This window comes from Synechococcus sp. R55.3, from assembly GCF_047461975.1.
Taxonomy (GTDB): Bacteria; Cyanobacteriota; Cyanobacteriia; order Thermostichales; family Thermostichaceae; genus Thermostichus.
The window spans coordinates 1-57,671 of sequence record NZ_JANSIG010000003.1; the positions used below are offsets into that span (position 1 = coordinate 1).

A 57,671-nucleotide genomic window follows, 5' to 3' on the forward strand; every position below is an offset into this window, starting at 1 on the left:
TGCTTGAATTCGGGGAGTAGGTTCTGCTGTTCCAGGTAGGTCACCGTTCGGCGGTGGAGCTTGTACTCGGTTTCCCGGTGGCTGACACAGGCGTTGTAGTTGTAGAGGTAGCAGTGCAGACGACGAGCCTCAAACAAAGCCTTTTCCTGGGCTTTGCTGGGATACAGTCGAAAGGTCTGCCTTCTGGTTGCCATATGCGTTATCCTACCCCCACCTGTCCTAGTTCTGAGTGCTCCACAAATCCAGTGGCGCTATCCATCCCCACCCTACAGAGGGTGGGGAATTCCGCGCGTTTTGTTAAATTATGTATCCTTTATGAGAATGTTCGCTCCGATACTGAAAATGGATCCCTTCCAAGCCGCAAAGCCGCGATTGAGGCTGACATCTTTCTTCACGTTGTAAAGCTAGGTCAAGAAACGTTCTCTTTTGTAAAAAACTGCCGCTACGAAAGATAGGGAGCATTGGCCGGGATCCCAGATGGGAAACAGATTGAAAACCGATCTAAGCCTTTTTGCGCGAGGTAAAGCCGATTTACATTTTTTGATTTCATCGCTTCTTGCCTTCGCGGTAGAAAAAGACTGGAAACAAGGCGAGCCAGCTTCTCCTCGTCTGCCCAGTTGAGGTTGCCAGCAGCGGCTGAGGCTCCTTAGCCCAAGTCCGATCCCTTGGATGAAGGCCTGGATCTGGGAGCGAGCTTCGCTTGCTCATCTTGGTTCTATCGGCTTCGATCCCGTCGGCGGTTCTGTGAGTTAAACAGCACCTCTCGGCACTGGGGATCCAAGCGGTGTTGCATTCCTGGCCGGCAGGTGCTCTCTTGTCCGCTGCAGGGAATGTGGATTCATAACCTCTTTTACTTTCGCTAGGGAGATTCAAAACCATGAACGATGTATTTGGCAAAGTGGTTGCACAAGCTGACTCCAAAGGCGCTTTTTTGGGAGAGAACGAGTTTGCCGCTCTCCAGCAGGTAATTGCTGAGGGGAACAAGCGTTTGGACGCTGTGAACCGCCTCACCAGCAATGCCTCCAAGATCGTGACCGATGCCATCCGTCAGTTGTTTGCCGAGGAGCCCAATTTGAACGCTCCCGGTGGGCCTGCCTACCCCAGCCGCAATGTGGCTGCCTGTATGCGGGACATGGACATTATTCTCCGCTACATCACCTACGCCGTGGCAGCCGGAGATGCCAGTGTGCTGAACGAGCGCTGCTTGAACGGCCTGCGGGAAACCTATCAAGCCTTGGGCACCCCCGGTAGCTCGGTGGCCAACGGCATCCAAAAGATGAAAAAGGCTGCGGTGGCGGTGGTAAACGACCCCAACGGCATCACCCGGGGTGACTGCAGCGCTCTGATTGCCGAAATCGAATCCTACTTCGATCGCGCTGCTGCCGCTGTGGTTTGATCCCTTGTGGACTGAAGTTTCTGTTGTGTTCGGATCCAGTTATGAAGACCCTCTCTCAAATCTGAGGCAACTCAGGCTAGCAGGGGATCCCTAGAAAAGCAACTTTTTTTGCAGCGATTTTGCAGTTGAGACTTTGCAGCTTTGGCCTTGTTCTTTGCATTGAGCTTGAGTTAAGTAAAGGAGCGTTTTGAATCATGCAAACCCCAATTGTTGACGCCATCGCCACTGCCGACAGCCAAGGGCGCTACCTGAGCAACAGCGAATTGCAGGCCATCAATGGCCGTTTTCAGCGGGCTGCCGCCAGCATGGAAGCCGCCCGAGTTCTGAGCAGCCGTGCCGACGAGCTGGTGCGCGGTGCCACCGAAGCCGTTTACGCCAAGTTCCCCTACACCACCCAACCCGGTGGGCAGTGCCACACCCAAGCCGGCAAAGACAAGTGCGCCCGCGACGTGCGCCACTACCTGCGCTACATCACCTACTGCTTGGTAGCCGGTGGCACCGGTCCTCTGGACGAGTATCAGTTGGCCGGGATCCGCGAAATCAACGCCGCTTTTGAGCTCTCCCCCAGTTGGTTCATCGAAGCCCTGCGCTACATCAAAGCCAACCACGGCCTGACCGGGCAAGCGGCCACCGAAGCCAACACCTACATCGACTACGCCATCAACGCGCTCAGCTAAACCCTTGGCTTGGGATCCCTCTAAAAGGGTGACGCCGGCTAGCCAGTTGGCTCATCCCATAAACCAGGGGGGATGGCGAGGGAAGGTTGTTGAGGGCAACGGTGGTGAGCCTGCTACGTTGCGGAGAGATACGTTTGACCACGTGGGTTTGCGGATCAGTCTCCCCAATAGGAAGGCGCCACTGTTGCTCTTCTGCAGCTTGGGGCTGCCGATTTTTGATTTCTAATTTTAGTTTTCGATTTCTACAGTCGTTTCAGGCTAGGGTGAGACGCCTGGGCTATTGATCGCGCCAGCGGGACGGAGTCCTTGAAAAGCCTTTTGGCCCCCTGCATTATTGCTCCGCAACGCCGACGCGACGACGCAACCAACACTTTAGGTGTGGGTGCAATGTCCTAGCTTGAATCGAAATGACCCTAAACGCAAGCTTGTTCTCAATCTGTGTCCATTCAGTTCAATCGGGGGAATTAGCATGAGTGCAATTACAGCGGCAAGCCGGATGGGGATCCGGGGCATTACGGAGACCACCCCACTGGAGTTGCGCCCCAACGCCAGCCAGGATCAGCTCAATGCGGTGCTGCGGGCCATCTACCGTCAGGTGCTGGGCAACGACCATTTGTTTGGGGCCGATAGGAAGGAGCTAGCCAGTGCGGAATCGCTGCTGCGCCAGGGCAGCCTGACGGTGCGGGAGTTTGTGCGATGGATCGCCAAGTCCGAAGCCTACAAAAAGCGGTTTTTCTACCCCAACTCGCAAACCCGGGCCATCGAGCTCAATTTCAAGCATCTGCTGGGACGCGCTCCCACCAGCCCCAAAGACATCGCCCGCCATTTGGACATCTACCAATCTGGCGGCCACAGCGCGGAGATCGATTCCTACATCGACAGCCCAGAATACCTAGAAGCTTTTGGAGACAACATCGTCCCCTACCCGCGTGGGTTTGAATACCGCAAGGCCCATTCCACCCGCGACTTTACCAATCTCTTCGCTCTCTACGGGGGCTACGCCAACAACGATCGCTCCCAAGGGCCCAGACCCCGTCTGATGATGCCTTTGGCCACCGGGTTTACCCCGGCCATTCGCCGCATTGGGGTGCGGGGCCTGCTGCCGCCCAGCCCCATTTCCAAACACCTGGGGCCGCCAACGGGCCAGTCGGATCGCATGTTCTGTGTGGAAGTGACCCGACTGCTGAATCCGCCTTCGGCCCTGGCCACTTCCAGCCGAGTGCGCAAATCCAACCAGCAGATCTTCGTCTCTGCCGATCAACTGTCGGCAACAATGCAGCGGTTGCTCAAATCGGGCGCCAAGATCGTCAGTGTCCGCAGCGCTTAATCCCTTCTCGGTGTCCTCTCCGTTGTTGATTCCATGACCACTGCTGTTCCTCTGGATCCCAATCCGTCGGTGGATCTCACCCCGGCTGGACAAATCGCCAAGCTGCGCCACGGGGATCCGGGGGAACGCTACTATGCCGCTTGGTGGCTGGGACGCATGCGCATCGTCGAAGGGATCCCTGCCCTGATCGAGGCCCTGGCCGATGAAACGGATCGCACCGCTCAAGGGGGATATCCGCTGCGGCGCAACGCTGCTCGTGCTTTGGGTAAACTGGGATCCCTCGCCGGGATCCCTCCCCTGAAGGCGGCTTTGTCTTGCTCTGATGGCCAAGTGGTGGCAGCGGCTGCCCAGGCGCTGGTTGAGATTGCCTTTGCCAACAACCTCAACAGGGATCCCGACGAAGTGGAAAAGCTGGGATCCGCTTTGCTAGAAGGGCTGCGCCGTGTGGAGCGAGGACTGCAAACAGAAGCCCAAGCCGCCCTAGAGGCCATTATCGAGGCTCTTGGACAACTGCAGGTGGCTGCTGCCCTGGAGCCAATTCGTCCTTACCTAGAGCACACTTCCATTCGCTTGCAATGTGCGGCGGCGCGGGCCTGCTATCGTCTCACTGGGGATCCGACTTTTGCTCAGCGCCTGCTGTCGGTGTTGAATCACCACAACATCCATCTGCGGCGGGCTGCCCTTTTGGATTTGGGGGCCAGTGGCTATTTGCCGGCAGCACAAGCCATTGCGGTGGCGGCGGTGGAGGTCAACCTGAAGCTCCTCGCCCTCAAACAGTTGGTGGAGATCAACCTGGAACAACATCAAAGGATCCCCGGTGCTGAGCTGCAGCAGGTGCTCCGGCTGATCGACGAGCTGCTGTGAGCGGTGGTGCTTCTGGGCCCTTGCTGTTCACATTAGCGGGACGGAGTCCTTTGCAACTGACCTATCAAGGCATTGCCCATGAGTTTGTGCATCCCTCTGCAGCGATTCAAAGCCGTCAGAATCTGTCCGCTCGGCACCAGGGTTGGGCTCCGTGGCTGTAGCACTGCCTCAGTCTTTTGCCTTCCCGTATCGAGGTGCCGCCCTCAGTTTTGGAGCAAGGGCAACAGCAAGGATCCCTGAGGTGCAAGGGATCCCCTCAAGTTTCCTCTCGAAAGCACTTCATGACCTTGGTCGAGGAAACCCAAAGGACGCCGTCCCGCTGACGCGACCGGGGGGATGAGCATTTGTTGCAGCACCTGGCACAGGAACGGCAACTGTTGGCCTGTCCAACGGATGCGGCTAATGTCCAGCAATTGCTCGGAATGTTCGATATTCCCGATAATGGGAAGCGGCTCCTGGGATTCAAAGAGGGATCCGGGATCAGTTTGTTGTTGAGGCAGTGGTTGGGGTGCAGGACACAAGGTAATGGAGGAGTCTGCCACTCAGGAAGAGATCCCTGGGGGATCTCCTTCAGCAGGGCCATCCCGTTCGTTGATGTCGGTGGCGGGCTTGGTGGCCGGGGCGACCTTGCTCAGTAAGGGCATAGGCTTTATTCGCCAAGCTTTGATTGCAGCAGTGTATGGCTCGGGGCCGGAGTACAGCGCCTTCGGGGTAGCCTACATCCTGCCCGGTTTTCTGTTGATTCTGCTGGGAGGGATCAACGGCCCTTTTCACAGCGCCATCGTCAGTGTCCTCAAAAAGCAGCGGGATCGGGACAGGGAGGATGAGGCTGCCTGGCTGGAATCCATTTCCACCTTGGTAGGCTGCCTGCTCCTGCTGGTCAGCTTGGGCCTTTGGTGGGGAGCGGACTGGGTGGTGCGCCTGAATGCGCCGGGAGCCAGCCCCGAAGTCCATGCTCTGGCCGCTGCGCAACTGCGGATCATGGCCCCTTTGGCCTTGCTCTCGGGGTGGATTGGCATCGGCTTTGGAGCGCTGAATGCTGCCGAACACTACGCCTTGCCTGCCCTTAGCCCGCTGATCTCCAGCTTGGCGGTGATCGGGATCCTGGTCACGCTGGGATGGACGGGGATCCCAACTTTGCTGGCCTGGGGCGTGCTCATCGGGGCCATTGCCCAATGGTTGGCCCAAGTTCCGCTCCAGATGCGGTTAGGGCTGGGGCGACCGCGCCTGCGCTTTGAGTGGGGATCCCCGCAGGTACGGGCGGTGGGCTTGCTGATGTTGCCGGCGGTGATCTCCTCCGGGATGATCCACATCAATGTTTATGTGGATCTGTTTTTTGCCTCTTTCGTACCTGGGGATCGCACCATCGGCAACTTGGGATATGCCCAGCTTCTGGTACAAACGCCGCTGGGGATCCTCTCCAACATGGTGCTGGTGCCCTTGATGCCTCTCTATGCCCAGTTGGCAGGGGATGGATCCCGTTGGCCGGAGCTGCGCCAGCGTATCCGCCAAGGGCTGATGCTTACGGCAATTGTGACCCTGCCCCTGTCGATGCTGTTGGTGGCTTTGGCCGAGCCCATTGTCCAAGTGGCCTACCAGCGGGGGCGCTTTACGCCGGAGGTGACACAAGAGGTGGCAGCCCTGCTCATGGCCTATGGTCTGGGGATGACCGGTTACCTGCTGCGGGATGTGCTGGTGCGGATCTTCTATGCCCTGGAGGATGGGGCTACGCCTCTGCGCATCAGCAGCATGGCCATTGGCCTGAATGCCCTACTGGACTTTCTATTTTTGCAGGCTTTTGGAGCGCCGGGCATTGCCCTGGCCACCGCCGGCGTCAACCTGATAGCCGTGATCGGACTGGGGATCCGCCTCCACCAGCGCCTGCCAGGGATCCCTTGGCGGGAGATGGGACAAGCCCTACTGCCATTGCTGGGGAGCACCGTCCTGGCCGGGGGACTGAGCCATTGGCTGTGGACCCAACTGCGCTCCTACGAGATTGTGGGGTCTCCCCTGCTCACCGCCATCATTTGGGCCGGGCTGGCCGCGGGTTTAGGTCTAAGCTTGTTCGCCGCCGGAGCTCTCTACCTGCGGATCCCAGAAGTGGAGTGGGCAGCAGCCCGACTGCGGAAACGGGTAGGACGCTGGGGGAGCCAGTGGGCAAGCCGGAACTAGCTGATAGCTTCCAGGTAATCTCGCACGCGGTTGCGTCGCTTCGGCTGACGCAGCTTCTGCAGGGCTTTGGCCTCAATTTGCCGCACCCGCTCTCGCGACAGATCCAAGGCGCGACCGATTTCCGCCAGCGAATAGGTGCGCCCATCCCCCAAGCCGAAACGCATGCGGATCACATCCCGCTCGCGGCTGGTCAGATCCGAGAGCAACTGCTGCAGATCCCGGTGCAGGGCTTCCCGCATCATGGTCTCTTCTGGGGAAATGTCGTCGGTTTCCAGCAGATCCCCCAGTTCGGTGTCTTTGTCTTTGCCCACCTTGGTTTCTAGAGATACAGAGCGCGGCACCCGCACCAACAGTTCCCGCACCTGGGGCGGGGTCATCTCCAGCTCGGAGGCGATGTCTTCGATGGTGGGAGTACGGCCCTTTTCCTGGGAGAGCTTGCGCTGCGCTTTTTTGATCTTGTTCAGCTTCTCGGTGATGTGGACGGGCAGGCGGATGGTGCGGCTTTGGGTGGCAATGGCACGGGTAATGCCCTGCCGGATCCACCAGTAGGCGTAGGTGCTGAAGCGGTAGCCCTTTTTTGGGTCGAACTTTTCCACCGCCCGCTCTAGGCCCAGCGTACCCTCTTGGATCAGATCCAACAGCTCCAAGCCGCGGTTTTGGTATTTTTTCGCCACCGACACCACCAGGCGCAGGTTGGCCTTGATCATGTGTTCTTTGGCACGCTTGCCAATCCGCTGAATCTGCTGCAGCTTTTCAGGGGTCAGTTGCGCCCACTCGGGGTACTGGTTGGCCTTAGCCACCCATTCCGCAAGAGTTGGATCCCGTCCCAACTCTTTCTGCAAACGCAGACGCAAATCCAAGAGCTTCATGTAGTCTTGGACTTTTTGGGCCAGGGCCACCTCTTCATCGCGCCCCAACAGAGGAACACGACCGATCTCTTGTAAATAGAGACGCACCAGATCGGTGGAGCGGCGGGTCGGCTCCTCTTCCAGTAGCTCGCCATCGGCCAGATCCACCTCTGCTTCTTCGGCGGCCTCGAGGAGATCGGCGGAGCTATCCAACAAAATGTCGTTGAGTTCAGGTTCGTAGTTAGACATGTAAGGTGTTGCTGATGGAGCGACAGGGGTGGACAGTCCAGTGGGCTGAGAGAGGGATGGTAAACGATGTGGAGCGGGTTAAGCTTAAGTGTTCCCCTTTGCTCAACGCCTTGCGGCATTCGGAGGAAAATCACACATTGACCTCTTCCTCAACCCGACCTCATGCCCATACCCCACAGAGAAAGGCTAACGTGGCAGTGAAGGGATCACGCAACGGGTAGAGCGTGAGTCCCTTATCATAACTTAATTATAGTTGCATTTCTCATCTCAGAGGCATGAGATCCAGCGTAGGATCCCCCCAGTTCAACCGTCACCGCCACTGCGAAAAAGCGTATTGCCCTCAGGGTGAACCCAGCAGCTCGTCCTTGGGGGAAGTAACCCATCCATCCTAGAGGGTCTAAACTTCAAAGGTAGCGTGTAAATTGCTTTGCCTATTCCAATCTATTCGATTCTATTCGATGAACTGTTCCCATTCACCTATCCCACCCAGCTGTGGGGGAGCCAGACTCCCCGAACAGGTCAACCCCCTTCCTCTGGGCGGACTGGGCTCTGCTCAGGCACTTGGGTTGGCCATAGCCCCGCTGACGGGGGAAAAGGTTTCAACCTTGGCGTTGACGACTCTATTGGCCATCGGTCTATTCTTTTTTCTGCGAGCTGCGGGCAAGGATCGCGTGGAGAGTCGCCTCTACTTTAGCAGTCGCAGCCTGGAAGAAATGGGATCCGCTCTACGGGAGCACTTGGAAAGGCGTGGCTATCGTCTCCAGTCCGCCGATGCCGAGGGGATCGCCACCTTTGCAGGGCAGGGTCAGGCTAGCGTGGGGCTGGCCCTTTTTTTGACGGGGCTGGCGGGGACGGGACTGGCCTGTTTGGCCTTGGTGCTGCAGACCCTTGAGCCGGGGTGGGGAGCTTGGCCCTGGATGGTGGTGCTGGCTTCTCCTTGGGCGGGTTGGTACTACCGGCAGCGCAACCAACGCCCGGAACAAATCCGCCTGAAACTGCAGGAAGCCGACGAGGACTCTGTCCCGCTCTCGTCCTGGGAACGAGCGCCAACGGCTTCTGGATCCCACCTGTGGGTGGAGGGGCATCGGGATGAGCTGGATGGGCTGGCTGCAGCCCTGGGGTTGCAAGAACGGGATCTGGATTAGGGGTAGGGGAGTCTAAGGCCAATCGGGAGAGAGAGGTGCTGGGATCAAAGACAGTTGATCCCCAACGGCAGGGTCGGGGATCCCATTGGGAGCGGGCTCTTTTTTGGAGTTCTTTTGGGCGAGGCGGCTTTTCCCTTGGTTTCTCAAGCCCAGGCCGATGCGGCTGTGTTTTTCCACCAAGGCCAGCACCTGTTCGGCCCGCTGGATTACCGGCTGCGGCAGGCCAGCCATGCGTCCCACCTCGATGCCATAGGAGCGATCTGCCCCCCCAGGCTGTACCTGGTGCAAGAAGATGATGCGATCTTGCAATTCCTTGACCACCACCTGAAAGTTGGCTACGTTGGGCAGCAAGGTCTCCAGTTGGTTGAGCTCGTGGTAGTGGGTGGCAAAGACCGTACGGGCGCGCACCTGAGTGGCCAGGTATTCCGCCACCGCCCAGGCAATGGAAAGGCCATCGAAGGTAGCGGTGCCTCGGCCAATCTCGTCCAGCAGCACCAAGGAGCGCTCGCCGGCGTGGTTGAGGATGTTGGCGGTCTCGTTCATTTCCACCATGAAGGTGGACTGGCCGGTAGCCAGATCGTCCACAGCGCCAATGCGGGTAAATACGCGGTCGCAGAGGCCCAACTCTGCCCGCCGCGCGGGGACAAAGCTGCCCATCTGGGCCAGGATTTGGATGAGCCCAATTTGCCGCAGGTAAGTGGACTTGCCGGACATGTTGGGCCCGGTGAGGACGATCAAATCGGGGCCGTGGGGGGATCCCAGTTGCACCGAATTGGGCACGAAGAGGCCCTGGGGCAGGGATTTTTCCACCACCGGGTGGCGACCCTCCTCGATGATCAGCCGGCGGTCTGTTGTGAGGAGGGGACGGGTGTATCCCTGCTGCACTGCCACTTCCGCCAGGCCAAACAGAGCATCGACGGCAGCCAGGGTCTGGGCCACTTGGCGGATGGCTTCGGCCCGGGATCCTGCCTCTTGGCGCAACTGCACAAACAGCTCGTATTCCCGCTGGTTGATGTCGGTTTGGGCTGTGAGGATGCGGGCCTCTTTTTCTTTGAGCTCGGGGGTAATGAACCGCTCTTCGTTGGTCAGGGTTTGCTTGCGGATGTACTCTTTGGGGACTTGGTGGGCCTTGGCGCGGCTGATGCTGAGGTAGTAGCCGAAGGCCTTGTTGAAGCCCACCTTGAGAGTGGGGATCCCAGTGCGGTCGCGCTCGCTTTTTTCCAACTGGGCAACCCACTGGCGGTCTTGCTCCACCTGCTGCCGCAGCCTGTCCAGCTCGGGATCCACGCCGGCTCGGATGAGGCCCCCCTCGGTGAGCACAGGGGGAGGGGAGGGCAGGAGGGTGTGCTCGATGCGTTGGCCCAGCTCAACCAGGGCGGGATCCACCTGTTGCAGGCTTTGCAAGAGGGGAGTCTTGGCTTCCCCCACCAGCTCGGCCAACTGGGGCAGTTTGCCCAAGGAGGATCCCAAGGCCACCATCTCGCGCGGGTTGGCGGTGCCCGATCCGACGCGGTTGGCCAGCCGCTCCAGGTCGTACAGAGAGTCCAGAAGGGATCCCAGGCGGGCCCGCAGAGAAGGGTTTTCCAAAAGCTCTTGGATGGTGTCTTGGCGAAGGCGGATTTGCTCCGAATCCCGCAAAGGCTGCATTAGCCAGCGCCGCAAAGTGCGCCCCCCCATGGCTGTACGGCTGTGATCCAGCACCCAGAGCAGGGATCCGACAAAGGATCCCTCGCGGATGGTCTGGGTGAGCTCCAAGTTGCGCCGGGTTTGGGCATCCAAGATGAGGTAGTCCGTGAGCTGGTAGGTGCGAGGGGGAGGCAGGAGCGGGTGGCCTCCCTGGGGAGAAGGCTGCAGCAGGGTCTTTGGTGCTACGCACCGCTGAGGCGAATGGGTTTCTTCTAAGTAGTGCAAAAGCCCTCCCGCTGCTCGCACCGCCAGAGGCAATCCCTCACAGCCCAATCCTTCCAGAGAGCGCAGGCCGTAGGTCTGCATGAGGTTCTCCCGCGCCACCGCCAGTTCAAAAGGTTCGGCTGGGCGCAGGGTATAGGCGTATTGGTTGGGGAGACCCAGGGGCTTCTGGGGATCCCCTGGACGGATGAGGCCTAGTCCCAGCCCCTCCTCGGTGGGCAGCAAAACCTCTGCCGGCTGCAGCCGGGCCAGTTCCTGCTCCAGTTGCTCTTGCCCCTCGCTTTGACACACCCAGAACTCGCCGGTGGAGATATCCGCATAGGCTAGGCCCCAGCGGCAGGGAGCCTGCTTCGATCCTTTGAGCCGCACGACGGCTGCCAGGTAGTTGTTTTGCCGCGCCTGCAGCAGCTCCTCTTCGAGGACGGTGCCAGGGGTGATCACCCGCGTCACTTCCCGCCGCACCAAGCCCTTGGCCTGATCTGCCGGCTCCATCTGGTCGCAGACGGCCAGGGCATAGCCTTTGGCCACCAACTGGGTGGCATAGCGGTCAAAGGCGTGGTAAGGGATCCCGCACATGGGTACCCTGCCGATGGCTCCGGCCTCTCGCCCGGTGAGCACCAGCTCCAGCTCCCGCGACACCCGCTGGGCGTCCTGGAAGAACATCTCGTAGAAATCCCCCAGGCGGTAGAGCAAGATGGCGTGGGGATACTGCCGCTTCAGCTCCACATAGTGCTGCATCATGGGGGTGAGCAGGGTGGGATCCACCTCTAAGGCATCCCAAGTAGGCTCGGCGGAAGAACTCATGGCATCAAAACGTGGGCAAGCAATGGGCTGAAGGTTCGGAGTCTAGCCAACTCGGGCCGACCAGCTTGGGCCATTCTAGATCCAGGTCTAGATGAAGTTTGAGACGTTTCCCCAGCCCTTCTCCCCTGATTCCCATTTCGCGGTTGGTTGCCATGACCTCGCTCAGGGTAGTTGGATCCCCCCTGAGGTAAGTCTGAATGGCTGGGCAGAGGCGCTGCCCGGTCTTGTCCAAAAGCCCTGAAGCGCAAGAGGGAGAAATTTAGGCACAAGCTATTAAAACTGACTTGCAACATCCAAGAAGCCTTGCTATTCTAGCGACTACGTTTTGTTGAGTTTGACTTTCAATAAAGCTCGGGAGGGAGGCCTGGCCAACTTGGCTGAGTTTTCCATCCCGCCCTTGCGGGCGGAGGGGGTTTCTTGGCCTCAGAAGGCTCTCTTCCTGGGCAAAGCTCGAGAGGTTTTCCCGGTGCTGGTCGATCGCGAGTGTCCGTATACAGAGGTTGAGGGGGGCAGAGGCTGGGGGCAAAGAAAGCGGCTGCTCTCGCCAATCGGTTTGACCTGTTTGCTATTGAGTTTCATTTTCCTAGTACTTTTGGTCTCGATTGCTTTGGGATCCGTTCCCATGACTTTCCCAGAACTCTGGCAAGCCCTGTGGGGGCAGGGGGATCCCATTCGGCAGACGATTGTTTGGCAGTTGCGGCTGCCGCGGGCGCTCTTGGCCCAGTTGCTGGGGGCGGCTCTGGGGATGGCAGGGGCCCTGTTGCAGGGGATGCTGGGCAATGGGCTGGCGGATCCCTACCTGCTGGGCATTTCGGCGGGGGCGGGCCTGGCGGCGGTGGGGTTGCTCACCTTGGGAGAGTGGACGGCTTGGGTGCCCCTGGCCGCTTGGGTGGGCGGGGTGCTGACTACCGTGTTGGTGTACGGGTTGGCGCGTACTCCCTCGGGACTGGCGGTGGAGCGGCTGATCTTGGCGGGGGTGGCCGTCAGCGCCCTGTTTGGGGCCATTAGCTCCACCTTGTTGTTGATGGCAGATGACCGGGTGCAGGTGGCTCTCACCTGGTTGATCGGCAGCTTGAGCGGGCGGGGCTGGCCAGAGGTGCAGGTGGCCGGGGCGTATATCCTGGTCGGCTTGGGATTGGGATGGGGGCAGGCGCGGGCTTTAAACCTGCTGAGCTTGGGGGAAGAGATGGCGGTGAGCTTGGGGATCCCTCTGGCGCGGACGCGGGTGGTGATTGGTCTGGTGGCGGCTTGGCTGGCGGCAACCGCCGTCAGTGTGGGGGGGTTGATCGGCTTTGTCGGTTTGGTGGTGCCCCACATGGTGCGGCAGGGGGTGGGATCCGATTACCGCTGGCTGTTGCCCCTTTCTGCCTTGGCAGGGGCGACCCTGCTGAGCGGTGCCGATATCCTGAGCCGTTTGGGCCCGATAGAGCTGCCGGTGGGGATTGTCACCGCTGTGATGGGGGCTCCCTTTTTCGGCTGGCTGCTGTGGCAGCAGGGGGCAGGGCGATGAGAGAGCCCATCCTGCAGGTCGAGGATTTGAGCGGGGGCTACGGATCCCGGACGGTGGTGCGACAAGTGAGCTTCAGCGTGCAAAAGGGGGAATGGCTGAGCATTGTCGGCCCCAATGGTTCCGGCAAATCGACGGTGCTGCGACTGTTGAGTCGGGTTCTGATTCCCCAAGCTGGGCGCGTGTACTTGGGCGGTCGGGATCTGCACGCTCAACTCACTCCAAAGCAGGTGGCCCGGCAGTTGTCTCTTTTGCCCCAGCAGCCGAGGATCCCGGCAGGGCTGACGGTGCGGCAATTGGTGAGTCTGGGGCGTTCTCCCCACCAGCCCTGGTGGGCGTGGCAGTTGACGCCGGCGGATCGGCAGCGGGTGGAGTGGGCTCTGGAGCAAGCAGGACTGGGATCCCTGGCGCTGCGGCGGGTGGAAACCCTTTCGGGGGGCGAGCGGCAACGGGCTTTTCTGGCGTTGGCTTTGGTGCAGGAGCCGCAGGTGTTGCTGTTGGATGAGCCCACCACCTTTTTGGATCTGCGCCACCAACTGGAGCTGCTGGAGCTGTTGCAACGGCTGAAGCAGGAGCAGGGCCTGACGGTAGTTACGGTGCTGCACGACCTGAATTTGGCCATTCGCTACAGCGAGCAGATTGCCTTGCTGGGATCCGGCCAGATGCAGGCCCTGGGGTCTCCCTTGGCGGTGTTGACCCCCAGCCGGGTGCGACAGGTGTTTGGCCTGGAGGTGGAGTGGATCTCGACTCCGGTAGGGCCACAGCTTTGCCCCCTGCGCAGCACAGCTCCAGCGGCAGCAAGGCTCCTCTCCCTGCCGGTGTCAGGGTGCTGAGGGAGGGTTTGTCCGGTTTTGCAGTGAATTTTCCCTGTTGTGGATTTCGAGGAGCATGAGAGGTTATGCGCGTGAACGGTCGTTGGTGGCGGGTGGTGAGTTTGGGGTTGAGTTTGGGAGTGGGCTGGGGATCCCTGTCCCAGGCTCAGCCCAATGCCCGGATCCCTGATTCGACAACTCCGCCGCTGTTGGCCCAGGCCACCCCTGCACCGACCACCCTGCCAGAGCAGATTAGGGAGCTGAAGGCGCAAATCGAAGCTGCCCGCCAGCGGGGGGATCAGGCAGAGGTGGAGCGGCTACAGGCCGAACTTCGGGCTCTCCAGCAGGAAGGCACGCCGATCTTTAACCTGCAACAGGTCACCGTAACCGGTACTCGCACCGAGCGCACCTTGGCCGACTCGCCCGCCAGCATTACCGTCATCGACCGGGAGCGGTTGCGGCGGGAGCTGCTTCAAAACATTCAGGATCTGGTGCGCTACGAGCCGGGGGTGAGCGTGCGGCGCAGCGTTCGCTACGGCCTGCAGGACTTCAACATCCGCGGCCTCGACGCCAACCGGGTGTTGATCCAGGTGGATGGGATCCGCCAGCCGGAGCGATTTTCCTTCGGCCCCTTCACCATTGGCCGGGATACCTTTGAGCTGGAGACCCTGAAAACTGTAGAAATTATCCGCGGCCCCGCCTCCACCCTCTACGGCAGCGACGCGCTGGGGGGTGTGGTGACCTATACCACCCTGGATCCAGCCGATCTGCTGGGGGAACGGGACAGCCATGTGGGCCTGTCCAGCCAGTACGACAGCAAAAACCAAGGGTACGTCAACACCCTCAGCTTGGCGGGTCGGCAGGATAACTTAGAGGCTCTGCTCATCTACACTCGCCGCGACGCCAGAGAGCCGGATATCCAGGCGGATCCCAGTTTCAAGGATCGGCAGACGGTGGAGGGAGACAATGTTCTGGCCAAGCTGGTCTATCGCTTCAGTCCCTTTGACAGCCTCACCCTGACGGCGGAATACTTCAACAACCGCACCACCACCACCTTTTCGCCCCGCAACCTGGATCCCGGCATCCGCCTTTTCAGGGAGACCATTGAGACCGAGCGCAGCCGCCTCAGCTTGGAATATCGCTACGCCAACCCCGATACCCCCGCTTTTGAGCTGGCCACCGTCCAGATCTACTACCAGCCGGCCCGCACCCAGGAGCCCAGCGTGGAAGAACGCACCCTCACGGTACAAGGTCGGCCCGTGCCTGTGCGTCGGGATACCTTCAACGAGCTGGTCAGCAACATTCTGGGAGCCAGCGTACAGGCCCAGAGCCGCTTCCAAACCGGGGATCTCTCCCACCGCTTGGTGTATGGAATGGAGATCTCCACCACCCGCAACGAACGTCCCCGCAACCGCTTCCAAACCAACCTGCTGACCGGGGCAGTCACCCAAAACATCCCCCCGGACACTTTTCCCACCAAAGATTTTCCCGACTCCGATACCGTGCGCTTTGGGCTGTATTTGCAAGATGAGATCGACTTTGGGGGCGGCAACTTTACCCTCATCCCCGGCATCCGCTACGACACCTACCGCCTCACCCCCAGCCCTGACGAAGCCTTCTTGAAAAGTGGGGCAGAAGCCGCCAGCCTGTTTGCCGATGCCATTTCTCCCAAGGTGGGCCTGGTGTGGAGGATTAATCCCAACCTCACCTTTACGGCCCAGTACAACACCGGTTTTCGGGCCCCTCAGTACAACGAAATCAACAGCGGCTTCACCAACCTGGTCAGCCCCTTCTTCCGCTACCGCACCCTTTCCAATCCCAACTTGCGACCGGAAACCAGCCAAGGCTTTGAAGTGGGGTTGCGGGGGATCTACCCCCAGGCCAGCTTTAGCTTGGCCGCCTACTACAACACCTACAACGACTTTATCGAGGCTTTCCGGGAGGCGGGATCCGAGCCTTCACCCCCCGGCCCGCCAGGGAGCCCGCCACCTCCACCGGTGACTCTCTTTCAGAGCCAGAACGTCAGTCGGGCCCGCATCTATGGTGTAGAAGCCACCGGGCAGTACTTCTTCAGCCCCGATTTGACCGGCTGGAGCCTCAATGGCAGCTTTGCCTGGGCGGTGGGGGATAACCTCACCGAAAACAAACCCCTCCTTTCCATTGAGCCACTGACGGCAGTACTGGGACTGCACTACGACGATCCCAGCCAGATCTGGGGAGCCAGGTTGGTGGCCACGCTGGTGGCGGATCCCCGCGACCCGCAACGGGAGGTAGTGCAACCGAACCCCAACGCTCCACCTCAAATTCCGTTTGTGCCCAAGGGCTACACCGTGGTGGATCTGCTGGGCTACTACAACCTGGACGACAACTGGCAATTGAATTTCGGGGTGTTCAATCTCTTTGATGAAAAGTATTTTCTCTACTCCGAAACCCGCTCTCTCTTTGTCGGCCCTGAAGTGGAACGGCGGGCCCAGCCGGGACGGCATGCTGCGCTCAGTTTTTCCACCCGGTTTTAGGGGCCAAGACCTGAGGCCGTGTTTACTCTGGATCCTGCTCTAACCGATGCTTGCCGAGCCACCTGCCCGCACCCCCAAGGGATCCCTCTCTCTTCTTCGGAAGTCCTGTCCCCAGCTTTTGTGGCGACTGCAGGGGTGGTATTGGCAGCAGGCGGGCATGGCCTGGGAGGCGGGGCTGGCTTGGTTGGCGTTGTGGCTTTGGGCTGGCGCAAGAGAGAGCGGCTGGCTGGAGTGTGCCGAGGAGCTGCTGCAAGAGGCTTGGGTGGCCGGCTATAGCTGGGCTGCCCTCTGGACAGCTTGCCAGGAGGGGGAAGATCCGCCGGGGACCGTCCTCCACCTGCGAGCCAGGGATCCCCGACCGCTGCGCCGGGAGGGGTTGATTTCCCTCCTCTTGCACCTGATGGCGCTGCTGGGGCTGGCTTGGTGGGGATCCCGGCCTTTATCAGACGCAGAACTCCGGATCCCAGTCACGCTTTTGCTGGAGGATCCCGAGCCACAGTTGCTCGAACCGGATTCAGAATCCATAGAATCTCTCCCACCAGAGCCAACAGCAGAGCCGCCCGGCCCGGCCCCGGAATCGCCCCCTGCAGACGATCTATCTCCACCGGAGCCTGTGCCCCAAGAGATCGAGATGCCAGCCATCCCGGAGGCTGAATCTTTGCTGGCCCTGCAAACTCCGACCCCTACACCCATTCCCACGGCAAAGCCAGAACCCACCCCTACTCCTCCACTGACCCCATTACCGACAGCCACCCCGCAACCCACTCCTCCGCCACAACAGCCCACCCCAACTCCGGCGGTTACCCCCACCTTTACAGCGACTCCACTCACCTCCGCCCCGGTTACCTCAAGCACCCCTCTGCCCCGCTTTACCCCCTTGATCCAAGGGATCCGTTCCAGCGTAAAGACTGCCGCCGCTCCGCCTTCCCCCGGCAGCGAGAGCAGATTGGGGCCAAGGGATCCTGAAACTGGGACACCTGGCGGTATAGGTGCAGCCCAACCCCATTCCTCTGCCCCAACACCTGCCACCCCCAGTTCCTCCCCACCGACAGTGGCTGCCAACCCCCAGCCGGACATCCTGGCCCGCCCGATCCCCGGTCGCAATCCTCCGCCCCCCTACCCTCCTCAAGCTCGTCGTCTCGGCCAACAGGGGCAGGTGCTGCTGCGGGCCAAGGTCAATGCCCAGGGGCAGGTGCAGCAGGTGGAGATCGCCTCTTCCAGTGGGTTTCCCGCCCTGGATAGGGCAGCGCAGGAGGCGGTGCAGCGGTGGGAATTCAGCCCGGCCTTGAGAAACAACGCCCCCATCGAGTCTTGGGTGGTGGTGCCCATCCAGTTCACCCTCAATTGATTGCTGTTTGGGAATTGTTTTGGAGATTGTCTATGCTGTCTCGTCTTTCTCGCCGTCAACTGTTCGCCTTTGGTCTGGCCAGCGTGGGGGCCTGGGGAATGGGGCGTTTGGCCCAAGCCCAAGGTCGGATCCCTCAGGAGCCACTCCTGTCAGCGAGACAGAGTCCTTTTCGTCGGGTAGCCAGCCTCACCACCTTGACTGCCGATATCCTCTATCGCTTGGCCCCCGATAGGTTGGTGGGGATCCCTGCCGGTCGTTTGTTGGAGGAGGATCCCCGCTTCCAAGGCTTGACCCGCCTGGGGCTGGGCAACCAACCCAACCTGGAGCAGCTTGTGGCCCTACAACCGGACTGGGTGGTGGGGGCCAGTGGCTTTCACGAGGCTCTGGCAGAACGGCTGCAGGAGCTGGGGATCCCCACCTACCTCACCCGCGTGGACAGTTGGGCTGCTTTGGAAGAGACGATTGCCACCCTGGCTGCTGCTTTGGGGGCGGATCCCGATCCCTTGCTGCGGCAGTATGGATCCCTTTTGCCCCAGGAACTGCCCCGCGTTCGACCCAAAACCTTGCTCTTGGTGGGCACCCAGCCGATTCTTTCTCCCAACCGGCAAAGCTGGGCCGGGGATCTGCTGGAACGCTTTGGCGCGGACAATCTCACCGCTACCTTGCAAAGCCAAGGGCCTTTTCGGGGCTACGTCACCCTTTCGGCAGAGCGCATCCTGGAAGCCAACCCAGAAGTTCTGCTGGTGGTCAACCCGGAGGCGGCGGATCCCTTGGCGTTTTTCCGTTCCCGCCCCTTTTGGAATCGGTTGCAAGCCGTCCAAACTGGGAAAGTTTATGGATTTGACTACTACGGCTTGGTCAATCCCGGTAGCTTGGAGAAAATTAGAGTTGCCTGCGAGCAGTTAGCCCGCATTTTTTGAACGGACTTGGAGTGTCTCTCTAGTCCAAGCTATAGCGGGTCAGGCGCTGCACTTGCTCGGGAGCAAGGCCAAGCTCTTGGGCAATCTGAGCCGACACCTGGTCTGGATCCATTTGTGGAAATTCAAATTCCAGCTTGCGCAGGTGGGGATTGGTGGTAGTCACCTCCACCTTGGTGTAGCCACGGGAGCGGCGGATCTCCGCCTGAATGGAAAGAATATCCAGAGCCAAGGTGGCTTGTTGCTGGCTGCGAATCGCCAAAGGTTGCTCTAGCCGGCGAGGACGGCTCAGCGCTTGGCCCGTCACCCACTCTCCCCCCGCCACAAAAAGAAGCCCTGCCAAGGGCAGCACCAGCCAAAAATCAAACCCTAGATCTTGCCACCGATGGATTTTGGGCCACCCCACCGTTGTTCTCTCCCTTGCAGAGGGCTATTTCCGTGATCCATCCTAGCCTGGGCAGTGGGAACTGGCCGTCTTGGTCAACGGCGCACAGGACGATGCGAATTTTGCTGGTGGAGGACGACCCGGAACAGTTGGAGCCTTTACAGGCTGCCCTGTCCAAGTGCGGCCACGTGGTTGACTGTGCCAAGGAAGGGGAGATGGCTGCCTGGCTGATGGAGGAGAAAGCCTATGATCTCCTGATTTTGGATTGGATGCTGCCGGGGCCAAGCGGGATCCAGCTCTGTCGGCAATACCGCCAATCGGGGGGATGTGCGCCGGTGCTGATGTTAACTGCCAAAGACGCAACATCGGATGTGGTGCAGGGGTTGGATGCGGGGGCGGACGACTATTTGGTCAAGCCGGTGGATCTGGTGGAGCTGCTGGCACGGGTGCGGGCTTTGGGACGCCGTTCCCCCCAATGGCAAGGAGACAGCCTCAGCCTGGGATCCCTGCACTTGCACTTGGCCAGCCTGACCCTAGAGCGGCAGGGGAGGCAGGTACAGCTTTCGGGCAAGGAGTTTCAATTGATGGAATACCTGATGCGCCATCCCAACCAGGTGCTCAGTCGGGGCCAGATCGAGCAGGCGGTGTGGGAATGGGGCTGTGAGCCGGAGAGCAATGCCGTGGCTGCGTTGGTGCGGCGGTTGCGGCTACGGTTAAAAGAGGTGGAGGCCCAAGATTGGCTGGAATCGGTGTATGGCCAGGGGTACCGGCTGCGCATAGCCTCTCCAGAAGAGAACCCATGAAAGCAGTTTCTAGGGGGTGGCGATGGAGGTGAAAAGAGCTGAACACAAGCATTCTCTCCCATGGCTGGGCTGGAACTGGGTTTCCCTGGCACACCCCCTTCAGCCGCACCTGGGGCAGAAGGCTGCGACAAGAGGGACGGGATCCCTGGTGTTTCACCACAGCCGCCGTCGCTTGGCCCGCAGCTTTGCCGGGGTCATGGGGGGGATCCTGCTGGTGTTTGCCGCCGTCTTCTACCGCTTGGAAGTGGAGAACCAGTTGCAGGCTTTTGACGAGGAGCTGCAGGTTCAGGCCAGGATCATGGCGGCAGCCATTAAGTACGAGCTGCGCCAGGGGCAGTGGCGGTTGGTGTTGAACGAGGTGCCCTTTTTGGGGGGGAAAACCCAACCCCTCGACCATCACTTGGCCTATGTGCGCTGGTTCGATCCTGCTCCCGGCACCGGAAGGGAAAGCTTGGGATCCCTGCGCCAGTACACGGGATCCCGGCCTCCTCTGGAGCTGTTTGACTTGGATGGCCCGCCTCACCATCTCCAACTGGGTTTCCAAACGGTGGAAGGAGAGAGCGGCTTACTGTTGCGCCAGCTCACGCTGCCGGTGCAGCAGGAGGAAAAGCTACTGGGCTACTTGCAACTGGCGGTGCCCCTGGAACCGCTGCAACTTACCCTGGGTCGCTTGCGCTGGGGGTTGGGGATCGGGATCCCGCTGACGCTGGCGTTGATCGGCGGGGCCGGCTGGATCTTGGGGGGGCTGGCGATGCAGCCGATTCGTCGCTCCTACGAGCAGTTGCAACGCTTCACTGCCGATGCTTCCCACGAGTTGCGCGCCCCCCTGGCCGCCCTGATGAGCAATGCTCAAATGGCTCTGCTGGCCCCGGAACAAGCTCAACCTCGCCTGGAAAAGGTGGTGAGCGGTGCCCGCCGCCTCAGCGTGCTGATCGATACCTTGCTGCAGTTGGCCCGCCAGCAGGGATCCCTGCCCCTGGAGGATCTGCCGCTTCTGAATTTGCGAGCGCTGTTGCAGGAGCTGAGCGAGCAATACCGCCCCCAAGCTGAGGCCCTTGGCCTTCACTGGCAATGCCACCTGCCTGAGACGGATCTTTCTGGGGGTTGGCTTGTGCGGGGGAACGCTGCCCTGCTGCGGCAGGCCATCGAGAACCTACTGCGCAATGCCCTGCAGTACACCCCTGCAGGCGGCACAGTGCAGGTGAGCCTGGAAAGCCAGCGCCAGCGCGCTTACCTCCACGTCAAGGATACAGGCATTGGCATTCCCCCCGAGCATCTGCCCCATCTGTTTGAGCGGTTTTACCGGGTGGATGAAACCCGTGCTCGCCATACGGGTGGGTTCGGTCTGGGCCTGGCCTTGGCCCAGCAGATCGTCACCGCCCATCGGGGATCCCTGCGAGTGGCCAGCCAAGTGGGAGAGGGATCGATATTTACGGTAGAGCTGCCCTTGTCATCTTCACGTCATTTTTCTCCGCCATTCTCAAGATGAGCCGCGATAACCCAAACCGGCTTGTCCTGTCGATTGGAGTCTATGACCAATGACGATTCGTTCCTCTTTTGCTCGCGCTCTGGGTTGTTCTCTGCCGATTTTGGTTCTGCTCACCCCCCTGGTGCTGGGATCCCCGGCGCAAGCCCAGCGGGGCAGACGCTCTGCTCCTGAAGCCACAGCTCCCCTTCAGGTACAGCCAACTTGGCAGCGCCCGCGGGATCTTGAGCGAGCCAGCCGCGATCTGGCTAAGGCGCAGCGACACCTGGCCGAAGCCAGCTTCCTCTCTCAGCGGGGGTCTTCCCCAGAGGCTGCCCGCCTTTTGGAACACGGCCAGGAGAGGTTCACCAACGCCCAAGCCTCACTTGAGGCGGGGAACTTCTTCGCCGCCCGCGAGCAGGCCAAAGCAGCGGAAAACTTAGCCAAAGCAGCCAAAGTTCTCTACGAAGCGGAGCTGGGTTTCATGGGCCGCCCTGGCCGTTCCTTCTTCGAGGCCCCTTTCCGGGCTCAGGAGTACCTCAGCCGGCTGCAAGCGGAGATGGCCTTCGCCAACATCAACTCCGGCAGCGTCTCTGACCTGCAGAATCAAGTGCAGAACCTGTTGGGCGACGTAAGTACGGATCCCAGCAGCTACACCTTCGCCGACTACAGCCGTAGCAAAGCTGCCCTCTACTCCGCCCGCGCTGCCCTACACCTGTTGGCGGCTGAGCGCCTCGGGGGGATGACTACCCTGACCAGGCGCTGATCTGGCCTACCCGGAACTGGGGATAGAGGGGATCCCTGCTGGCTGAGTCTTCGGGGTTAACCCCTCTACCTTCTCTTGCCCCTGCTGCAGTTGGGTCAAAGTGAAAGCCCCCAAAGCGGGGGCTGTTCTTGGTTAGATATTGATCGCGTCTTTACATCTGCCCTTAGTGTACCTGCGTTCTCTGCACCTGCGCCACTTTCGCAACTACCGGGATCAAGAGGTCACCTTTGACGCGCCCAAAACCATCCTGGTGGGGGAGAACGCCCAGGGCAAGACCAACCTGCTGGAAGCGGTGGAGCTGTTGGCCACCTTGCGCTCGCGGCGGGCCAGCCGGGATCGGGAGCTGGTATACCAAGAGGAGCGACAAGCCCAGATTGCCGCCACGGTGGAACGGCTGGGTGTGGCCCATGAGCTGGTGATGGAGCTGCGCAGCAGCGGCAGGCGATCCCTGAAGGTGGACGGGCAGGTGCTGCGCCGCCAGGCGGACTTTTTGGGACAGGTGAATGCCGTGGTGTTCTCCAGCCTGGATCTGGAGCTGGTGCGGGGCGCTCCGGAGACGCGGCGCCATTGGTTGGACGGGGTGTTGCTGCAACTGGAGCCGGTTTATCTCGGCCTGGTGGAGCAATATCGCCAGATCCTCAGGCAGCGCAACGCCCTTTTGAAGCAGGATCCCAAGGACTCTGTCCCGCTAACGCAAGCGGCTGCTGGCGTTCAGTTCTCGCAGATGGCCTTCTGGGATGCCCAACTGGCCACCACCGGTAGCCGAATTATGCGCCGCCGCGCCCGGCTGCTGCAACGGCTGGAGCCTTTGGCTGCTCACTGGCACCGGGTCATTAGCGGTGGACGGGAAACCCTGACCCTTACCTATCGACCCCAAGTGCCCCTGCCGGATCCCCAGGCCAGCCCCGAAGTGATCCAAGCCCAGTTTTTGGCCGAGATCCGCGCCAAAGCCGCCGCCGAACACTCCCTGGGCAGCTCTCTGGTGGGCCCCCATCGGGATGAAGTGGAGCTGTGCATTAACGGAGTTGCCGCCCGCGCCTATGGATCCCAAGGCCAGCAGCGCACTCTGGTTTTGGCTCTGAAATTGGCGGAGCTGGAGCTGATCGAGCAGGTGGTCAGGGATCCGCCCTTGCTGCTCTTGGACGATGTGCTGGCCGAGCTGGATCTGCAGCGGCAAAACCAGCTCTTGGAAGCCATTCAGGAGCGCGTGCAAACCTTGGTTACCACCACCCATCTGGGATCCTTCGACGCCAGCTGGCTCAAGGCCGCCCAAATCCTTCAGGTGCAAGGGGGGCAGCTTTTTCCCAGCAAAACAGGGGATGGGATCCCGTAGGGCAGGCCGGAGCTCTGGCAGTGAGGGAAACCCTATCTGGGAGGGGGGCTGGGGGTGGTCGCGTCAGCGGCGCCGAGCGCTTGGGCTTTACAGCCGAGCGCGATCCAGGCTGCGGTATTGAATCGCTTCGGCAATGTGGGTGGGGGCAATGGCCTCCGCGCCCTCGAGATCGGCGATGGTGCGGGCCACCTTGAGGATGCGGTCGCTCCCCCGCGCAGACAGGGCCAACTTTTGGATGGCGCTTTCCAAGAGCTTGCGACAGGGATCCGAAAGGGAGCACCACTGCCGCAGGTGGCGGGATTGCATCTGAGCGTTGCAGTGGATCCCGGGCTCCTGTTGGAAGCGCTGCCGTTGCCGTTGCCGGGCTTGTTCCACCCGTTGCCGCACCGCTTGGGAGGGCTCGCCGCTCTGGGCGCGAACAATTTCTTCCGGCTTGAGGCGACTCACCCGCACCTGCAAGTCAATCCGATCCAACAGGGGCCCCGAAAGTTTGGACCAGTAGCGCTCCCGCTGTTGCGGCGTGCAGGTGCAGGGGTGAACCGGATCCCCGTAAAAGCCGCAGGGACAGGGGTTGGTGGAGGCCACCAGGGTGGTTTGGGCGGGAAACTCCAGGGAAACGCGGGCGCGGGAGATGGTAACCTTGCCGTCTTCCAGGGGTTGGCGCAGCACCTCTAACACCTCCCGCCGGAACTCCGTCAGCTCATCCAGGTAGAGGATGCCATGGTGGGCCAGCGAGATCTCGCCGGGTTTGGGGTAGGATCCCCCACCTACCAAGGCCACTGCCGAAGCCGAGTGATGAGGCGCGCGAAAGGGCCGCTGGGTGATCAAGGCGGTTTGTCCACCCAGGTGGAGATTTTGCCGCAACAGGCCGGCTGCCGAGTAGATGCGGGTGATCTCCAACATCTCTTCCCACTGCAACTGGGGCAAAATGCCGGGCAGTCGCCGGGCCAACATGGTTTTGCCCGCCCCAGGGCTGCCCACCAGCAACAAGTTGTGCCCACCTGCCGCCGCTATCTCCAAGGCCCGCCGGGCGTGTTCTTGTCCTTTTACGTCCGCCAAGTCCAGAGGGGATTCCCAATTGGCCGACACCATCTGTTGCGGTTGGATCTGGATCGGCTTAACCCCGTTCGGGTGCTGCAGCCAGTTCACCACCGCCGCCAAGGAAGGCAACCCATACACTTGGATCCCTTGCACCACTGCTCCTTCCGGCCCATTTTCCTGGGGCACCACCAGGCGGCGGATCCCCATCTCAGCAGCACTGGCGGCAATGGGCAGAACCCCGGCCACCGGGCGCAGGGCGCCGTCTAGGGCCAATTCCCCCACCATCAGGGTGTTGGCCAGAGCTTCCCGCTCAATCACCCCTGAGGCCGCCAGGATCCCAATGGCGATGGTCAGATCGAAGCTGGGGCCCTCTTTGCGCAGATCGGCAGGGGCCAAGTTGACGATGATCCGCCGCTGGGGTAAAGCAAAGCCGGAGTTCTTGATCGCCGCCCGCACCCGCTCTTTGGCTTCCTGAACGGCGGCATCGGGCAGTCCCACCAAGGTGATCTGGGGCAAGCCACCGCCCACATCCACCTCCACCGTGACCCGCACGGCCTTGAGTCCCAGCAGAGCGGCAGCCGTGACTTGGGCAAACAAAGAGAGCGCCTCCGCCAAAGATAAGTAAAGATCTCAACTCATCCTGGCAGAAGTTTTGGCCGACGCATCCCCCCTCCCCCTTAGCTGCATTTCCAAGAGGAGAATGTTACAAATTGCTACGCGACGCTTCCGTGAACGTTGAGAAGCCTTCCCGCCCAAAGTGCTCCCTGCTGTCTTCGATAAGGATAGGATAGGATCGCGTGGAAATTACGCATGGATTGGCGGGATCCCTCTCCGAGCCAAAGCTGTTCTATGTGCTGGGGGGGATAGGCGTCTGGCAAGGATTGGGAAGGCTGCCTGCGTCAACTTATTCGAGGGTTCAAGATATCCACAAACGCAAGCGGGCGGAGGAGGATCCCAATATCTTGAGGTGGTGGCTCAGATCTTGCAGGATATGGCTCAGGTTTTCCCTGCCCCCACCGTGGAGGAGGCGCGCCAGCCCTTGCAAACCCAGACCTTTCAACTGGTGATCCTGGATCTGAACTGGCCAGATGGCTTGGGTTCAGATCTGTTGCCACTGCTGCATAAGGTCTCCGGCCTGCTGACGCGAACGGTGAGCAGCACGCCGGTCATGGTGTTTTCTGCCCAAGATAGGGGCTCAGAGGTGTGTACAGCAGGGATCCAGGCCACTCTGGTCAAGGCCCACACCTCCAATCCAGATTTTCTCAACACCATTCGCGCTTTGGTGGGGGAGAAAAGCAGGTGTGTCCTTCTGCAGAGGGGCAACCCCCATCTTTGTTGCTATGCCTACGGCACCTTGGCGGGAACCGCAACGCTGACGCGACAGGAGGCTGATCCCGGTGGTCTTTCCTGCTTCTGAACCTTCTTTTGGTCTTCCTTATCGCTACGCGACGCTTCTGCCAACGGGCTCTAATCACGTTAGCGAGACGGAGTCCTTGCGCAGCCCTGAGTTCGACAATCTGGACGATCTTGGGAAGCAGGTGCAGCAGTTTGCCCAACGCTACCGGGGGCAGGTGGCGCAACTCAGCCCGCCGGAGCTGGCGGTGGCACTGCAGGAGTTGGCCGAGCTGACGCAAAGGATGCAAGGGATCCCAACTGCCGACTCGGCAGAGGCAGCTTGGCAGAGGCTGGAGCGGATCATCGCCTTACAAAGCCAACTGCTGTTTTTCCTCCTGGAGTTGCAATCCCTGCCTGCCGTTGCTGCTGGTGGCCCGGAGGAAGGTGTTCCCCACGAGGGTCAGGATGGTGCTATGCCTACGGCACCCTGTCGGGAACTGCACCGCTGGCACGAACGCCTAGTCGATGCCCACGTCGAGCCTGAGCTGCAACCCTTTCGCCAATTCCTGTGTCGCCTTCTTCAAAGGACTCCGTCCCCCTGGCACGAACAGCAGAGTCACCAACAGCTTGAGCCTCTGGAGCGCCTGCTCCACCAACAGTACTTAACAGGAAGGTTGGCTTGGCGGCAGTTGTGGCAAGTGACCCTGAACTCGCCTGCCGCGCTCCCAGATCACACCCTTGTCCAGCTAGGAACTCCGTCCCACTGGCGCGAACAGAGCTTACCAACCCACGCCAGCGCCGAAATCCGTTGGGCTGCCTATCAGCGGCTGGGCCAACACCTGGAGGCCCATGCAGATCTGGGTGGGTTTATCCTCAGCACCCTGATCCGCGACCACCTGTGGGAGGCCCAATGGCGGGGCTATGACTCTGCTGCCGACCTGTATCTGGCCCGCCACGGCCTGACTCAAACTTTTTTGGAGAACCTCCTGGAAGGGATCCGCGATCGGTTGGATCTGTTCCAGCGCTATTACCGCCTCAAAAGCCGAAACATGGGGCGTTCCATTCGCATCTGCGACTTGCGTGCGCCCTGGCGGGATCCCGTTCCACCCCTGACCCCTGCTGAGGCCACCTCTCTAATCTGGGCTGCTTTGCAGGACTTTTGCCCTGAGTGTGCTGCCCAGGCCAAACCCTGGCTGCTGGAAGTCGGCGCTATCGCAACCGAGGCAGACAAGCCCACTCGCGTCAGCGAAACAGAGTCCTCGTCTAGACCAGGAGAAACGGGATCCGGCGGGAGCGAGCTCTTGTTGAAGACCCTTGCCACCCTCAGCCGGCGGCTCCGGCCTGAGGATCCCCAAGTTTGGCTGGATCTAGAGGAGATGCAAGGGGCTACTCAGCCGTGGTGCTCTCTACCTCCAGCGCGAACGTGGGGAGTGCAGGCCCACACCATCTTTTTGCAGCAGATACTCCTGGATCACCTGGTTGCATTGGCAGTGGGATCCCCCCGCGTGGGCAGGCCCGCTCTTTACGACCCGGAGGGGCAAGCTGTTCCGCACCGCTGGCGGGAACGCTCCGGCAGCCTCAAGTTGGCCCAGGCCCTGTTGATACATCATCTGGAAGCCCAGTTGCAGGCGGTGTTTTACCAGGGTTTGATCGGTCGGCTGGAGCTGCTCCTCTATCGGTCGGGGATCCCCGAATGGGAAAACGGTGTAACCTACTCCTCCTGGGTGAGCGAAGAGTGGTTGAAGCTGTGTCAGGAGCTGTGCGGAGATGCGGTGGAACTGTTGCCGGAACACCAGTTCTACTGGGTGGGGATGCCGGAGCTGTTTCTCCGCCCCTTCAGTGCCTATCAGGCCAGCCTTGCCAGCCTGGTGGCCTTGGCCTGTCACCGCCGCTATCATGATTCTCCGCGCAACTTTCTGCCCCACTACCTTCGTTGGTTGGCCAGCCCGCCCGGATCCCTGACTTTGGCAGAAACCACCCAGATGCTGCAGGCGGATCTGAGCGACCCAGAGGGAGTGTTGCAGGCGCTGGAGGAGCTGGAGCATTGGATCGAGACGCTAGAAAAGCTGCTGGAAGAGGATCCGGATCGCTGACCCACCCTTGTTCTCTTGGACGTAGGCATGCCCTGCGGCGGGAAGATCCTGCGCCCGACTCCTGCGAACCCACTCCGGCAGCACCAGCCATTAAAGCGCGTCCCTTCCTGAAATGGGCAGGGGGGAAAGGACAACTGCTGAGCCAATACGAACCCTTTTTCCCTCGCACCTGGAACACCTATCACGAGCCCTTTTTGGGGGGTGGAGCGGTCTTTTTTCATCTGGCCCAAGGGATCCCATCGGGTTCTCGACACTTTGTTTTGTCGGATATCAACCCTGAGCTGGTGAATGTGTATCGCTGCGTGCGGGATCACGTGGAGGAGCTTATCGCCCTGCTCAGCCACCACCAAGCCCACCACAGCCGGGATTATTACTACACCATCCGCGCGGCTCGATTTGAAGATCCGGCGCAACGGGCTGCCCGCCTGCTGTATCTGAACAAGACCTGTTTTAATGGCCTCTACCGGGAAAACTCGCGGGGAGAGTTCAATGTCCCTTTGGGCCGTTACCGTAATCCCCGCATTTGCGACGCGGAGAACCTACGGGCCGTGGCACGAGTTTTGCAAGGCGTGGAGATCACAGTGCAGCCGTTTTGGCAGGTGCTCGAACGAGCCGAACCCGGAGATTTCGTCTATTTGGATCCCCCTTACCATCCCCTTTCTGCCAGCAGCAGCTTCACCGCCTACAGCCGGTTTGCCTTCGGCGAAGCGGAACAGATCCGCCTGCGAGAGGTGTTTGGAACCTTGGCCGACCGAGGCGTGCAGGTGCTGCTCTCCAATTCCGATTGCCCCTTCGTGCGGGAACTGTACCGGGATTACCCCATCCAGACCATCTCCGCCAGCCGTGCCATCAACGCCCAGGGCCACAAACGCGGCCCCATCACCGAGGTCTTGGTGCTGAGCCATCCCAGCCTGGCCTCTGCCCGTAGTGGGCCGGAAGGGATCCCGTTTTGCCCCAGAACCGTCTAAGGTGGACGCGATAGCGGTGCGGAGCACAATGGATGAGCAGGTCGAGATCCGAGGCGGGATCTTGAGCTTGGACACAGTGAGACCACGGGGACAACAGCGCATGGATCCACGAGAAATTGAGGCGTTGGTACGGGCCGCCCTGCCCGGTGCGAGAGTACAGGTGGAAGACACGGTCGGCGATGGCCACCATTTCCAGGCCATTGTGGTGGCGGAACAATTCCAGGGCTTGCCCCTGATCAAACAGCACCGGCTGGTGAATGAGGCCCTGAAAGCCTACCTGCAGGATGGCCGCCTACATGCTTTGGCCCTGCGCACCTTTACCCCCGCTCAGTGGGAGCAACTCCAGGGGCCGGATGGCTGATCGCGACAGCAGGACAGAGTCCCCTTGAGCCAAGAGGGTCATTTCCGGTCGCGCTGGGCATCGCCTCGATTCCCGGCTCCTCTCTTCCTTTGGGAAAGGGGCTGGAGCTGTCGCAAACGGGAATCCTCAAGGGATCGCCTCAAAGCGGCTTGAAACAGCCACAACCCACCTCTAACCAAAGCTGACGCGGAGCAGGGAAAAATCATCTTCAAAGTCCGTCCGCCCCTGAAAGGATTGGGCCTCATGGATCACCTGATCCAGGCCACCGTCAGCGCTCTTGCTCAGCAGGGCTATCAAACTGTTCAGCCCCCAGAGTTCTCTCTGCGGGTTTATGACTTCGTAAACTCCATCGCTGAACAGGTAGAGATGGCTGTTCTCCGGGATCCGCACCTGATCCCTTCGAAAAGTGGGGTCGGGCAAAACGCCGATGGGCACGTTGGGGGTCGTCAACAGGAGCGAATCCTGGCCACGGGCGAGCAGAGCAGGTGGGTGGCCGGCACTGGCAAAAGAGAGCAGACGGGATCCCGGCTGGTAAACCCCGTACCAAAGGGTGAAGTACATCTCATGGTGGGATCCCATTTGAAAAGAGTGGTTGAGGGCGCGCAAGACCGCGTCCGGCTGGCGGGGATCGGCATCGGCCAAGCCTTGAGTGCGCAACTGGTTCATCACCGACACCGACAACAGAGCGGATCCCACCCCATGCCCCGACACATCCAGCAGATAGATGGCCAGGTGTTCCTCATCCAGCCAATGATAGTTAAACGAATCTCCCCCCAATTCCTGGGAGGGCAAAAAGCGCCACTCGAGGGTCACTTTGCAGTCGGGAAAATAGGCCGGCTCCGGCAGGAGAGAACGCACATAGCTGGCCGCCTCGGCCAATTCTGCCCGTAACCTGGCCGTTTGCTGCTGCAGGTCATAGCTGAGCTGGTGTAAGCGCAGCCCGGCCCGCACACGTGCCCGCAACTCATTGGGGTCGATGGGTTTGCTTAGAAATTCATCTGCTCCGGCATCCAGGCCCTGGATGCGGTCTTCGACCTCGGTGCGGGCGGTGAGCAAAATAAAAAACGTCGTGGAAAACTTGGGATCGGCTTTGATGCGTCGGCAAACCTCCAGCCCATCCATGTCCGGCATCATCCAGTCACAGATGATCAGCCCCGGCACCAGCAGGTGGGCTTGCTCCAGCCCCTCGGAACCGTTGCTGGCCATCTCCACGGTGTAGCCCTGTCGCTCCAGGGATCGCTTCAACACCAGCCGAATTGTGGGATCGTCGTCAACAATCAAAATGGTCGTCATGACCGCTGCACCCCAATCCTGAAGTCAAAACGCATCCAAACCCAACTCCAGCCCGATATCCCATACCGATAGGCAGATCTTTCATCCTAGCTTAGGGGTTGCAGCAGGAAAACCGGCTCGGCAAGCAGTTCACGACAACGGGGAAGGCCTCAACAGCTTCATCCATCGGAGCTGAAGGTGCGTATCACTTCGGGGATCCCCAAAACCGTGGTTGCACGCTACCCAAAAGCTAACCGTTTCTAGATACTGGTGGCAGCAGATCATTGCGAGGCAGGTTTTGGGCAGATTCTTCTTGAGAGACTTCCATTGGATACAGAGATACAGATCACACTCATCCATCCTTCGCCCGTTTAGAGTGAACTTTAAGATTCAACGGCCTTTGCCGCATGAGCACATCTCCCCTATCCTTATCCCCTCCCTCCGTTCAGGATTCACAGGCAACTTCGCCCCCGGCACCCAGCGAAGTTCCCAGGGGAGAAATCCGGCTGGAGGACTTGGATGAGAAGCAATTGTTGGCCGGCCTATCGTCGGTGGTGTTGAACCCAGCAGCTTGGAGTTGCTTCAGCGTCAGCGAAACCAGCCGCCTGCTACGCCCCCTGCAAATCTGCCCCGACTTGACAGGAACTCCCGTTCTCTCCCCAGGGGCCACTGCCGAAGTGGTCTATAAGTTCCTGCTGAGCGACGGTCGGATCGGAACCATGAAGGGGCTGATCTCCATCGAAGACTTCCGCAGCGAGCGGCTGCGCTCCGTTTACGATCAGCTTCACATCGAAAAGATTATACCGGTCTTCACCGAGTCGGTTGTGGTGCAAATCATCGACCATTTGAAACCGATTTTTGCCCGTGACTTGGATGAGCTGCTTTGGCAAGAAAGTTTTTACTTTACCCCTCAGGATCTGCGCCAGCAGGAGTTCTTGTTGCGCGGCCTACGGCCCGAGGCGATCCCACGCAGCTTTCGGCCTCACCTGCAAAGGGTCTACACCCAGATTATGAAGGTGTGTCGCAGCTTGCCCAACATCGCCTTCCAACTGTGTCTGCGAGCCTACCTGGAGTACAACGAGGTCAAGAACAGGCATCTGCTGGCGCTTCTACTCAGCAAGTATTTTTACACGCTCTACCGCATTGGTGGGTTGGACGGTTGGGAAAGTGGGGATCCGGTGGAGCTGGGATCCCTGCGCTCCTCCAATCGGCAGGCTCGACTCCAGGCTCTTGCTCGCCTTCTAACCCTGGACAACGACAGCGACGCTCCCCTGGTGGGCATTGGGGGCAGCGGGCTGGGGGGCAGCTATTTCAGCGGGGAACGGGAGCCTACTGGTGTTGAGATGGTGAGCTCGGAGGAGATTGAAAAGCTGCGGCAAGATGTGGAGGTGGCCCGCGGCCAGATCGCCGAGGCCCAGCAATTGGTGGCCCAATATCAGGAGGAGAAAAAACAGGAACTGCTCACCCGCCTTCAGGATCCGGGAAAGTTTCTCCTCTTCAGCATTCATCAGTTTTTTGACACCCTCTTCGGAACCCTGCCCGGGGAGGTGAAAAGCGAGTACGGGGCAGTTTGGGTGCCGCGCACCTCCTACTTGGATGAGAAGGAGCGAGATGAGCTGACAGAGCATTTGCGCCTGATCACCAGCGAGGCCTATTTGGTCAGCGTTCCCTCTGCCGAGGCCACCCTCATCGGCTATTGGCGAGTTTTGGCGGATTCCTTCTACAACCAATGGGTTTTGAATCAGTATAAGCAATTGCAGAGCTATGGGGTGGATTTGGAGCAACAGGGCATCCAGATTCTGGAACGAGAACGATTTCTGGATGAGGTTCAGTTGCGCTTTGCCGCCCGCCACCGAGAAATTGTGACTCAAAATGTAGAGAAAATCACCCGAATTGTGGTGGATAGCCTGGCCAAGCGGGTGGCCCTCAACACCGGCCAGCAAAGTTTTCAGGCTATGCGGGCCAAGTTGACCACCGTTTTGGATATGGACATTTCCCGCAAAGACGTGGGGGAAGTCAAGCGGCTGATCGACTACTTCACCGATGTGTTTTTGGGCAAGCGGGAGGAGCTGCGCTCCCCCTATCCGGTGGGCACGATTTTACAAGTCAAGGCGGCCATTGAGGCTCGCCCCCCCGATAGCCGCACCCGCATTGGTCTGGAAATTTTGGGTCAGCTCTACCGCGAGTACGTTCCTCTACTGGGATCCGCACCGAGGTAGGAGGAGGGCAGAGCGGCGGATCCCGTAGGCCGACAGGTTTTGGGCACAATGGGGACTGGCGTGCTGTCTAGATGGAGATTCCCCATGCGCTACCGCCAGCTTGGCCACAGCCCTTTGCAAGTTTCCGAGATCTGCCTGGGCACCATGACCTTTGGGCAGCAGAATACTTTGTCTGAGGCTTTCGAACAGCTCGACTACGCGGTGGAGCACGGGATCAACTTCATCGATACCGCCGAGATGTACCCGGTGCCGGCGCGGGCGGAAACCCAGGGATCCACCGAGCGCTACATCGGCGAGTGGCTGCAACACCAACCGCGGCATCGCCTGATCCTGGCCACCAAGATCACCGGCCCTGGTCGGCCCTGGCATTGGATTCGCGGCGGATCCCTGTCCATTACCCGCGACAACCTCAGGCAGGCGGTGGCCGGTAGCCTCAAACGCCTGAAGACCGACTACATCGACCTCTACCAGATCCACTGGCCGGATCGCTACGTGCCCCTGTTTGGGGGCGTTGCCTACGATCCCAGCCAGGAGCGGCCCACCGTTCCCATTGCCGAGCAGTTGCAGGCTCTGGCGGAATTGGTGCAAGAGGGTCTCATTCGCTACATCGGCCTGAGCAACGAAACCCCTTGGGGGGTGAGCAAGTTCTGCCAGGTGGCCGAGCAACTGGGGTTGCCCAAGGTGGTCTCGATTCAGAATGCCTACAGCCTCATCAACCGCACGTTTGAAATGGGCCTGGCGGAAGTCTGCCGCCACGAGCAGGTGGGCTTGCTGGCCTACAGCCCGCTCGGATTTGGGCTGCTGACGGGCAAATATCTGGGGGGGGTGAAGCCGCCGGGATCCCGTTTGGCCTTGTTTGAAGGCTTTGGCCAGCGGTACCGCAAGCCGAATGTGGAAGAAGCGGTGGCCGCCTATGTGCAAATTGCCCGCCGGCACGGTCTGACACCGGCCCAGTTGGCTTTGGCCTTTGTGCGCAGCCGCTGGTTTGTCACCAGCACCATCATTGGGGCCACCAGCCTGACCCAACTCAAAGAGAACCTCAGTTGCCTGGATGTGGAGCTGTCCCCGCAGATCCTGGCGGAGATCGAGGCGGTGCACCAGCGCTACCCCAATCCTGCCCCTTAAGAGGTTGGCGAAACCGACGGCCAAATAGAACTTTTCGGAAGGTTTCCTCGTCTGGATGTGCGGTTTGGATATCCTCTCCAACTCTTCTGTCCGGCCAGTTTCTATGGCCTCTCCCAGCCAAGAGTGGGGATCCGAGACCTGAATCCTGTACCAAGAACCTGAGGTGTGAACGATGCGTGAGCTTTCCCTTTGGCAGGGCTGGAAAACCGCCGCTCTGGTGATCAGTTGCAGCAGCTTGGCCTGGCTTGGGGATCCCGCTTGGGCCCAACTGTCCGATATCAGCACCTATTGGGGTGCCCAGTACATTGCTGGGTTGAATGAACGGCAGATCATCGGCGGCTTCCCGGATGGCACCTTTCGCCCCAACGAGTCCATCACCCGTGCCCAATTTGCCGTCATTGTCACCAAAGCTTTTGGCCTAGATACCAACGTTCCTGTGCGCTCCTTTGCCGATCCGATTCCCAGTTGGGCGGCTCCCTCCATCGGCGCAGCGGCAGCGGCAGGGTTTGTTTCCGGCTTCCCGGACGGCACCTTTCGTCCCAACGATGTGCTCACCCGTGCACAAGCCATCACCGTCCTAACCCGTGCAGCCACCAACGGCAGGCTCATCGAAGATGCCGGCCAAATTGACGCGATCCTATCCGCGTTCGGCGATGCCAATTTGGTTCCCAACTTTGCCCGCGCCCCCATCGCGACAGCAGTTCAGGAAGGGCTGTTGGTGCTCTACCCCAACCCCACCCAATTGAATGCCCAGGCGGTGGCCACGCGGGGGGAAGTGGCTGCTCTTACCTACCAAGCGCTGGCCAAGGTGGGCCGGGTGCCCAATTTGGATCCGCCGGTGGGGGCTGCCATTCCCGGCCCTGGGATCCGCACCGAGCTCCTTGCCCAGGTCACTCCTACGCCCGAACCCCTGACCACGCCGGACATTCCCATTGAGCCTCTGGTGGAAACGCTGCCCGCCGCTCCAGAGGTGAGAACCTTCTTTGCCCGCGAAGAGCTGGGATCTGTAAACCCAGGAGATACGATTACCGTGTTTTTGCTGGGATCCCCAGGGGCGCAGGGATCGTTTTCCATCCCCGGCATTGCCTACAACCTGCCACTGCAGGAAACCCGCCCAGGGCAATACGAGGGCAGCTACACCTTCCGCAGCCAAGACCGGGCCTCAGAAGCGCCTGTTTTTGCCCGCCTGGAGCGGGATGGACTGGTGACCCTGGTGCAGTTGCCGGACAAAACCATTACCATCGGGCGGGTTACTGACACCACCTTCCCCACCATCAGCGAACTGGCCCCTCCCAATGGATCCCTAACCGACAACTCTCGCCCCTCCATCTCAGCCCGTTTCCAAGATGACCAAGGAATTGACCTGAATAGCTTTACCTTGCTGGTGAACAATGTGGATGTCACCGCCCAAGCCCAGCTCACCCGCACCGGCTTCGCCTACACCCCAGCCGAGCCGCTGCCCACCGATCGACCGACCTTGATCGCCGTCCAAATTGCCGATACCAGCGGCAACACCACCATCCAGCAGTGGTCTTTCCAGGTGCAGGCCGCCCAGCCCACTCCCACACCAACTCCAACCCCAACACCGACAGCCACGCCCACACCGACCCCAACGCCGACTCCAGCTCTGACCCCAACGCCAACCCCAACACCGGTAGCTACGCCTACTCCCACACCCACGCCGGAAGCTACACCCACCCTGACTTCAACACCGACCCCCACACCCACTCCGACTCCACAGCCTGGCGGGGAGCCTTCACCTTCTCCTTCTCCAGAAGGACGGTCTCCTGCAGAACCCAAGCCGGAGTCCAGCCCCGAGGCTCAGGAGAGTGAGGCTACAGAGTCTCCTAAGCCAGAATCCCCAGCCCCCCAGCCAGGGGATCCCGGCGGACCGACTCCTTCTCCTTCCCCCAGCCCCTAGGGAAAACTCGATCCAGACCCCGAACAGGCTCAATAGTGTTTTAAGAGCTTCCGATCCCTTAATACCTACTAAATCTAGTGGGCACAAGCGGGGCAGGATGTTAAGCTACTGCCAGTTGCGACCGGATGGGATCCATGAGCTCAACCTTGCAGCCGTTCCTGCATTTGTTGCAGAGGAGTTCCTTTTGGGGGGTGTTGATAGCCGGTGCCGTTACCCCGGTTGCTGCTCAGCAGTTCGAGTTCACCCCTCAGCCGGTGCCCCCCAGGGGGGATCCCGTCCCTACCTTGCCCTTGCTGAGCCCTCCGCCCTCCCCCGGCTCTGCCACGGCCCTGCCACCGGTACCTCAGGTGCCGCAAATGCCGCTGGATCCCACAGCTCCGGTTTTGGATCCGATCCCGGTGGTGCCCGTTCAAGCGGCCCCAGGTGGACACCCCCCCCAAGGCGAAGCCTATTCCTATCAACGTCGGCCCGACCTCAGTCCAGGTGGGGATCTCCCTGGAGCCACGCGGGGCGAGCTGCCTGCCGGCACCCGTATTCTCCTCACGGCTTACCGCCCCATCACCTTCCAGCCCTACCAGGCCATCAACGGCCACCTGGAAGTCTCCGAGCCGGTGGTGGATCGCTTTGGCCAGGTGGTGATCCCGGCAGGGAGTGTAGTGTGGGGCACTTTTGAGCCGGTTTACCGAGAACTGAAGTTGTCTGGCCGGGAGGCGGAGAGCGCCGATCCCCAAGAGCGGGTCGTCGGCAGCCGCTTTGTGGCCAACCGCCTCACCATCGGCTCTTCCACCTACTTGGTGAGAGGCCAATCTGCGCCGCTACCAGTCGGGTTGGATCGCAACGCCGACGTCGGCACAACTGTAGCCCGCGGGGCAGGCTATGGGGCAGCAGGTGGGTTGGCCTTGGGGATCCTCACGGGGGGATGGGGCTTTTTGCCGATCTTGGCCGGCAGCTTGGCCGGCGCTGCGGCAGGCAGTACCAATATTGACCGGGTGGTGACGCTGCAGCCCAATACGTTGGTGGAGCTGGAACTGACCGATAGCCTGATCATCCAATAACTGGTCAACGCTCTCTTGCGCTGGGGCAGCTCGGTAGAGTAGAAGAGAGCCCCCTCCATTGGTTCCATGGCCTTCTGGATCTACGTTGTGCCCCCGCTGGCCGGGCTGGTGATCGGCTATTTCACCAACGACATTGCCATCAAAATGCTGTTCCGGCCCTACCGCCCCTATCGGGTTTTCGGCTGGCGCATCCCCTTCACCCCCGGTTTGATCCCGCAGAACCAACCCCGTCTGGCCAAGCAGATCGCCAAGACCATCATGGGATCCCTGCTCACGCCGGAGGAACTGCACAATCTGGCCCGTAAGCTGCTGCAAACCGAGCGCATGCAAGCAGGGATCCGCTGGCTGCTGGGGGTAGCTCTGGATCGGCTGCAAAACCCTGAGCAGCAGCAGCAAACCGCCCAGGTGTTGGCGCGCATTTTGGCCGATCTGTTTAACGAGTCGTTGCCCCGCCTGGTGAAGGTGCTGGCCCGTCAAGAAACCTTTTTGGAAGGGCCGATTAACCAACTGTTCGACCAGGTGTTGCTGGAGCTGCGTCTCAGTGCCGAGCAGGCCAAGCAGCTCTCAGAGTGGATCTTGAAGCAGGCGCTGCCCCCAAAGGTGTTGCGGCAGAACTTGGTGGACTTTCTCACCGATCGCAACATCGAATCCCTGGATGAGGAGTTTCGTGAACGGGCCACCGGCTCCTACTGGGTGGTGGCCAACCTGTTCGGCCTGAAAAATGCCCTGCTGCGCCTGCGCACCTATTGTCTGGAAGAGCCGGAAGGGGCAGAGGCCATCTTGGAAGATCTGCTCAAAGACATCAACGCCCCCCGCCGCCTGACCGAGATCCTGCAGAACCTCTCTCTGCAAAACCTGCCGGTTTCCGCCGTGCGTCAGTTGCGCCGTGCCCTCCGCGACGGGATCCAAGATTACCTGCGCAGCCAAGGGCCAGAGGTTATCAAAGGGCTGGGGGAGACCATCGATTGGGAAAAAGTGGCCAGCCTGGTGTTGGGACGCCTGCGCAACTCCAAGGCGTTGATCACCTCCATCGACCAGATCAGCGCCGACCTGGCTCTGGTCTTGGAGCGCTACCTAGAACGAGATCTCGAATCCCTGATGATGCAGGTGATCCCGGTGTTGAACTTGGATCAGGTCATTGCCGATAAAGTCAACGCCACCTCCCCTGCCGACCTGGAGCAGGCCATCCAGCAGATCGTGCGCCAAGAACTCCAGGCCATCGTCAACTTAGGCGGCCTCCTCGGCTTTTTGGTGGGCTGTGTGCAGGTGCTGTTCTTGCTGGGCTGACGAGTTTGGGTTGGGCTTTGACTTTGGCTATGATATGAGAATGCGATTAACAATTCTCCACACTTCGGATCTCCATGCCAATCTACATCCCTGGAACTACTTCACCGGGATCCCTGCGGAGCACGGTTTAGCCAAGCTGGCCACCCTCATCAAGCGCGTGCGAGCAGCCAGTGAGGATCCCGTCCTGCTCATCGACAGCGGCGACACTATTCAGGGATCCCCCTTGGGCAGCTACTATGCGCAAGTGGAGCGCGTCTCCCCTCACCCCTTGGCTCATGCTCTCAACGCCTTGGGCTACGACGCCTTTACCCCCGGCAACCACGACTTTAACTTTGGGCTGCAAGTTCTCCAGGATTTTATCGGCGATCTCCGCTGTCCGGTGCTCTGCGCCAACATCCTCCGCCAGAATGGGGATCCCCTCTTCCAGCCCTACCTGATCCGGGAATTGGCCGGGGTTCGCGTTGGCTTGCTAGGGCTGACCACCCCCCGCATCGACACCTGGGAGCGACCCGACTACATTGCGGGGCTGCGCTTTGCCCCCTTGTTGGAGACCGCCCGCCACTACCTATCGCTGCTGCGACCTCAGGTGGATGTTTTGATCTTGATCCTGCACAGCGGCCCCAACCAATTGCCCCCCCTGCGCACCCCTGAGCATTGGCACAACCCGGATCGCTCCGGCTGGTGCAGCAACAAAAGCCTGGCAGGGGAAAACGAACTGTTGGCCCTGGCCGAACTGGACGGCATTGACGTCATCCTCTCCGGCCATACCCACCAGACCATCGCCGGTCTGGGGGGATCCCCAGCTCTAGTGGTGCAGCCCGGCTATTGGGGCAGCCACCTCTCCCAGGTATCCCTGGAGCTGGAGCGCCAGGGCAGCCGCTGGCAAATCATCAGCAAAAGCGCACAGCTCCTCTCCGCCGAAGGGATCCCTCCCGATCCCGAACTCTTGGCCTTGACAGAGCCCTATCATCAAGCCACCCTGCGCTACATCCGTCAGCCCATTGGCCAAGCCCGTTCTGCCTATAGCGGCGGTCTGGCAGCCCGTCTGGGGGCCAACCCTCTGGCAGAGCTGCTCCATCAGGCCCAATTGCAAGCAGTGCGGGAGGCAGGATTCCCCGCAGAGCTCTCCCTGGTCAACATCTGCAGCAGCGCCGGCCTGTCAGCAGGCCCCATCTCCCTGCAAGATGCCTACAGCCTCACCGTCTACGACAACACCCTCTGCGTTTTGGAGATCACCGGAGATATTCTGCGGCGCGCCCTGGAACAGACTGCCGGCTATTTTCGCCAGTTGGATCCCAATCACCTTCCCGCCGATCCTGCTGCCGTCGTGGCCCCCGAAGCCCGCGGCTACACCTTCGACCTCTACCACGGCATCGACTACTGCTTCGATCTCACCCGCCCCGTAGGAAAGCGTCTGGTGACCTTACAATTCCGCGGACAGCCGGTGGAACCAGCACAGACCTTTCGCCTGGCCATTAACCACTACCGAGCCGGCGGCGGCGGCGGTTACAGCATGTTCCAAGAAGCCCAAACCCTGTGGATCTCAGCCGATAGCATCCGCGACTTTCTGGTCTACTATATTCACACCCACTCCCCCATTCAACCCATCTACAGCCCCAACTGGCGCCTAATCCCCGACTTGGCCAAGATCTACTTCCCCGATTGCCTGGGCCGGCCACGGGAACATCTGCTGGTCGGCTAGGAAAGAAAAGATATTGACTTCAACTGGCTGAAAGAGAACCCGGTAGAATACGATCAGCACAGAGCCCGGTTTGGCTGAATGCACCGGCGGTTTTGAAACTGCCAAACTGGGGATATCCGAGTCACTGCTCATTGCTAACACTTGCCGACATCGCCCATGACTGCCGAAGAGAAGCAACCGATGGCCCCAGAAGATACCTATCCTGAACTACAGGAAGAAGAGATCGACGTAGAGGCAGAGCTGGAGAAGCTGATTTTGGAAGATAGCGAAGCAGAAGCCGGTACCTCCTCCGGAGAAACCGCAGCTGAGCCTTCTCCAGATCCCGGTGAAGCTCTCAAGCAGCTCCAGCACGAGTTGGAAGTTGTCCGCCAGCAACTCAAAGAGAAAGAAGACGCCTACCTGCGCCTCTACGCCGATTTTGAAAACTACCGGCGGCGTACCCAGCGGGAAAAAGAAGAGTTCAGCCAAAAAGAACGGCAGAAATTTGTGCTGGAGATCTTGCCTGTTGTGGACAGCTTTGAGCGGGCTCAGCAGCAGCTGAAGCTGGAAACCGACCGCGAGCGGGAGTTGCACAACAGCTACCAGAGCGTCTACCGCCTGCTGGTGGAATCTCTGAAAAAGATGGGCGTCTCCCGCATGAAATCGGTGGGCCAGCCCTTCGACCCCAACCTGCACGAAGCCATAGCCCGTCAGCCCAGCCCAGACTATCCCGAGGATGTGGTAGCCATCGAATATCAGCCAGGTTACAAGCTGGGGGACTTGGTGATCCGTCATGCCATGGTGGCCGTCTCGGCGGGCAGCCCCGGCTCTGAACCATCCCCCTCTGCCCAGGCCACCAGCGAACCCGGCCCGGAGAGCACTCCTGCCTCTCCCCAAAACCCCCAACCTTCCTAGCCGAACTTGCTCACTTGAACCTTGACAAACAGAGCCAGAGCAGTCTCAGAAACGCTACAGTAGAGCTACGGAGACGAAAGCACCGTCTGAAGGTTTCTGCGGGATTCTGGGCAGAATGCTTTTAAGATCCGTGGAATTGCGTTCTTGGGTTGAGACTTGGCGCACGGGAAGAGGGGGCTATGGGTAAAGTCATCGGGATTGACCTGGGAACCACCAACAGTTGCGTGGCGGTTTTGGAAGGTGGTCAGCCCGTTGTGATCACCAACGCCGAGGGAGGGCGCACCACCCCCAGCATTGTCGGCTTCGCCAAGAACAACACCCGCTTGGTGGGCCAACTGGCCAAGCGCCAGGCGGTTACCAATGCTGAAAACACCATCTTCAGCATCAAACGCTTCATTGGCCGCACCTTTGCCGAGACCGAAGATGAGCGGAGGCGGGTTCCCTACAAAGTCATCCCCGGTCGAGACAACATGGTGGAAGTGGCGGTGCAAGATCGCGCCTACACTCCGCAGGAGATCTCCGCCATGATCCTGCAAAAGCTGAAGGCCGATGCGGAGGCCTATCTGGGGGAGCCGGTGACCCAAGCCGTGATCACCGTTCCCGCCTATTTTACCGATGCCCAGCGGCAGGCCACCAAAGATGCGGGCACCATTGCCGGCCTGGAGGTGCTGCGCATCATCAACGAGCCGACAGCAGCCGCCCTGGCCTATGGCCTAGACAAACAAGATCAAGACCTACGCATTCTGGTTTTCGATTTGGGTGGCGGCACCTTCGATGTCTCGGTGCTGCAACTGGGCAGCGGGGTGTTCGAGGTGCAGGCGACTGCCGGCAACAACCACCTGGGGGGGGATGATTTCGACCAAAGAATTGTCGATTGGCTCATCCGTCAGTTTTTGGAGACGGAAGGGATCGACCTCTCGCGGGATCGCATGGCCCTGCAGCGGATGCGGGAGGCTGCTGAGAAGGCCAAAATTGAGCTGTCCAGCACCCAGGTTACACTCATTAACCTGCCTTTTATCACCGCCGACGATTCGGGGCCCAAGCACCTGGAAGTGGAGCTGACCCGCGGCAAGTTTGAGGAGTTGGTGCGGGATCTGGTGGAGGCCACCGTGGAGCCTACAGAACAGGCGCTGCGGGATGCTGGCCTCTCCCCTGCAGACATCGACCGCGTGCTGCTGGTGGGCGGCTCTACTCGTATTCCCGCTGTCCAGGAGAAAATTCGGCAAATCTTCAAAAAAAACCCAGATCGCTCCGTCAACCCGGACGAGGCGGTGGCCCTTGGCGCTGCCATCCAGGCAGGCGTGGTGGGTGGAGAAGTGAAAGATCTACTGCTGCTGGACGTGATCCCTCTCTCGATTGGGGTGGAAACGCTGGGGGGAGTCTTCACCCGCATCATCGAGCGCAACACCACCATTCCCACCAGTAAAACCCAGATTTTCTCCACTGCCACCGATGGCCAGAGTGTGGTGGAGATTCACGTCCTGCAGGGAGAGCGGGCCATGGCCAAAGACAACAAAACCTTGGGCCGCTTTCAGCTGACCGGGATCCCGCCGGCTCCCCGTGGGGTGCCCCAGATCGAGGTTTCTTTTGACATCGATGCCAACGGGATCTTGAAAGTCTCAGCCCGAGAAAAGGGGACGGGGATCGAGCAGAGCGTCAAGATCACCAATAACGGTGGCCTGAGCAGCAGCGAGATCGAGCGGATGCGCCGAGAAGCGGAGGCTTATGCCGAAGAAGATCAGCGCCGGCGGCAGTTGGTGGAAGCCCGCAACCAGTCGGACAGCCTGCTCTACAACTACGACAAAACCCTGCAGGAGCATGGCAATCGTCTCAGCGAAGCTCGAATCCAGCGGGGGGCTCAGGTGGCGGGCACATTGAGGGCATTGCTGGCAAATGATAACGTAGACTTAGCAACTTTACGGAACGCAATGGAAGAGCTGCGGGCTGTCCTTCTGGAGATGGGTAGCGAGATCTACGGAGCTCGCTAAGGCTTCTTGTTAGCTGCTCTCCCCCGGCTCCGGTGCCTTGCAAGCTTGCTGCGGTTGTGCTGCCTGACAAGTTGCATCTCAAGTGTGTCTGATGTTTTGATCTTTAACCTCTTCTGAAGCGCTTCTATGGCTCGCGACTACTATGAAATCTTGGGGGTTAGCCGCGATAGCTCCAAAGAGGAGATCAAGCGCGCCTATCGACGGTTGGCTCGTAAGTACCACCCGGATGTCAATAAGGAGCCAGGCGCCGAGGAGCGCTTCAAGGAGATCAACCGTGCCTATGAGGTGCTCTCTGATAATGAGCTGAAAGCCCGCTACGATCGCTTTGGAGAAGCGGGTTTGAGTGGAGCTGCTGCGGCAGCAAGTGGATTCCAGGATTTTGCGGGGATGGGTGGCTTTGCCGACATTTTCGAGAGCTTTTTCACCAACTTTGCAGGGGCGGGAGCCGGCTATGCCCGCAGTCGCCAGGGGCCGGTACGGGGCGATGATCTGCGCTTTGACCTAAAACTGGAGTTTCTGGAAGCCATCTTCGGCGGCGAAAAGCAAATTCGCATCAGCCACTTGGAAGTCTGCAACGTCTGTGGGGGCAGCGGGGCCAAGCCCGGTACGGAGGTGAAAACTTGCCCCACCTGCGGAGGTGGCGGTCAGGTGCGACGGGCAACCCGCACGCCGTTTGGCAACTTTACCCAGGTCTCGGTTTGTCCCACCTGTGGTGGCAGCGGTCAGGTGTTGGAGGAGCCCTGCTACAACTGCAACGGCGAGGGCTTGGCCCAAACCACGAAGAAACTGCGCATCAACATCCCAGCCGGCGTGGATAGTGGCACCCGTTTGCGGGTTTCTGGGGAAGGCGATGCCGGTCGACGCGGTGGCCCGCCCGGGGATCTCTACGTCTACCTATTTGTGGAACCGGATCCCGACTTCCAGCGAGATGGCCTGACCATTCTCTCGGAGGTGCGGGTGAGCTATTTGCAGGCCATCTTGGGGGCCAAGGTCTCTGTGCCCACCGTGGACTCGAAAGCCGGCCTGGAGGAGGAGGTGGAGCTGACCATCCCAGCCGGATCCCAGCCGGGTACAGTGCTGACCCTGGAGGGCAAGGGGGTACCTCGCATTGGCAACCCGATGTCTCGGGGCGACCACCAAATCACGCTGGTGGTGGAGATCCCCACCCGCATCAGCTCAGAAGAGCGGGAATTGCTCATGCGCCTGGCTGAGCTGCACGGAGAACGCATCAACAAGCGGGATGGTTTCTTGGGCGGGTTGTTGCGGGGGCTGGCCCAGATGCCTGGCAACCGGGAGCGTGAGGAAGAATGACTGCAGAGGCTGTTTCGTCGGAAGAGGTCAAGTTTATCCTTGACCAGCGGGGGATCCCTTGCCCACTTAACTACGTGCGGGCGAAGCTGCGCCTGGAGCGCATGGCTCCTGGAGAACTGCTGGAGCTATGGCTGGATGCGGGAGAACCTCTGGAGCAGGTGCCCAACAGTCTAGCCATGGCCGGGCATCGGATTGAGGGACAGGCAGCTTCCCCCGAAGGCCATTACATTCTCTGGGTGCGTCGCGGCACACCTGCGTCGCCATGAACCCGGTGAAACCGGAAGGAAAAGATTGTACCGGCTGGGTGCGAGCAGCGCAGGCCAACTTTTATCGCGTGCGTATCGATCCAAGTTTGGCTGCCCTCTTTCCCAAGATCCCGGCTCGGTTTCCGGTTGAAAAGCCCACCCCGGCGGAGATTCTCTGTACCAGTCGGGCCAAGCTGAAAAAAATGGGTCAGCAGGTGATGGTGGGGGACTGGGTGGAGGTGCGCTTGCCGCCTGCTGCCGCCGACCTCTGGCCGGAGCGGGGGGTGATCGAGGCGATCCTGCCGCGGCGCACTCAGCTGCCTCGACCTGCTATTGCCAACGCGACCCAAGTTCTGGTGGTGGTGGCCCTGGCCGAGCCCGACCCTGAGCCCAACGCCCTCAGTCGTCTGCTGGTGCAAGCCGAGGCCAGCCAACTGCGGGTTCAGGTGGTGTTGAACAAATGCGACTGCGTGGATCCAGAAGTGGCGACAACTTGGGTGGAGCGTCTGCAGAGGTGGGGATATGAGCCTCTGTTGGTCAGTGCCCACACCCAAGCTGGGATCCCCCAGTTGCAACAGTGCTGTCGAGATCAGATCTCGGTGGTGACAGGCCCTTCCGGGGTGGGCAAATCCAGCTTGCTCAATCGGCTGCTGCCGGACGTTCGGCTGGCCACTCAGGCCGTCTCCAGACGTTTGGGCCATGGTCGGCACACCACCCGCCATGTGGAGCTGTTTCCTTTGCCGGAAGGCGGTTGGATCGCCGATTCGCCGGGATTCAATGCTGGCGAAGGGATCCCGCCGGTGCATCCTTTGCAGTTGATACGGTGCTTCCCCGAAGTAAGGGATCGCTTGGGCGCCTGTCAGTTTCGCGATTGCCTGCACCATCGAGAGCCGGGCTGTGGGCTCCGAGATCTGGATTGGGAACGACGGACTTTTTACTTGCAGCTTTTGCAAGAAGTCCAGCAGGTGCAAAAGGCATCGGTGGGCCTTATCCAGCCTGGCCAAGATCCCAGTCTCGCCAGAATTGCGCGAAAGACCCCAATCTGAGGACTATAGTCATTCCAAATGAGACACTCCTCAAGCATTCCGTGCAGCTTCTGCGACCACTCCCAGCCCCTCTTCCTTTGGGAGAGGGGAGTTAGGAACCAATACACAATACAACAGAAATGTTTCATTCCTGTCTAAAATGACTATAAAACGACCGTAGAATGTCAGGTCGACCAGATCTTGCGGATGGGCAAGGTGAAGCCCGGCAGCACGTCCTCTCCCGATAAGGTTTCCGGATCTTCGACCAATTCCGGCGCTTGCCCTTGTCGGTAGATCATCACCCGCTTGGCCTTGGGATCCAGCAGCCACCCCAGCCGGCAGCCGTTGTCCATGTATTCTTGCATCTTGGCCTGAGTTTGGATCCAAGAATCGGTGGGCGAGAGGATCTCCACCACAAAATCGGGGCACAAGGGCAAAAATCCTTGACGGACTGAGGGATCCAAAGCTTCCCACTTTTCAATCGGGATCCAGGCCAGGTCAGGGGAGCGGTCGCTGCCTGAAGGCAAGGAAAATCCGGTGGAAGAATCAAAGCTTTTCCCTCGGCCCGATTGCCGATTCCAAAGATAAACTTCCCCGGCAATTTCAAAGTTAAGATTGCCCGTTTCCCCACCGGTTGGAGACATGATGACCAATTCTCCTTGGGCAGTACGCTCCAGCTTCAGGTCAGGATTGGCGGCACAAAGCCGGATAAAATCTGCTCGGCTGAGGGTTATCAGGGGAGATAGATTCAGAGTCAGAGCAGCCATGGTAGTGTGACTCCGCCTGTTTTTGGCCTATCGCTCAACATTTTTACTGCAGCTGTTTCCAAGGTTGGGAGAGTTCTGCAATTGCGTGGGATCCCTGTCATGCAAGAGATCCATCAGAGTTGGCTGGGTTAAGGGTGTGGAAAAAAGCTGTATCAGGGATCGTAAATCCGTGAAAGCTACTCATATCAAGCCGACCAGATCTTGCGAATGGGCAAGGTGAAGCCCGGCAGCACGTCCTCTCCTGATAGGGTTTCCGGATCCTCGACCAATTCCGGCGCTTGCCCTTGTCGGTAGATCATCACCCGCTTGGCCTTGGGATCCAGCAGCCACCCCAGCCGGCAGCCGTTGTCCATGTATTCTTGCATCTTGGCCTGAGTTTGGATCCAAGAATCGGTGGGCGAGAGGATCTCCACCACAAAATCGGGGCACAAGGGCAAAAATCCTTGACGGACTGAGGGATCCAAAGCTTCCCACTTTTCAATCGGGATCCAGGCCAGGTCAGGGGAGCGGTCGCTGCCTGAAGGCAAGGAAAATCCGGTGGAAGAATCGAAACTTTTCCCTCTGCCCGATTGCCGGTTCCAAAGAGTTAAGTCTGTGGTGATTTCGGCGTTCCAGTGGCCCGTTTCCCCACCGGTTGGAGACATGATGACCAATTCTCCTTGGGCAGTGCGCTCCAGCTTCAGCTCAGGATTAGCCGCACAAAGCCGGATAAAATCTGCTCGGCTCAGGGTTATCAGGGGAGATAGATTCAGAGTCAGAGCAGCCATGGCAAATAGAACATCCGTATACAAAACTGACTTGTCAGAATGATCCCACTGCTGAAGTGCAACCAGGAAGAAGTTCGGATGCTTGCGCTGAGTCTAAAAGCATTAGTCTAGCAGGGAAGAGCAGCTAATCGCAACCGCAGGAACTTTTTCCAGAGAGAATGCCATCCAAAACAACCTCTTCTCGCCAAATCGTGAGTTTTTAGCAAAGACTTGAACCCTTTTCTGAGCGCCATTTCCGACGGAGCTACCCGTCAGGCCAGCATTGGGATCAACAGCATCACCAAGTGCTATGGTCTAGTTTTGATTCAACGTTTTCCAGGTCTTGAGGGTGGGTGAGAGGGGAATGGAGAGAGTCTCGCTCTGGGCGATCTCCTGCTCAAAGTTTTCCCTGGCTTGGGGATGGATCCCTGCTGTGATCGCTTGCCGCAATACTTGACGACGCACCTCTTCAGTATGCTTGTCTAATGCTGCCACCAAAGCATAGAATCGATCGATTGCAAGCTCGTTGAAATAGCCAAGTGCCACTTCGGCAAAGGATCCCTTTGCACCTCGATAGAGATATCGCACCAAAGTATCGGTGGCTTCTACACCCGGTTCCCCTTTTAGGGAATGCAGGATCTCTAGATTCTTCTGCACCTCTGCCGGCGAATTGCCACAAGACACCCGCGTCAGATTCATCGACACCCAGCCCACCAAGGGTCGGCGAATTTTGAGCCAGCCGTTGAGCACTTCCATGACCCGCACTTCAGCACCATTGGGCAATTGACCGATGACATTTCCCGTAACTACAGCAGGTGTCAATCGCACGTTGGTTGGCGGATTGGGATCATCTATCTGTGTAATGCAAGGTATGGGAATATCGGTGTACACCGTGTCATCCATCTCAACCTCGTTCCCGGCGGCGCGGAGTGTGTTGATTAGCCGACTGATGACATCTTCGGGCACATCCAGTACCGACAAAAGCCAACTTTCGCTAATGCTTGGCCCCGGCCCCCAGCCAGCACGCTCCACCACAATCCACTGACCACTTTGTTTTTTGAGCAGGTAATAGCCTTCGATAACCGGAAGATCGCCAACTCCACCAGAGACGTTGGCCAGAGCATAGTTTTCGACGATGGCAATTGCCCCAATTTCCAGAGGTATGACTGGGGCACCAAGCGTTCGGTCTGCCACTTGCCGAAGATCCTCATTGAGCAGTGGGTCAGCAAGTACAGCTCGCTCTATAGCCGCACGGTCATCAGCGCTGCTCAAGTTTGTGGTGGCTAACGATGGCGAGGCTTGTGCAACCCAAGTTTTCGTTGTGGCAGCAGGCAAAACCGATAAAACTGGCAGCAAAGGTACAAAAGCTTCTACCTCAGTTCTTCTATTGTTCGGCGATTGTGCTGGCTGAGAAAAGGCATTGCTCCCCAAAAGCAGAAGTGCCATTGCTATTGACAATGCTGCCGGAATTCTCCTTGGGATCAATACCGGCTGCCGACTTAGATCTAGACGAACTCGTATGTTCATAAAAATTGCCTAGAGATGGTTTGTTTTTCCGATTTTTCAAGTCCAAACTTCAGCGCAAAGTTTTGCAGGGTTGCTTGCCCACAGATAAATCGGAAGAACGGCTACGTCAACAGCGGATGCTTAAACCCAGTCCTCACCTACAGTTTTGGGTGACTCCCAGAGTGTAGCAGCGGGGCAGAGGCATTGGCTGTTGTAGCGCTATCAATCATGCCTGATTATGCCTGCCGGCTATGGCCCAGCTTCTTTTGATGGCCATCCGGATGGGATCCCGCCGTTGCGGTTGCCCCCTGTTGGATACTTCAGCCGGCGTGAGGGGTGGGGTTGGTCAGGCCGATCACCTGAGTGTATGCACCGCGAGCTTGGGTTACACCAATGGTGCGCTCAGCTTTTTCGATCATGGGGCGGCGCAAGCTGACCACCAGAAACTGCGCCTGACGAGATTGCTGCCAGATCATATTGGCCAATTTTTCTACGTTGGCCCCATCCAAAAACATATCCACCTCATCAAAGGCGTAAAAGCTGGAAGGGCGGAACCGCTGTAGAGCAAAAATAAAGCTGAGGGCTGTCAACGATTTTTCTCCTCCCGACATGGCGCTGAGACGGCGCACCGGCTTGCCTTTGGGGTGGGCCACCAAGGTTAGACCGCCCGCAAAGGGATCCTCTGGGTTTTCCAATTCCAAATGGCCATCCCCATCGGAAAGTTGGGCAAAGATGGTCTGAAAATGGCTGTTGACGGCATGAAAGGCATCCAAGAAGGCTTGCCGACGCAGGGTGGAAAAGTTCTCGATGCGCAGCAACAACTCGGTGCGCTCTTGGTGCAGGGTTTCCAGTTTGGCGCTGAGATCCCGCAGGCGAGCTTGGGTCTGTTCGTATTCGGCGATGGCCAGCATGTTCACCGGCTCTAGGGAACGCAGTTGATCTTCGGTTTTGCGTTTTTGCCGTTGCAGCTCGTCTAGGGTCAGGGTGGCGGGCAAGTTGGGCAGCGGATCCGGCAGCTCTTGGGCCACCGCTTGCAGTTGGGTTTGCAGTTGGGCCAGCAGGGCCTCTTTTTCCTGTTGTTGGGTGAGGGCGTTGTAGCGTTCCCACTCCAGGCGTTGGATCTGCTGTTGTTGAGCCCGCAGTTGAAATTCCTGCCGATCTCGCTCTTGGCGCAGGTGGGCGAGGCGGGCCTCGATCTGGCTCATCTGTTGCCGTTGCTCGGCAAGGTGTTGCTGGATTTGGCCAAGGGTGGCTTGGGCTTGGACGATTTGCTCCTGCAGATAGGCTTGGCGCTGTTTGCTCTCCTGCAGGCGCTCCTGGTGGTGCTGGATTTGGGCCTGTTTCAGGTGTTGTTGGCCGGAGTTCTCCTGCTGTTGCCGCTCCAGTTGGGTCAGTTGCTGCTGCAGCTCTGCCAAGCGACTTTCTTGCTGCTGCACCGCCTGCTGCAGTTGCTGCCAATGCTGGTTCACCGGGGATCCCTCCAGTTGGCTGAGCTTGAGGGCGAGATCGGCTAGGCGCTGTTGCAAGGGATCCCAGCGCAGTTGAATCTGCTGGAGCCGCTGCTGGATCTGGTGGCTTTCGCTTTGCCTTTGCGCCAGGGATCCCTGCAGGTGTTGCAGGCGGGCCTGTTGCTTTTGGCAGTCGGCTTGGTGCCGCTCCAGATATTGCTGGGCTTGCAGGGCGTCTTGGCGAGCCAGGAGCAGGGCTTGGGCCAGTTGTTTTTCGCGGGCTTGGGCTGCTTGTAGGCGCAGGGTGAGGGCGGCCAGCAGTTCCTCCAGCTCGGCCAAGCGGGAGCGCAAGGCGGCCTCCTCGGAAGGTTCGCCGGCAGAAAAGTGGATCCCAGCTCGCTGGGGGGCGCTGCCGCCGGTCATGGCGCCCGAAGTTTCCAACAGCTCCCCTTCCAGAGTAACCATGCGGTGCTTGCCGATGTGGGGCTGGGCCAGCTCTAGGCTTTGGAAAACCAGGGTGGAGCCGAACACAAAGCCGAAAACATCCCGGTAGCGCTCTTCAAAACGCACCAAACGAATGGCGTAGTCGATCAGGCCGTCCAATTTCAGGGGGCTGGGGGGGCGGGTGGGCTGGAGCTTATTCAAGGGCAAAAAGGTGGCGCGTCCGGCTTTTTCCCGCTTCAAAAAGTTGACGGCGCTCACGGCCACGGTGTCATCCTCCACCACCACAAAGTGCAGCCGGTTCCCTGCCGCGATCTCCAGGGCCAGTTGATACTGGGGATCCACCTGCCCCAACTGGGCCACCAACCCCAAAACCCCCGGCAGACGGGCACTCAGGATGGCTTGGGTCGCCCGGGATCCCTGGGATTCTTGCAACACTTGGCGGCGGGTTTCCCATTTGTCCAGTTGCCGCTGCTTGGCGTGCAGCTCGGCGGCCAGGCGTTCGTGGGTGGCGCGATCCAACTCCAGGCTGGCCTGCAGTTGGGCCAGCTCTTGGGCCAAAGTTTGAACCTGAGCTTCCGACTGTCGGCAAGTGTGTTCCAGCTCGGCGGTGAGGGCCAGGTGGGATCCCAGCCACGCCTCGATCTGGGCAATCTCCGCCTGGATCTCTTGGCTTTGCCGTTCCAGTTGCCGTTGTCGCTCTTGCAGGCGAATTTGCTCCTGTTGGAGAGGCTCCTGTTCGGCGCGAAGTTCCTCAATGTGGCGGGTGAGGTAGCGCTGCTGTTTCACCCAGGCATCGGCGGATTGGGCTAGGGCGCGCAGTTGTTCGCGGCTCTGTTCCAGGCTGGTTTGGGCTTTCCGAACCTGGGCCTGCAGGGATCCCTGGGCTTGGGCCAGTTGCTCCTGTTGGCTGTGCAGGTGTTCCAGCTCCGCCTGCAGATGCTGCTGTTGGGTTTGCCGCTCCTGATGTAGGCGCTGCGCTTGCTCGATCTCCTGCTGCCAGGCTGCGATCTGTTGGCTGACCTGTTGCCGTTGTGTTTCGGCGGCGGCAATCTGGGCTTGCAGGTGCAGGTATTCCTCCTCTCCAAGGGCGTGGATGCGGCTTTGCAACTCGGTCAGGGCGGCTTCGGCTTGCTGCAAATGCTCGCTCAAGGTCTGCACCTGAGCGGTGGCCTGCTCCTGAGCCTCCAGAAGCTGCTGAATGGCCGCCTGGGTTTCTTCCACTTGGGCCTGCAAATGCCGCCAAAGCAACACCTGTTGCTGCTGCTCCAGCGTTTGCAACTGCAGCCGCAGTTGCTGATAGTGTTGGGCCTTTTCGCTCTCTCTGAGCAGCCGCTCTCCTTGAGCTTGCCATTCTTGTTCGATGAGCCGAAAGCGCTCAATTTGTTCCCGTACCGCCTCCAGCTTGCTGTTGGCCTGGGCGATCTTGCGGTCGAAGGTGGCCACCCCCGCCAATTCGTCGATGATCTGCCGCCGTTCCTTGGGGTGCATGGAAATGATGCTGGTGACATCCCCCTGTAAAACGACGTTGTAGCCGTTGGGGTAGATGTGCATCGCCTCCAGTTGTTCGTGCAGCTCGCTCAGGGTACAGGGCACATCGTTGATGTAGAAAGTGCTGGTGTAGGGGAGAGAATCCGTCCCGCTATCGCGAGTGGGATCCTCAGCCTTTCCGGGCTTGACCCGCAGCCGGCGACTGACTTTCCATTCCCTGGGCTGACCATCTTCTCCCGGCCCCAGCTCAAAGGTGACAGAAACATGGGTTTCCACCTGCCGATTGCCGTTGAGGCTGCCGGAATGCACCAGATCCAAAAGCCTCTCTGCCCGCATCCCCCGCGAGGACGATAAACCCAGCGCGAACAGGATCCCATCCAGGATGTTAGACTTACCGGAGCCATTGGGGCCAGAAATAACCGTGAACCCCGGCAACAGGGGTATCGAGGTTGTGCTACCAAAGGACTTAAATCGGGTCAGCTCAATCCGCTTGACGTACATGACACCCCATATCTAGCGTGACCACCGGCAGATGATGGCAACAGGCTAGCATGGGTAGCAAAAACCTGTGCAGCTCAAGTTTCTTAGGACGGCTTGGCATCTGAGTCTGCACCTGTTGAGTCTACATCTGTGCCGACGAGCAGGTCGGCCTTTTGTAAAAGACGATGCACCTCCGCCCTCAGCTCCGGCCAGCGGTAGGTCAGTAAGTTTGCCTTGGAGATAAACAGCAGCCGGTATCCGGGTTTCAGGTTTGGGCACAGAGGGCGCAAGATTTCTCGCAACTGGCGTCGCAGCCGATTCCGTTTTACGGCAGATTTGCTCACCTTTCTGCCGATCACCAGCCCCACTTGGCTAGGGATCCCTTCGCACCCTGCGGGCATCGGCTGAAACAGCAGGGTCAAGCCTGCACCGGAACGACGTTGGCCCCCCTGGTAGAGCGCCTGAAAAGCTCGTCGATCCCGCAATCGATGAGGAGCCGGCAACATTGGGCACCGAGGAGAGTCTGCCCCAGAAGTCAGCGAGTTTTGGGCTGCAACGCTCCAAAAAACCAAGACAAATCAAATCTCTGACCAAAGGGCTTAGGAAACCGCCAGGCGATAACGCCCCTTGGCCCGCCGTCGCCGCAAGACCTGACGCCCAGTTGCCGTTCGCATTCTGGCCCGAAACCCAGAAACCCGAATGCGTCTGCGATTGGTGCCACGAAGGGTACGCTGAGTCATGGTGAGAAGCCAACTTATGAATCCAAGATCATTTGCCAGAGCTGACCAGACCGAAATTAGCCCGCTTGAAACTGATCGCAGACGATTAATCTTAGCAGACTCAATGGAAAATTGCTAGATTGGCCACCCCGCGCCGAGCAGTTAAATTGGGAATCCCGAAGCTCCTGTCGAGGAAGCCGCCGCTGTTTCCTCTGGGCTTCTGCTGTGTCGCTCTGAGTGTGTGGTGTGGATATTTCCCTGGATCAGCTCTGGGATGAAGCCCTGTGTCATCTGCAGGTGCAGCTCAGCCGCCCAACCTTTGAGGCTTGGATCAAAACGGCGCGGGCTGAATCGTTGGTGGACAACCGCCTCACCATCTGTACCCCCAGCGAATGGGCACGGGGCTGGCTGCAAAAGCACTACGCTTCCACCATCACCGAGGTGGTGCAGCGGGTAGCCGGGATCCCTTTGCAGGTGGAGTTTTCCGTTTCCCCCCATGCTCCGGTCGAGGAAGAACCCCCTTCAAGGGCGATTTCCCCAACATCGCGCAGAGCCGGCAGCTTACCTGCCTCCACCACCCTAGGACTGGAAGTCGGCGGCAGCCTGCCGATGCGGGCGCCGGATCTCAACCCCAAGTATTCCTTCTCACGGTTTGTGGTCGGCCCCAACAACCGCATGGCCCACGCAGCGGCCTTGGCCGTAGCAGACAAGCCCGGACGCGCCTACAACCCCCTGTTTCTCTGCGGCGGGGTAGGGCTGGGCAAAACCCACCTGATGCAGGCCATTGGCCACTACCAGCTAGAGGCAAATCCACAGGCCAAAGTCTTTTACGTGTCCACCGAACGGTTTACCAACGATTTAATCGATGCCATCCGGCGAGACAGCATGCAGTCTTTCCGGGAGCACTATCGAGATGTAGATATTTTATTGGTGGATGACGTTCAATTTATCGAAGGCAAAGAGTACACCCAAGAGGAGTTTTTTCACACCTTTAATACGCTGCACGAGTCCGGCAAACAGATCGTACTGGCCGCCGACCGTTCCCCCCATTTGATCCCTCGTCTGCAGGAACGTCTCTGTTCTCGGTTTTCGATGGGCCTGATTGCCGAAATTCAATCGCCGGATATCGAAACCCGCATGGCCATTCTGAAGAAGAAAGCCGAGTACGAGGGAATGAACTTGCCCGCAGAGGTGATCGAGTACATTGCCACCACCTACACCAGCAACATCCGCGAGCTGGAAGGCGCCCTGATCCGCGCCGTCGCCTATGTTTCCATTTCCGGCTTGCCGATGAGTGTAGAGACGATTCAGCCCATCCTCAATCCCCCCAGCGAGCCGAAAGAGATCACCGCCGACATGATTACCGATGTGGTCTGTGAAGAATTCGGCATCGACCGAGAAAGTTTACTGGGATCCTCCCGCAAGCGTGACATCAGCCAAGCACGGCAAATTGCCATGTTTTTGATGCGCCACTACACCAACCTCAGCTTGCCCAAAATTGGCGATTACTTTGGGGGAAAAGATCACACCACCGTTCTCTATAGCTGTGAGAAAGTCAGTCAGCTACAGCGGGAAAGTCTGCAGTTTGAACGGCAACTGCAAAAATTGGTCGAGCGCTTGCGGGTGGTTGCCAACAGCCGGAACAGCTAGGCTTTCTGTTGTCGTTGAGCCGTCTTTGAGGTGTTGTTGCCGCCCTTTGGCTCTGCCCGTCTGCGTGGAGAATCTCTCGGAAAGCAGCTACAGTAGGGACGCAATGAATGTGGTTGCAGGTGGTGAGACAGTCTGGCAAAGGGCTTCGCCTGGGTATGCTGCTCCTCTGGGCTGGACTGGTGCCTGAGCGGCCGGTTTGGGCCAATTCCCAGCAAGCCCCTATTCCAGATCCGGTGCCGGCCACCCTCTCAGCCGCTTTGGATTTGGGCTTGGATGACCGAATTTTAGAAGACAGCCCCGTGTTGCGCCGCTGGCTGCAAAACCCGCCCAATCTCCTGGAAGAAATCCGCAACACGCCCGTCTTGCCCACCCGCTTGCAGGCCGGCTTTGAGTCCTCTTCGCACTGGCGAATCAGCCTGCAGGATTTGCGCCTGGGAGATCGCCTCACCCTCAGTGGTGACTATCGCCAATCTTCCGAACATCCCGAAGTGCGCCAGTACGGGTCGGAGATGCGCTACTTTCTGGCCCCCCTGGGATCCCCTTTTAATCTGGCGCCACAACTGGGGTATCGGGCTTTGGAACAAAAAAACCGCAGCCTCAGCGGAGTTAGCTATGGGGCTTTTGCCGTTTTGGCCTTGGCTCCCGGAGCTGCAGATTTGACCGGTAGCTACAGTTGGGTTGCCCCCCAGGAGCCGGAAGAAGGACAGGCCACCCTGGCGGAGATCACCGCTGCCTATGCCATTAGCCCTTCTTTTCGTCTTTCTGCTCGCTATAGCCTGCGCAACTCGACCTTGGATCGGGAGTTTAGCTTTGGCGTTGGGCTGGAGTGGATCCCATAGAGTGCGCCCTCACTCCTAGTCTCTCTCTTGGTGGAAGAGGGGAGCCAGGGATCGGCATGACTTGGATTGGGGTAATGGCTCCGACATCGACTCGATGGCCACTGCACAACTTAACCCGGCCAAGATCAGAGGCGCACCGCCCGCACAAAGGCCACCCAACCCAAGCTGAGATAACGCTCCAACTGCAGCCCCACCTGTTGAAGGTGCTCGCGCAACTGGGTTTCTGAGAAAAAATGAAGGCCGGTGGCTTCCAGCCATTGCTGCACCATCTGCCCCCATCCCTGTACCTGCTGGCTGTGCATCGAGACAAAGGCCCCTCCCGGTTTCAACACACGGGCAATTTCCCGCAAACAGGGATCCAAAGGCAATTCGTTCAAGGTGGCCCCGCTGATCACCGCCCCAAAAGTTCCAGAGGCGAGGGGAAGCTGTTCGGCTCGGGCCCGCATCAGGCTGTAGTGCTGCCAGTGGGGCTGTGCCTGTTGAGCGGCTTCCGCCAATACCCCTGCTGCATTGTCCAGGCCGATCACCGTCCGCTGCGGATCCCTGGCCAGAATCAAGCGGCTCCAGTACCCCCCGGCAGTGCCCAAATCCAAGATGGGATCCCCCTCCCCCACCAACTCGGCCAGCAGTTGACCCTCCCGCTCGCTGCCAAAGCTCTCTCCCGTCAGCAGCGACAGGGCCCAGGGCCGCCAGAGGCGATCGTAGCCCCAGGCAAACCCAGGCAGATGGGCAATGGCTTGGGCCGGCGTGAGATGCAAGTCCGATGAGCTGCCGATAAAATCCACAGCCCCAGAAGCGGTAATGGGGTAAATTTGGCCACAACTGGGACAATAAACCCGATCCGCCGCGGATCCCTGTTCCCGCCCTGGTGATTGGGTCAACCCTTCCCGACCGCAGCTCAGGCAGCGATAGAGGTGAACCGGCAAAGCAGAGAGCGAAGAGAGCATGCGACAGCCCAACGCAACCCAAAATCGCGAGGAAAAGGGGGCAGCTGCCGGGATCCAGCCCCAACAACCCCCCCAGTTGTCTATCTGGCAATGGAGATGGGATCCCCTAGACCAGCTTTGGACTCCGTCCCGCTTCCGGGAATGGACTGGGTAGGCCGACCTTCTCCGGGATGGGCACATACTCCGAGACAATCGCCCGGAATTCGTCGCCATCCAGGGTTTCCCGTTCCACCAAGGTATCGGCCAATCGATCCAGCAGAGGGCGGTGCTCCAGCAAAATCTGCTTGGCCTTCTGGTAGCAGCTCTCCAGGATCTGCCGCACCTGGCGGTCGATCTTGGCGGCCACATCCTCCGAGTACTCGACGCGGTTCATCCAGCCGCCGCCCAAGAATACCTCGTTGTTGGGGGGATCCAACATCAAGGGCCCCAGCTCGGACATGCCAAAGCGGGTCACCATCTGCCGCACCAGATTCGTGTTCTGCTGTAGGTCGTTGCTGGCTCCGGTGGTCACTTCGGAGTAGCCGAAGACGATCTCTTCAGCCGCCCGACCGCCAAAGCCCACCACCACCCGATCCAGCAGCCAAGCGCGGCTGTACATGCCGGAGTCGATCTGCTCTTCGTTGGGCAGTTGCTGGGCAAAGCCACCCGCGCCGCCGGAGCGGGGAATGATGGTCACCTTGTTCAAGGGATCTGCATGGGGCAGCAGCGTCATCAGCAGGGCATGGCCGCACTCGTGGTAGGCGATCAGGCGCTTGCTCTTGCCGTCCAGAAGCGGCGGCTTGGTCAGGCCAATGGTGATGCGGTCAATGGCGTCCTCAATGTCTTGGTTGGTGATGGCCATGCGCTGACGGCGGGCCGCCAAAATGGCCGCTTCATTGAGCAGGTTGGCCAGATCCGCACCGGCAAAGCCAGGGGTACGGCGGGCAATCGCCTCCAGGCTGACCTCTTCCGCCAGCTTCTTGTTGCGGGCATGCACCCGCAAGATCTCGTAGCGCCCCTTGAAACTGGGCCGATCCACCGTAACCTGGCGGTCGAAGCGGCCCGGACGCAAGAGAGCGGCATCCAACACATCAGGGCGGTTGGTGGCGGCAATCACGATAATGCCGGTGTTGCCCTCAAAGCCGTCCATCTCCGTGAGCAACTGGTTCAGGGTTTGCTCGCGTTCGTCGTTGCCCCCGCCAATGCCGGCCCCCCGCTGCCGGCCCACCGCGTCGATCTCGTCGATGAAGACGATGCAAGGCGCATTCTCCTTGGCCTTCTTGAAGAGATCCCGTACGCGAGAGGCACCCACCCCGACAAACATTTCCACAAACTCAGAGCCGGACAGGCTAAAGAAAGGCACTCCTGCCTCGCCGGCAATGGCCTTGGCCAGAAGGGTTTTGCCCGTCCCCGGCGGCCCCACCAACAACACACCCTTGGGGATCTTGGCCCCCACCGCTGTGAAGCGCTCCGGCTTCTTCAGGAAGGTGACCACCTCTTGCAATTCTTCTTTGGCCTCTTCGATGCCGGCCACATCGTCGAACTTAACGCCGGTTTTGGCTTCCATCTGGAAG

The 57,671-nt window shown here is 59.7% G+C and carries 46 protein-coding genes and 1 pseudogene (1 of these 47 running past the window's edge); 32 read left to right on the forward strand and 15 right to left on the reverse strand.

Going from position 1 to position 57,671, the window contains the following annotated elements; genetic code table 11:
• A pseudogene (locus tag NW849_RS00855) lies at positions 1-194 on the reverse strand (RNA-guided endonuclease TnpB family protein); the annotation flags it as partial.
• Positions 195-877: 683 nt separating this feature from the next.
• On the opposite strand from NW849_RS00855, the gene NW849_RS00860 reads away from it, so the two are divergent.
• From NW849_RS00860 to NW849_RS00875, 4 genes are all read left to right on the forward strand, one after another.
• On the forward strand, positions 878-1,396 hold the full coding sequence (locus tag NW849_RS00860) for a phycocyanin subunit beta (RefSeq protein WP_011434282.1): 519 nt from the start codon (positions 878-880) through the stop codon (positions 1,394-1,396).
• Positions 1,397-1,590: 194 nt separating this feature from the next.
• Positions 1,591-2,073 carry a phycocyanin subunit alpha gene (locus tag NW849_RS00865; protein WP_011434281.1) on the forward strand — a complete coding sequence of 161 codons (483 nt, stop codon included), beginning with the start codon at positions 1,591-1,593 and terminating at the stop codon, positions 2,071-2,073.
• A gap of 469 nt (positions 2,074-2,542) precedes the next feature.
• Positions 2,543-3,400: a phycobilisome rod-core linker polypeptide gene (locus tag NW849_RS00870; protein WP_414332161.1), complete on the forward strand. Its 858-nt coding sequence runs from the start codon at positions 2,543-2,545 to the stop codon at positions 3,398-3,400.
• A gap of 33 nt (positions 3,401-3,433) precedes the next feature.
• The gene (locus NW849_RS00875; protein WP_414355513.1) at positions 3,434-4,264 is read left to right on the forward strand and encodes a HEAT repeat domain-containing protein; all 831 of its coding nucleotides are present in this window, start codon (positions 3,434-3,436) and stop codon (positions 4,262-4,264) included.
• Positions 4,265-4,467: 203 nt separating this feature from the next.
• On the opposite strand, the gene NW849_RS00880 is transcribed toward NW849_RS00875, so the two are convergent.
• Complete coding sequence (locus NW849_RS00880; protein WP_414355514.1) at positions 4,468-4,806, reverse strand: hypothetical protein; 339 nt, start codon at positions 4,804-4,806, stop codon at positions 4,468-4,470.
• On the opposite strand from NW849_RS00880, the gene murJ reads away from it, so the two are divergent.
• Complete coding sequence (gene murJ, locus NW849_RS00885) at positions 4,790-6,436, forward strand: murein biosynthesis integral membrane protein MurJ (RefSeq protein ID WP_414355515.1); 1,647 nt, start codon at positions 4,790-4,792, stop codon at positions 6,434-6,436. The genes NW849_RS00880 and murJ overlap by 17 nt on opposite strands.
• Here the strand turns inward: murJ and sigC are convergent.
• The gene (gene sigC, locus NW849_RS00890) at positions 6,433-7,533 is read right to left on the reverse strand and encodes an RNA polymerase sigma factor SigC (RefSeq protein ID WP_414355516.1); all 1,101 of its coding nucleotides are present in this window, start codon (positions 7,531-7,533) and stop codon (positions 6,433-6,435) included. The genes murJ and sigC overlap by 4 nt on opposite strands.
• Positions 7,534-8,138: 605 nt before the next feature.
• Here sigC and NW849_RS00895 point away from each other — a divergent pair.
• Complete coding sequence (locus NW849_RS00895; protein ID WP_414355517.1) at positions 8,139-8,678, forward strand: cofactor assembly of complex C subunit B; 540 nt, start codon at positions 8,139-8,141, stop codon at positions 8,676-8,678.
• Positions 8,679-8,690: 12 nt separating this feature from the next.
• Here the strand turns inward: NW849_RS00895 and mutS are convergent, their stop codons facing one another.
• Entirely contained in the window at positions 8,691-11,390 is a 2,700-nt protein-coding gene (mutS, locus tag NW849_RS00900) for a DNA mismatch repair protein MutS (RefSeq protein WP_414355518.1), read from the reverse strand.
• Positions 11,391-11,856: 466 nt separating this feature from the next.
• On the opposite strand from mutS, the gene NW849_RS00905 reads away from it, so the two are divergent.
• From NW849_RS00905 to NW849_RS00925, 5 genes are all read left to right on the forward strand, one after another.
• A complete protein-coding gene (locus tag NW849_RS00905) occupies positions 11,857-12,900 on the forward strand; it encodes a FecCD family ABC transporter permease (RefSeq protein WP_414355556.1) in 1,044 nt (347 codons plus the stop codon).
• Entirely contained in the window at positions 12,897-13,730 is an 834-nt protein-coding gene (locus NW849_RS00910) for an ABC transporter ATP-binding protein (protein WP_414355519.1), read from the forward strand. The genes NW849_RS00905 and NW849_RS00910 overlap by 4 nt, the downstream gene beginning before the upstream one ends.
• A gap of 65 nt (positions 13,731-13,795) precedes the next feature.
• Positions 13,796-16,225: a TonB-dependent hemoglobin/transferrin/lactoferrin family receptor gene (locus NW849_RS00915; RefSeq protein ID WP_414355520.1), complete on the forward strand. Its 2,430-nt coding sequence runs from the start codon at positions 13,796-13,798 to the stop codon at positions 16,223-16,225.
• 46 nt (positions 16,226-16,271) lie between these two features.
• Positions 16,272-17,573 carry an energy transducer TonB gene (locus tag NW849_RS00920; protein WP_414355521.1) on the forward strand — a complete coding sequence of 434 codons (1,302 nt, stop codon included), beginning with the start codon at positions 16,272-16,274 and terminating at the stop codon, positions 17,571-17,573.
• A 32-nt stretch (positions 17,574-17,605) separates the two neighbouring features.
• Complete coding sequence (locus tag NW849_RS00925; protein WP_011434267.1) at positions 17,606-18,493, forward strand: ABC transporter substrate-binding protein; 888 nt, start codon at positions 17,606-17,608, stop codon at positions 18,491-18,493.
• Positions 18,494-18,512: 19 nt separating this feature from the next.
• Here the strand turns inward: NW849_RS00925 and NW849_RS00930 are convergent, their stop codons facing one another.
• A complete protein-coding gene (locus tag NW849_RS00930) occupies positions 18,513-18,896 on the reverse strand; it encodes a hypothetical protein (RefSeq protein ID WP_414355522.1) in 384 nt (127 codons plus the stop codon).
• A gap of 92 nt (positions 18,897-18,988) precedes the next feature.
• Between NW849_RS00930 and rppA the strand changes: the two genes are divergently transcribed.
• From rppA to recF, 4 genes are all read left to right on the forward strand, one after another.
• Positions 18,989-19,678: a two-component system response regulator RppA gene (gene rppA, locus NW849_RS00935; RefSeq protein WP_414355523.1), complete on the forward strand. Its 690-nt coding sequence runs from the start codon at positions 18,989-18,991 to the stop codon at positions 19,676-19,678.
• 22 nt (positions 19,679-19,700) lie between these two features.
• Positions 19,701-21,167, forward strand: coding sequence for a sensor histidine kinase (locus NW849_RS00940; RefSeq protein WP_414355524.1), 1,467 nt, complete (start codon positions 19,701-19,703; stop codon positions 21,165-21,167).
• A 49-nt stretch (positions 21,168-21,216) separates the two neighbouring features.
• Positions 21,217-21,909: a DNA-binding protein gene (locus tag NW849_RS00945; RefSeq protein WP_414355525.1), complete on the forward strand. Its 693-nt coding sequence runs from the start codon at positions 21,217-21,219 to the stop codon at positions 21,907-21,909.
• 166 nt (positions 21,910-22,075) lie between these two features.
• Positions 22,076-23,242 (forward strand): DNA replication/repair protein RecF, encoded by a 1,167-nt coding sequence (gene recF, locus NW849_RS00950; RefSeq protein WP_414355526.1) that lies wholly within the window; start codon positions 22,076-22,078, stop codon positions 23,240-23,242.
• 87 nt (positions 23,243-23,329) lie between these two features.
• On the opposite strand, the gene NW849_RS00955 is transcribed toward recF, so the two are convergent.
• Positions 23,330-24,880, reverse strand: coding sequence for a YifB family Mg chelatase-like AAA ATPase (locus NW849_RS00955; RefSeq protein ID WP_414355527.1), 1,551 nt, complete (start codon positions 24,878-24,880; stop codon positions 23,330-23,332).
• A 370-nt stretch (positions 24,881-25,250) separates the two neighbouring features.
• On the opposite strand from NW849_RS00955, the gene NW849_RS00960 reads away from it, so the two are divergent.
• Genes NW849_RS00960 through NW849_RS00975 form a run of 4 tightly spaced genes read left to right on the forward strand, consistent with a single transcriptional unit; the run spans position 25,251 to position 29,040 of the window.
• Positions 25,251-25,700 (forward strand): response regulator, encoded by a 450-nt coding sequence (locus NW849_RS00960; RefSeq protein WP_414355528.1) that lies wholly within the window; start codon positions 25,251-25,253, stop codon positions 25,698-25,700.
• Positions 25,681-27,711: a peptidase M3 gene (locus NW849_RS00965; protein ID WP_414355529.1), complete on the forward strand. Its 2,031-nt coding sequence runs from the start codon at positions 25,681-25,683 to the stop codon at positions 27,709-27,711. The genes NW849_RS00960 and NW849_RS00965 overlap by 20 nt, the downstream gene beginning before the upstream one ends.
• Entirely contained in the window at positions 27,663-28,679 is a 1,017-nt protein-coding gene (locus NW849_RS00970) for a DNA adenine methylase (RefSeq protein WP_414355530.1), read from the forward strand. The genes NW849_RS00965 and NW849_RS00970 overlap by 49 nt, the downstream gene beginning before the upstream one ends.
• 28 nt (positions 28,680-28,707) lie before the next feature.
• Complete coding sequence (locus tag NW849_RS00975) at positions 28,708-29,040, forward strand: BolA family protein (protein ID WP_414330062.1); 333 nt, start codon at positions 28,708-28,710, stop codon at positions 29,038-29,040.
• A gap of 171 nt (positions 29,041-29,211) precedes the next feature.
• Here the strand turns inward: NW849_RS00975 and NW849_RS00980 are convergent, their stop codons facing one another.
• The gene (locus NW849_RS00980; protein ID WP_414355531.1) at positions 29,212-30,333 is read right to left on the reverse strand and encodes a PP2C family protein-serine/threonine phosphatase; all 1,122 of its coding nucleotides are present in this window, start codon (positions 30,331-30,333) and stop codon (positions 29,212-29,214) included.
• A gap of 494 nt (positions 30,334-30,827) precedes the next feature.
• Here NW849_RS00980 and NW849_RS00985 point away from each other — a divergent pair, with 494 nt between their 5' ends.
• The 11 genes from NW849_RS00985 to rsgA all read left to right on the forward strand — a co-directional run bounded on the left by NW849_RS00985 (position 30,828) and on the right by rsgA (position 45,105).
• Complete coding sequence (locus NW849_RS00985) at positions 30,828-32,531, forward strand: hypothetical protein (RefSeq protein ID WP_414355532.1); 1,704 nt, start codon at positions 30,828-30,830, stop codon at positions 32,529-32,531.
• 84 nt (positions 32,532-32,615) lie between these two features.
• Positions 32,616-33,656, forward strand: a complete 1,041-nt coding sequence (locus NW849_RS00990) for an NADP(H)-dependent aldo-keto reductase (RefSeq protein WP_414330066.1) — start codon at positions 32,616-32,618, stop codon at positions 33,654-33,656.
• A gap of 172 nt (positions 33,657-33,828) precedes the next feature.
• Entirely contained in the window at positions 33,829-35,577 is a 1,749-nt protein-coding gene (locus NW849_RS00995) for an S-layer homology domain-containing protein (protein WP_414355533.1), read from the forward strand.
• A 134-nt stretch (positions 35,578-35,711) separates the two neighbouring features.
• Positions 35,712-36,632 (forward strand): hypothetical protein, encoded by a 921-nt coding sequence (locus NW849_RS01000; protein ID WP_414355534.1) that lies wholly within the window; start codon positions 35,712-35,714, stop codon positions 36,630-36,632.
• A gap of 66 nt (positions 36,633-36,698) precedes the next feature.
• Positions 36,699-37,919 carry a DUF445 domain-containing protein gene (locus tag NW849_RS01005; protein WP_414355535.1) on the forward strand — a complete coding sequence of 407 codons (1,221 nt, stop codon included), beginning with the start codon at positions 36,699-36,701 and terminating at the stop codon, positions 37,917-37,919.
• A 40-nt stretch (positions 37,920-37,959) separates the two neighbouring features.
• Entirely contained in the window at positions 37,960-39,621 is a 1,662-nt protein-coding gene (locus tag NW849_RS01010; RefSeq protein WP_414349860.1) for a bifunctional metallophosphatase/5'-nucleotidase, read from the forward strand.
• Positions 39,622-39,777: 156 nt separating this feature from the next.
• On the forward strand, positions 39,778-40,515 hold the full coding sequence (gene grpE / locus NW849_RS01015) for a nucleotide exchange factor GrpE (protein ID WP_414355536.1): 738 nt from the start codon (positions 39,778-39,780) through the stop codon (positions 40,513-40,515).
• A gap of 179 nt (positions 40,516-40,694) precedes the next feature.
• Positions 40,695-42,503 (forward strand): molecular chaperone DnaK, encoded by a 1,809-nt coding sequence (gene dnaK, locus NW849_RS01020; RefSeq protein ID WP_414329166.1) that lies wholly within the window; start codon positions 40,695-40,697, stop codon positions 42,501-42,503.
• Between the two features lie 126 nt (positions 42,504-42,629).
• On the forward strand, positions 42,630-43,814 hold the full coding sequence (gene dnaJ, locus NW849_RS01025) for a molecular chaperone DnaJ (RefSeq protein WP_414355537.1): 1,185 nt from the start codon (positions 42,630-42,632) through the stop codon (positions 43,812-43,814).
• Positions 43,811-44,080, forward strand: a complete 270-nt coding sequence (locus tag NW849_RS01030) for a sulfurtransferase TusA family protein (RefSeq protein ID WP_414329168.1) — start codon at positions 43,811-43,813, stop codon at positions 44,078-44,080. The genes dnaJ and NW849_RS01030 overlap by 4 nt, the downstream gene beginning before the upstream one ends.
• Positions 44,077-45,105, forward strand: coding sequence for a ribosome small subunit-dependent GTPase A (gene rsgA, locus NW849_RS01035; RefSeq protein ID WP_414355538.1), 1,029 nt, complete (start codon positions 44,077-44,079; stop codon positions 45,103-45,105). Before NW849_RS01030 ends, rsgA begins: the two co-directional genes overlap by 4 nt.
• A 164-nt stretch (positions 45,106-45,269) precedes the next feature.
• Here rsgA and NW849_RS01040 read toward each other — a convergent pair whose 3' ends face one another.
• The 6 genes from NW849_RS01040 to rpmH all read right to left on the reverse strand — a co-directional run bounded on the left by NW849_RS01040 (position 45,270) and on the right by rpmH (position 52,703).
• Positions 45,270-45,851, reverse strand: a complete 582-nt coding sequence (locus NW849_RS01040) for a Uma2 family endonuclease (protein WP_414355539.1) — start codon at positions 45,849-45,851, stop codon at positions 45,270-45,272.
• A gap of 185 nt (positions 45,852-46,036) precedes the next feature.
• The gene (locus tag NW849_RS01045) at positions 46,037-46,618 is read right to left on the reverse strand and encodes a Uma2 family endonuclease (RefSeq protein ID WP_414355540.1); all 582 of its coding nucleotides are present in this window, start codon (positions 46,616-46,618) and stop codon (positions 46,037-46,039) included.
• A gap of 294 nt (positions 46,619-46,912) precedes the next feature.
• A complete protein-coding gene (locus NW849_RS01050) occupies positions 46,913-47,791 on the reverse strand; it encodes a hypothetical protein (protein ID WP_414355541.1) in 879 nt (292 codons plus the stop codon).
• A 632-nt stretch (positions 47,792-48,423) separates the two neighbouring features.
• Positions 48,424-51,984 carry a chromosome segregation protein SMC gene (smc, locus tag NW849_RS01055; RefSeq protein ID WP_414355542.1) on the reverse strand — a complete coding sequence of 1,187 codons (3,561 nt, stop codon included), beginning with the start codon at positions 51,982-51,984 and terminating at the stop codon, positions 48,424-48,426.
• 83 nt (positions 51,985-52,067) lie between these two features.
• On the reverse strand, positions 52,068-52,469 hold the full coding sequence (rnpA, locus tag NW849_RS01060) for a ribonuclease P protein component (protein WP_414355543.1): 402 nt from the start codon (positions 52,467-52,469) through the stop codon (positions 52,068-52,070).
• Between the two features lie 93 nt (positions 52,470-52,562).
• A complete protein-coding gene (gene rpmH, locus NW849_RS01065) occupies positions 52,563-52,703 on the reverse strand; it encodes a 50S ribosomal protein L34 (protein ID WP_011434477.1) in 141 nt (46 codons plus the stop codon).
• A gap of 225 nt (positions 52,704-52,928) precedes the next feature.
• On the opposite strand from rpmH, the gene dnaA reads away from it, so the two are divergent.
• Entirely contained in the window at positions 52,929-54,332 is a 1,404-nt protein-coding gene (gene dnaA / locus NW849_RS01070) for a chromosomal replication initiator protein DnaA (protein WP_414355544.1), read from the forward strand.
• A gap of 155 nt (positions 54,333-54,487) precedes the next feature.
• Positions 54,488-55,171, forward strand: a complete 684-nt coding sequence (locus NW849_RS01075) for a hypothetical protein (RefSeq protein WP_414355545.1) — start codon at positions 54,488-54,490, stop codon at positions 55,169-55,171.
• A gap of 125 nt (positions 55,172-55,296) precedes the next feature.
• Here NW849_RS01075 and NW849_RS01080 read toward each other — a convergent pair whose 3' ends face one another.
• The gene (locus NW849_RS01080) at positions 55,297-56,118 is read right to left on the reverse strand and encodes a class I SAM-dependent methyltransferase (RefSeq protein WP_414355546.1); all 822 of its coding nucleotides are present in this window, start codon (positions 56,116-56,118) and stop codon (positions 55,297-55,299) included.
• A 106-nt stretch (positions 56,119-56,224) separates the two neighbouring features.
• Positions 56,225-57,671, reverse strand: partial view of an ATP-dependent zinc metalloprotease FtsH gene (gene ftsH / locus NW849_RS01085; RefSeq protein ID WP_414355547.1) — the 3' portion only. It continues 464 nt past the right edge of the window; the window shows 1,447 of its 1,911 coding nt (coding positions 465-1,911); its start codon lies beyond the right edge, outside the window — the gene reads right to left on this strand; the stop codon is at positions 56,225-56,227.

Excerpts from the sequence above, each read along its gene's own strand:
- dnaJ (WP_414355537.1), top strand. The coding sequence starts at position 42,630 with ATGGCTCGCGACTACTATGAAATCTTGGGGGTTAGCCGCGATAGCTCC.
- NW849_RS00910 (WP_414355519.1), top strand. The coding sequence starts at position 12,897 with ATGAGAGAGCCCATCCTGCAGGTCGAGGATTTGAGCGGGGGCTACGGA.
- NW849_RS01080 (WP_414355546.1), bottom strand. The coding sequence starts at position 56,118 with ATGCTCTCTTCGCTCTCTGCTTTGCCGGTTCACCTCTATCGCTGCCTG.
- NW849_RS00875 (WP_414355513.1), top strand. The coding sequence starts at position 3,434 with ATGACCACTGCTGTTCCTCTGGATCCCAATCCGTCGGTGGATCTCACC.
- NW849_RS00865 (WP_011434281.1), top strand. The coding sequence starts at position 1,591 with ATGCAAACCCCAATTGTTGACGCCATCGCCACTGCCGACAGCCAAGGG.
- NW849_RS01000 (WP_414355534.1), top strand. The coding sequence starts at position 35,712 with ATGAGCTCAACCTTGCAGCCGTTCCTGCATTTGTTGCAGAGGAGTTCC.
- NW849_RS00920 (WP_414355521.1), top strand. The coding sequence starts at position 16,272 with ATGCTTGCCGAGCCACCTGCCCGCACCCCCAAGGGATCCCTCTCTCTT.
- rppA (WP_414355523.1), top strand. The coding sequence starts at position 18,989 with ATGCGAATTTTGCTGGTGGAGGACGACCCGGAACAGTTGGAGCCTTTA.
- NW849_RS00995 (WP_414355533.1), top strand. The coding sequence starts at position 33,829 with ATGCGTGAGCTTTCCCTTTGGCAGGGCTGGAAAACCGCCGCTCTGGTG.
- smc (WP_414355542.1), bottom strand. The coding sequence starts at position 51,984 with ATGTACGTCAAGCGGATTGAGCTGACCCGATTTAAGTCCTTTGGTAGC.
- rpmH (WP_011434477.1), bottom strand. The coding sequence starts at position 52,703 with ATGACTCAGCGTACCCTTCGTGGCACCAATCGCAGACGCATTCGGGTT.
- NW849_RS01040 (WP_414355539.1), bottom strand. The coding sequence starts at position 45,851 with ATGGCTGCTCTGACTCTGAATCTATCTCCCCTGATAACCCTCAGCCGA.
- NW849_RS01030 (WP_414329168.1), top strand. The coding sequence starts at position 43,811 with ATGACTGCAGAGGCTGTTTCGTCGGAAGAGGTCAAGTTTATCCTTGAC.
- NW849_RS00945 (WP_414355525.1), top strand. The coding sequence starts at position 21,217 with ATGACGATTCGTTCCTCTTTTGCTCGCGCTCTGGGTTGTTCTCTGCCG.
- NW849_RS00980 (WP_414355531.1), bottom strand. The coding sequence starts at position 30,333 with ATGACGACCATTTTGATTGTTGACGACGATCCCACAATTCGGCTGGTG.
- NW849_RS00860 (WP_011434282.1), top strand. The coding sequence starts at position 878 with ATGAACGATGTATTTGGCAAAGTGGTTGCACAAGCTGACTCCAAAGGC.
- NW849_RS00940 (WP_414355524.1), top strand. The coding sequence starts at position 19,701 with ATGGAGGTGAAAAGAGCTGAACACAAGCATTCTCTCCCATGGCTGGGC.
- NW849_RS00870 (WP_414332161.1), top strand. The coding sequence starts at position 2,543 with ATGAGTGCAATTACAGCGGCAAGCCGGATGGGGATCCGGGGCATTACG.
- NW849_RS00915 (WP_414355520.1), top strand. The coding sequence starts at position 13,796 with ATGCGCGTGAACGGTCGTTGGTGGCGGGTGGTGAGTTTGGGGTTGAGT.
- murJ (WP_414355515.1), top strand. The coding sequence starts at position 4,790 with ATGGAGGAGTCTGCCACTCAGGAAGAGATCCCTGGGGGATCTCCTTCA.
- NW849_RS01045 (WP_414355540.1), bottom strand. The coding sequence starts at position 46,618 with ATGGCTGCTCTGACTCTGAATCTATCTCCCCTGATAACCCTGAGCCGA.
- mutS (WP_414355518.1), bottom strand. The coding sequence starts at position 11,390 with ATGAGTTCTTCCGCCGAGCCTACTTGGGATGCCTTAGAGGTGGATCCC.
- grpE (WP_414355536.1), top strand. The coding sequence starts at position 39,778 with ATGACTGCCGAAGAGAAGCAACCGATGGCCCCAGAAGATACCTATCCT.
- sigC (WP_414355516.1), bottom strand. The coding sequence starts at position 7,533 with ATGTCTAACTACGAACCTGAACTCAACGACATTTTGTTGGATAGCTCC.
- NW849_RS00990 (WP_414330066.1), top strand. The coding sequence starts at position 32,616 with ATGCGCTACCGCCAGCTTGGCCACAGCCCTTTGCAAGTTTCCGAGATC.
- NW849_RS01005 (WP_414355535.1), top strand. The coding sequence starts at position 36,699 with ATGGCCTTCTGGATCTACGTTGTGCCCCCGCTGGCCGGGCTGGTGATC.
- rsgA (WP_414355538.1), top strand. The coding sequence starts at position 44,077 with ATGAACCCGGTGAAACCGGAAGGAAAAGATTGTACCGGCTGGGTGCGA.
- NW849_RS00925 (WP_011434267.1), top strand. The coding sequence starts at position 17,606 with ATGCTGTCTCGTCTTTCTCGCCGTCAACTGTTCGCCTTTGGTCTGGCC.
- dnaK (WP_414329166.1), top strand. The coding sequence starts at position 40,695 with ATGGGTAAAGTCATCGGGATTGACCTGGGAACCACCAACAGTTGCGTG.
- rnpA (WP_414355543.1), bottom strand. The coding sequence starts at position 52,469 with ATGTTGCCGGCTCCTCATCGATTGCGGGATCGACGAGCTTTTCAGGCG.
- NW849_RS01075 (WP_414355545.1), top strand. The coding sequence starts at position 54,488 with ATGCTGCTCCTCTGGGCTGGACTGGTGCCTGAGCGGCCGGTTTGGGCC.
- NW849_RS01010 (WP_414349860.1), top strand. The coding sequence starts at position 37,960 with ATGCGATTAACAATTCTCCACACTTCGGATCTCCATGCCAATCTACAT.
- NW849_RS00975 (WP_414330062.1), top strand. The coding sequence starts at position 28,708 with ATGGATGAGCAGGTCGAGATCCGAGGCGGGATCTTGAGCTTGGACACA.